Genomic DNA, 43,880 nt, shown 5'->3' on the forward strand with positions numbered 1-43,880 from the left:
GGTGTACTGCGTTCCCGGTCGCACATCGAGGTAGCCGAAGACCAGTACCACGACTCCGACGACGAGGACCGCGGCGAAGGTGATGATGTTGGCGATCAGTTCCCTTCTCATCGCACCGCCCCGAGCAGCCGCAGGGGACGCTCGAAGTCCAACGCCAACAACGAGTTCGCGTGTCCGATGAGGACGTGGTCGGTGGCGAGCGGCTCGTGCGGCAGCACGACGCCCAGGTGGCCGTGCTCGCGGTCACCCACGCGGATCGGCTGCGTCACGATCGTCGCGCGCGCCCCCGGCGCGGCGGCGGCCGACACCGTCACCGGCCCGACGGCGGAGGCCGCGCGGTGCGCGCGCGCCTGCTCCCCGACCTCCCGAGCGACGGCCGGCTCGACGTCGGCGGGGTGGGCCTGCACCACCCGGCCGCTCCGGTCCAGGAGCAGGGCCGTGCCGCCGCATCCCACCGCCAGCTCGCGCAGCGTGGCCGACGGTCCGCCGGCCACGGCCGCCCGGGTCATCCGCTGCTGGGCACGGCCGAGGGCCACTTGCGACCTGTTGGCCCGACGCGCGATCTCGTCGATGACGGTGCGCGCGACCGCCACGAAGGGGGTCGGCAGCGGCACGTCGACGAGGGCCAGGCCGTACTCGTCGGCCGCCGCGACCAGGGCCGACGGTGCGCTGGCCCGCGAGACGCCGACGCCGAACCCCAGGGCCGAGACACCGCGTCCGGTGAGCCGGTGCACGTACTCCCGACAGCCCTCGTCGCCGGGTGGGATGCCGATGCCGGTGGTCAGCACCATCTCTCCGCCGGTCAACCAGGGTGTGGGATCCGACAACTCGGTGGTGATGACGAAGGTGATGGGGACATCGGTCGCCTCGGCCCCCGCGCGCAGCCCGAGATCCAGGTCCCGTTGCGCGAGCAGCCAGCGCATCGTGACGGCCATGTCCGCTCCATTCCGTCTAAAGGATTCGGCCTGTTTCGCCATTCTGGCAGATGCGACGCGGAGTGACCCAGCGCACAGTGAGAGGACCTCACCGCCCTGTCTCCACCGACGCGAAAGAGCAGCGATGACCGACCGCCTCCAGAACTACATCGACGGAGCCTTCGTCGACTCGACCTCCAGCGCCTCGATCGACGTCATCGATCCCGCGACGGAGAAGGTCGTCGCCCGCTCCCCCGTGTCCACCGACGCCGAGGTGGCGGGCGCGATCGCCGCCGCCGAGCGGGCCTTCCTCACCTGGGGCCGCACCACGCCCAGCGCGCGACAGGCCGCGCTGCTCGCGCTGGCCGACGCCATCGAGGAGCACGCCGACGAGATCGTCGCGGCACAGGTCCGCAACACCGGCCAGATCGCCGCCCTGGTGAAGTCGGAGGAGGTGCTCGTCTGCGCCGACCAGGTGCGGTTCTTCGCGGGCGCCGCCCGGATGCTCGAGGGCCGGTCCGCGGGCGAGTACATGGACGGCTTCACCTCCTACGTGCGGCGCGAGCCGATCGGCGTCGTCGGGCAGGTGACGCCGTGGAACTACCCGTTCATGATGGCGATCTGGAAGATCGCCCCCGCTCTCGCCGCGGGCAACACCGTGGTGCTCAAGCCCTCGGACACGACGCCCGAGTCGACCCTGGTGCTGGCGCGGATCACCAAGGACATTCTCCCCGACGGCGTGTTCAACGTCGTCCTCGGCGACGGTGGCGTCGGCGCCCGGCTGGTGAGCGACCCCGCGCTCGGCCTGGTCGCGATCACCGGCTCGGTCCGCGCGGGCGTCGCCGTCGCGACCGCCGCGGCGACGGACGTCAAGCGCGCCCATCTGGAGCTGGGCGGCAAGGCACCCGCCGTCGTGTTCGGCGACGCGGACCTCGCCCGTGCCGCCGAGGGGATCGCACAGGCGGCCTTCTTCAACGCCGGCCAGGACTGCACCGCCGCGACGCGGGCGCTGGTCCACGAATCCGTGCACGACGAGTTCGTCGCGGCACTGGTCGCACAGGCGCAGTCCCTGCGGCCCGGCGCGCCGGACGATCCGGAGGCCTTCTTCGGTTCCCTCAACAACGTTCGCCATTTCGGCGCCGTACTCGCCAAACTCGCCGCCCTCCCCGCGCACGCCGTGGTCGCGACCGGCGGGAAGCGCGTGGGCGACACCGGCTTCTACCTCGAGCCGACGGTGATCACCGGTGTGCACCAGGACGATCCGATCGTCCAGGAGGAGACCTTCGGCCCGATCATCACGGTGCAGCCCTTCGCCACCGAGGACGAGGCCGTTGCCCTGGCCAACGGCGTCGACTACGGCCTGGCGTCCAGCGTCTGGACCACCGATCACGCCACCGCCAACCGGATGAGCATCCGGATCGACGCGGGCGCGGTGTGGATCAACTGCCACATCCCGCTCGTCGCCGAGATGCCGCACGGCGGATTCAAGCACTCGGGTTACGGCAAAGACCTCTCGGCGTACGGCCTGGAGGACTACACCCGTATCAAGCACGTCATGAGCAGCAACGACTAATCACCCGCCACCGTCGGAAAGGCACCCGCGCGATGACCGAACACTTCCACCCCCTCGACCCGCTCTCCGCCGACGAGATCCGCGCCGTCACCGCACTGCTCGCGCAGGAGCACGGCGTGGGCCCGACCTGGCGCTACGCCTCGATCGAGATGTTCGAGCCGAGCAAGGCCGAGATCAGCGCCTTCGACGCCGACGGGACGCCGTGCGAGCGCGTCGCCGTCGCCGTCCTGTTCGACCGCACCACCAACCGCACCTACAAGGCCCGGGTCTCGCTGAGCTCCGGGCAGGCGGGCACCGTCGCCTCCTTCGAGCACATCCCGGACGTGCAGGCGAACGTCACCGTCGACGAGTGGGACGAGGCCGACCAGGCCCTGCGCGCCCACCCCGACGTGATCGCCGCGCTCGCGGCGCGGGGCATCACCGACATGTCGCTGGTCTTCATGGACACTTGGACCTACGGCGCGGTGCTCATCCCCGAGGAGTTCGCGGGGCGCCGGATCGGCTGGTCCGACACCTGGGTCCGGGCGTCGAGCGGCGCCAACCCGTACGCCGGGCCGGTCAACGGCTTCCACTGCGTGATCGACCTCAACAGCATGGAGCTGCTGAAGATCGAGGACACCTTCCGCGTGGACCGCCCGGAGATCATGGGCGAGTACGTGCCGCGGATGCTGCCCAAGGAGATCCGCGAGGCGAGCTCGCGGCCGCCGCGCACGCCGCTCGAGATCACCCAGCCCGAGGGCCCGGGATTCACGCTCGAGGGCAACCGGCTGACCTGGCAGAACTGGTCGCTGCGAGTGGGCTTCAACTACCGCGAGGGCATGACCCTGCACGCGATCACCTACAACGACAACGGGAACGTGCGCAAGATCGCGCACCGCCTGTCCTTCGCCGAGATGATGGTGCCCTACCGCGATCACTGCGACGACCACTACCGGCGCACCGCCTTCGACATCGGCGAGTGGGGCCTGGGCTTCATGACCACCTCGCTCGCGCTGGGCTGCGACTGCCTCGGCGAGATCCGGTACCTGGACGCGACCCTGCACGACAGCAAGGGCGAGCCCTACGACATCGCCAACGCGATCTGCATCCACGAGGAGGACAACGCCGTCCTGTGGAAGCACGTCGATCACCACGACGGCGCCGAGGTCCGCCGCATGCGCCGCCTGACGGTGTCCTTCCACGTGACCGTCGCGAACTACGAGTACCTCACGTACTGGCGGTTCTACGAGGACGGCAACATCGAGTGCGAGGTGCGGGCCACCGGCATCATGGTGGTCAGCCACTTCCCCGAGGGCGGAACGCACCCGCACGGCACGCTCGTCGACAACCGCACCTACGCGCCCTTCCACCAGCACTTCATCGTCGCCCGGATGGACCTCGACGTGGATGGCGAGGACAACACCGTCTACCAGTCCGAGACGCGGATGGTGCCCACCGGGCCGGACAATCCCTACGGCCTCTCGCTGCAGCAGGTCAACACGCCGCTGCGCACCGAGTCCGAGGGCAAGCAGGATCCGCACTACCCCACGCAGCGATCGTGGAAGGTGGTCAACGACAACGTCAAGACCGGCCTGGGCGTCTCCCCGTCGTACAAGCTCGTCGCCTCGGCGAACGTGCCCGCGATGTTCGACCCGGCCTCGCCCATCCTCGATCGCTGCCGCGCCATCGAGCACACCCTGTGGGTCACGCCCAACGATCGCGAGGAGCGCTGGCCCGCCGGCGAATTCGTGAACCAGGGCGGCGGCGGCATGGGCCTGCCGGCGTGGACCGCGCAGAACCGCTCCATCGAGAACACCGACGTGGTGCTCTGGTACACCTTCGGCATCCACCACATCACCCGACCCGAGGACTGGCCGATCATGCCGGCCGACACGGTGAGCTTCTGGCTCAAGCCCTTCGGCTTCTTCGACCGGAACCCCTCGCTCGACGTCGCGCCCACGCCCGCGAAGACCGGGTCGTGCTGTTCCACCGGAACCGACGGTGCCGCATCATCCTGTTCGGAGGGGGAGAAGTGAAGATCTACGTCGCCTACCTGGCCACCGACGGCGGCCGCGATGCCGTCGCCCTCGGCGTGCAGCTGGCCCGCACCCTCGACGCCGAGCTGGCACTCGGCATGGTGGTGCCGCCCGATCAGACCGGGTCCTTCGTCTCCGGCGACCTGACCGCCCAGGTCCTCACCGAGCAGGCGGACGCCTGGCTGACGCAGGCCCTGACCTTCGTTCCCGACGACGTGAGCGCGAGCACCCATGTGGGCGTGCACGACTCGATCGCCGGCGGCATCATCGCCGAGGCGGAGCGGATCGGCGCCGCGATCGTCGTGACGGGCGCCACCGGTGGCGGGCTGCTCGGCCGGCACTCGCTGGGCCCCGTGGTCAACGACCTCATCCACTCCGCGCCCATGGCCGTGGCGTTGGCCCCGCGCGGGCAGCGCCACTCCAAGGCGGAGCGGGTGCGGTCGGTGACCTGCGCGGTCGGTGACCGGCCGGGCGCCGCCGAGCTGCTCGACGCGGCGATCGCCGGCGCCGAGCGCGCCGGGGTCCCCCTCCGGCTCGTCTCGCTCATCGCGGTCGACCTCATGCCCGGCCCGCAGCAGAGCGACGACGGCAAGCTCGACGAGGCCCGCCGCCACTCGCTCGCGGTCCTCGACGAGGCCCGCGCCAAGCTGTCCGGTTCGGTCGAGGTGACCTCGGCGGTCGTCCTCGGCGACACCGTCGAGGACGCCGTCAACAGCCTCGACTGGCATCCCGGCGATGTCATCGTCGTCGGCTCGAGCCGCCTCGCGGCGCCCCGCCGGCTGTTCCTCGGTTCGACCGCGGCGAAGATGCTCCGCGTCCTCGACGTTCCGATGGTCGTCGTGCCCCGGGCCGGGATCTCATGACCGCCGACGCGGGCCGCGGACCCGAGCTCCCGTCCACGGCCGGGAGCGGGGACGTCGACACCGTCGACAAGGGCCTGGCGAAGGGCCGGATCGGAACCTTCGCGGGCGCGATCCTCGGCATCTCGACGGTGGCCCCCGGCTACACGCTGACCGCGAGCATCGGCCTCATCGTCGCCTCGGTCGGGCTGAAGATGCCCGCGATCTTCATCGCCGGCTTCATCCCGATGTTCCTCACCGCCTACGCCTACCGCGAGCTCAACTCGCGGGTCCCCGACTGCGGCGCGTCGTTCACCTGGTCCACCAAGGCCTTCGGGCCGTACGTGGGCTGGATGTGCGGATGGGGCATGGTGCTGGCCACCATCATCGTGCTCTCCAACCTGGCGGCGATCGCCGTCGACTACTTCTACCTGTTCCTGGCGCAGGTGATGGGCAACGACTCGATCGCGGACCTGGCCTCCAACAAGCTCGTCAACATCGCGACCACGCTGGTGTTCATCGTGATCGCGACCTACATCTCCGGTCGCGGCGTCACCACCAGCGCCGTGGTGCAGTACGCGCTGGTCGGCTTCCAGATGGTCGTGCTGGTGGCCTTCGCGGTCACGGCGATCGTGCGCTCGGGCGGCGTGCCCACCGGCCTGTCCTTCTCGATCGACTGGTTCAATCCCTTCACGGGGCTGACGATCGCCGCGTTCGTCGTCGGCCTCACGGGCTCGATCTTCGCGTTCTGGGGCTGGGACACGTGCCTGACGCTCGGCGAGGAGTCCAAGGACCCCACGAAGGTCCCCGGCCGCGCGGGGCTGCTCGCGGTGGTGTCGATCCTCATCACCTACCTCCTGGTGGCGATCGCCGTCATGATGTACGCGGGCGTCGGCACCGAGGGCGTCGGCCTGGGCAACCCGGACAACTCCGAGAACGTCTTCCGGCCGCTCGCGAACCCGGTGCTGGGCAGCTTCGGCGGCCTGATGCTGTTCCTCGCGATCTTCGCCTCGTCGATCGCGAGCCTGCAGACCACCTTCCTCCCCGCCGCGCGGACGATGCTCGCGATGGGCAGCTACGGCGCCTTCCCGAAGAAGCTGGCCGCGGTGCACCCTCGCTACCTGGTCCCGACCTACGCGACGATCGTCTCCGGCATCGTCACCGCGGTCTTCTACGCCGTGGTCAAGATGCTCTCGGACCGCGCCCTGCTCGACACCATCGCCGCGCTGGGCATCATGATCTGCTGGTACTACGGCATCACGGCCTTCGCCTGCGTCTGGTTCTTCCGGCGCGAGCTGTTCTCCAGCGTGCACAACATCGTCTACAAGTTCCTGTTCCCGCTGCTCGGCGGCACGATCCTGGCGATCGTCTTCGTCATCTCGGTGCAGGAGAGCCTCAACCCCGAGAACGGCAGCGGCTCCTCGCTGTTCGGCATCGGGCTCGTGTTCTACATCGGCTTCGGCCTGCTCCTGCTGGGAGTCGTGCTGATGTTCGTCCGGCGGGCCACCCATCCCGCCTTCTTCCGCGGCGAGACCCTGCGCCGCACCATCGCCCCCGTCGACGTCGACAAGGAGACACTGACATGACCGCATCCACCACCTCCCTGGCGTACCGCCTGCCGCAGGTCCGCAACCTGCTCACGGCCCTCCCCGGCCCGGAGTCCGTCCGTCTGGCGGAGCGCCGACGGTCCGCCGTGGCCGGCGGGGTCGGCTCGTCGGTGCCCGTGTACGCCGCCGACGCCGACGGCGGCGTCATCGTGGACGTGGACGGCAACTCGCTGATCGACCTGGGCTCCGGCATCGCCGTGACCAGCGTCGGCGCCTCCGACCCGCGGGTCGCGCAGGCCGTTGCCGATCAGGCGGCGCACTTCACCCACACCTGCTTCATGGTGACCCCGTACGAGGGCTACGTCGCGGTGGCCGAGCGGCTCAACGCGCTCACCCCGGGCGATCACGACAAGCGCACCGTGCTGTTCAACTCCGGGGCCGAGGCCGTGGAGAACGCGATCAAGGTCGCGCGCCTGACCACCGGCCGCGACGCCGTGGTCGCCTTCGACCACGCCTACCACGGGCGCACCAACCTCACGATGGCGCTGACGGCGAAGACCATGCCGTACAAGAAGGACTTCGGGCCCTTCGCGCCCGAGGTCTATCGGATGCCGATGTCCTACCCCTACCGGGACGCGGCCGCCGGCCTCGACGCCGACGGTGCCGCCGCCGCGGCCCGCGCGATCTCGCAGATCGAGAAGCAGATCGGCGCCGATTCCGTGGCCGCCGTCATCATCGAGCCGATCCAGGGCGAGGGCGGCTTCATCGTGCCCGCGCCCGGTTTCCTGCCCGCCCTCTCCGCGTGGGCGAAGGACAACGGCGTCGTCTTCATCGCCGACGAGGTGCAGACCGGATTCGCCCGTACCGGAGCGTGGTTCGCCTGCGAGGACGAGGGCGTGGTGCCGGACATCATCACCATGGCCAAGGGCATCGCCGGCGGCATGCCGCTGTCGGCGATCACCGGCCGCGCCGACCTGCTCGACGCGGTGCACGCGGGCGGCCTCGGCGGCACCTACGGTGGCAACCCCGTCGCCTGTGCCGCCGCCCTCGCCGCGCTCGACACCATGGCGGACCTCGACCTGCCGGCCCGCGCCCGGGCCATCGGCGAGCGCGCCGTCCCGCGCCTGCGCGCCATGGCGGAGGAGGTCGGCGTGATCGGTGATGTCCGCGGCCGCGGCGCGATGATCGCGATCGAACTGGTCAAGGCCGGAACCTCGGAGCCGGACGCCGACCTGACGAAGTCCGTCGCGGCCAAGGCCCTCGCGGCCGGCGTCGTGATCCTGACCTGTGGCACCTACGGCAATGTCATCCGGCTGCTGCCGCCGCTGGTGATCGGCGACGACCTGCTCGACGATGCCCTCACCGTCCTCGAGACCGCCGTCCGCGAGGCCGCCGCGTGAACGTCACCGACCTGCTGAACTCCGTCCCCACCGGCCTGTGGCAGGGCGGCCGGTCCGTGCCGAGCGAGTCCGGCCGCACCTTCGACGTGGTCAACCCCGCGACCGGCGAGGTCCTCGCCTCCGTCGCGAACGCCACGCCCGCGGACGCCCGGGCCGCCCTGGACATGGCGGCCACCGTCGCCGACGACTGGGCCGCCACCCCGGCCCGGACCCGCGCGGAGATCCTGCGCGCGGCGTTCGAGGCCGTCACGGCGCGGGCCGACGACTTCGCCCTGTTGATGACCCTCGAGATGGGCAAGGTCCTGCCCGAGAGCCGCGGCGAGGTCACCTACGGCGCCGAGTTCCTGCGCTGGTTCTCCGAGGAGGCCGTGCGCATCGGCGGCCGCACCGCGACCGCTCCCGCCGGCACCGGCGAGATCGCCGTCGTCAAGGAGCCCGTCGGCCCGTGCCTGGCGATCACCCCGTGGAACTTCCCGCTGGCCATGGGAACCCGCAAGATCGGGCCCGCGCTCGCCGCCGGCTGCACCATGATCGTCAAGCCCGCCGAGGACACGCCGCTCACCATGCTGCTGCTCGCGCAGGTCTTCGCCGAGGTCGGCCTTCCCCCCGGGGTCCTCTCGGTGCTCCCGACCCTCGATGCGCCCACCGTGGTCGGGGAGCTCATGGCCGACGAGCGGCTCCGGAAGGTCTCCTTCACCGGCTCCACCGGCGTCGGCAAGATCCTCCTCGCGCAGGCCGCGAACAACGTCCTGCGCACCTCGATGGAGCTCGGCGGCAGCGCCCCGTTCGTCGTCTTCGACGATGCGGACCTCGACAAGGCCGTCGACGGCGCCATGCTCGCGAAGATGCGCAACGGCGGCGAGGCCTGCACCGCCGCGAACCGCATCCTCGTGCAGAACGGCATTCGCGAGGCCTTCACCGCGCGGCTCACCGAGCGCGTGGCGTCCATGCGGGTCGGCCCGGGCTGGGAGGAGACCTCGAGCATCGGACCGATCATCAACGCCAAGCAGCGCGGCTCCATCGCCGCGCTCGTCGACGAGGCCGTCGCCGCGGGCGCCACGGTCCGCACGGGCGGCAAGCAGGTCGACGGTGCCGGGTTCTTCTTCGAGCCCACCGTCCTGGACGGCATTCCCGACGATGCCCGCATCCGCCGCGACGAGATCTTCGGGCCCGTCGCCGCGATCGTCGGCTTCGACACCGAGGAGGAGGGCGTCGCCATGGCCAACGACACCGAGTACGGCCTCGCCGCCTACTTCTTCACGGAGAACGTCGGGCGGGCGCAGCGCGTCGCGCGGAAGCTGCAGGCCGGCATGGTGGGCGTGAACCGGGGTGTCATCTCCGACCCCGCGGCGCCGTTCGGCGGGATCAAGCAGTCCGGCCTCGGCTCCGAGGGCGGCAGCGAGGGCATCCAGGAGTACCTCAACACGAAGTACATCGCGCTGCCCGCGCTCTGATCATCCGATGCGCGGCAGCTTGAGGTAGGCCAGGCCGAGCAGGTCGAAGGAGAGGTAACCCAGGACCGCGGCCGCGGCGGCGCTCGCGACCACGACGAGGCCCCGCCACCACGTCGTGCGCGGCGCCGCCTGCAGCCACCAGAGGATGCCGGTGAAGGTCACGATCGGCCCGAACAGGGCGATCGGCAGCGCGGCGAGGCCCGTGTCGCCGACGACCCGGACCACCCGGGCGACCGCGCCCAGCAGGATCGACAGCGCGGCGGTGACCACCAGCAGCCTGGTCCACCCCGGACCGGCCGCGATCAGGCGGTACCCCGCGACGGACCCGGCGGCACCGGCGAGCGCCACGAGCAGGATCACCGGCGGATCCTCCGCACCGACCACGCCCCCGCCGCCGTCGCGAGCCCGGCGACCACCGGTGCCGCGAACAGGAATCGGACGCCGGCCGCCGGTGGCATCGCCAGCAGGCCGACCAGCGCGTAGACCCCGACCGACGAGAAGCTCGCGAGCACGCCGAACACGAGCAGACCGAACACGCGCGGGCCCAGGCGGTCCCGTACGCCGAACAGGGCGCCGGTCGCGAGCGAGAGTACCGCGAGGCCGAGCAGACGGACGTCGAACTCCGTGTCCCGCCACGCCGCCGCCGACGACAGCTCGCTCACGAGCACGGCGGCGACCGCTCCGCCCGCGGCGACCGCCAGGAGGGTTCGACGGTCGGTGGGCAACCGCGCACCGTCGAGCACGGTCGGTTCCGGGGATCGGTCCTGCACGAAGACGACGATACGGGTCGTCAGTAGGCGCCGTCGGAGGTGAGCACCGTCTTGACCGTGCGGGCGATGATGCTGATGTCCTGGCCGAGGGACCAGTTCTCGACATACCCCACGTCGAGCCGGATCGACTCGTCCCAGGTCAGATCGGAGCGCCCGCTGACCTGCCACGCACCCGTGACGCCGGGCTTGACCAGTAGACGGCGCCGCATCACGGGCGGATACTGCTCGACCTCGTGCGCCAGCGCGGGCCGCGGCCCGACGACGGCCATCTCGCCGCGCAGCACGTTGAAGAACTGGGGCAGCTCGTCGAGGCTGTAGCGCCGGATGATCCGCCCGACCCGGGTCACCCGCGGGTCGTCCTTCACCTTGAACAGTGGTCCGGCACCGACGTTCTCGCCGGACAGCACATCGCGGCGCGCATCGGCGTCGACGTACATGCTGCGGAACTTGATCATGTCGAAGCTCGTGCCGCCGGCCCCCACGCGGGTGGCGCGGTAGAACACCGGCCCGCGGCTGTCGATCTTGATCGCGATCGCGACCGCGACCATCACGGGCGCCGCCACCAGCAGGCCGATCGCGGCGACGGTGAGGTCGAGGAGCCGCTTCCCCAGGCCGAACGACCGGCTCGGCTTCGGGGCGGCGATGTACATCATCGGGGTCTGCCCGAGCGGCTGGCTGACGATCCGGCTCCCGGCCACGTCGGCGACGCCCGCCGTCACGACCAGTTCCACGCCGTCCTCGGCGAGTTGCCACATCAGATCGCGCACGTCGTCGGGCCCGAGCGAGTCGGTGGCGGTGAGCACGACGACGCCGGCACCGGTCTCGCGGACCGCGTCGAGGACCGTGCGGTCCGTCCCGACGACGGGGACCCGGGCACCGCGCACCTCGATCGCGTCGATGATCGTCGCGTCTCCCGGCGGCAGGCACACTCCGACGATCCGGGCGCCCGCGTACTCGGCGCGCAGCATGCTCCGCACGGAGGCGGTGGCCGATGCGTAGCCGCCGACGACGAGCGTGGGCGCGCCCACGGCGCCCGAGTCCGTACGGCCGAGACGGCGGCGGAACCAGATGCGGCTGAGCAGGATCCCGCCCAGAGCGACGGGACCGGAGACGACCACCAGCGAGTGCGGCAGGAAGGCCGGGAACAGCACCTCGATCACGACCAGCGGGCCGAACACCAACCGGACGGTGCCGAACACGCGCCGTAGTTCGGCCGACCCCAGACGGAGCAGCGGGATGTCCATCGGCCGCGTGCGCGTCAGCTGGTGGAACCAGAGCAGGTGCACGACGATGATCAGCACGACGAGCAGGGTCGGGTCGGCGCCCTGTCGCAGCCCGACGAGCAGGCCCGCGCAGGCCGCGATGAGGGCGACGGTGCCGTCCGCGGCGAGGATCCAGCGGGAGAGCCTGGCGCGGTACGCATCCGCCGCCGCGCGGGCCGACGACGTGCCGGCGGAGCCGGCCGGGTCCGCGTCGAGCGTCCCAGGGACATCGAGCGCCGCAACGGAGGGGTCGGGGGCGGACTGCGGTGCCGGGGCGGCGGGGCGGAGCTTCTCGGGGGCCTCCGGCACCGTCTCGGACGCGGGCACCGGGCCGGCGTCGGGCGCGGGGGTGGTGAGCACGGTGACTCGCGGCGCACGCTCGTCGGTCCAGGTGTCGATCGACATGTCCCGCCTCTCTCGAATCAGGTGCCGGGCACGCTGCTATGCGCATATGTCGTGGAATTCGAAATCCGCGATCAATACCATTGCAACTGTGAATTGTCGACGAGGATGCGCCGACACCCGGTTCTCACGCCGCACCGGGTCCGATGCGCCGCCACGCGGTGCGAGGCCCTCGGGGCACCGCACCAACCACCCACGGGACGAGTGCGCCCACGAGGCCGAGCCGCTGGTGCTCCGCTGTTCGCGGGGCGTGCGGCCGCTCGTCGACCTCGACCCTCCGGCATCCGGACCGCCGGTTCTCGACGGTGGGCGGAGACGGATCGGAGTGACTGTCGTTTGCCACCGTAGACGTTCAGGATTGCGATCGCAACATCAATGGCCATTTGCAACCAGAAAAGTCTGAGAGACTATGCTCGGATCTCGAAGCGCCCCGTCGACAGTTACGGATTCCATCATGCAGTGCCGTTTGTGCGGTTCGTCGCGACTGCGGAGTGTGGTCGATCTCGGAGCCACACCTCCCTGTGAGAAGTTCCTCACGGCGGACGAGCTCGATCTGCCGGAGCCGACCTATCCACTGCACCTGCGGATCTGCGAGGAGTGCCTCCTGCTGCAGATCCCCGCCCTGATCATCCCGGAGGAGACCTTCTCGGAGTACGCGTACTTCTCGTCGTTCTCCGCCAGCTGGGTCGACCACGCGCGCCGCTTCGTCGAGACCTCCATCGACCGGCTGGCACTCGGCTCCGACAGCCTCGTCGTCGAGGTCGCCAGCAATGACGGCTACCTGCTGCAGCACGCCGTCGCCGCCGGCGTCCCGTGCGTGGGGATCGAGCCCTCGGTCAACGTCGGCGAGGCCGCCCGCGAGCGCGGGGTCCCGACGGTGACCGCGTTCCTCGGCCCGGAGACCGCCGCGGCCGTCCGCGCCGAGCACGGTCCGGCCGACCTGGTGGTGGCCAACAACGTCTACGCCCATATCCCGGACCTACTGGGCTTCACCCAGGGGCTGCGCGGGCTGCTGGCCGACGACGGCTGGCTCAGCATCGAGGTGCACCACGCGCTTCCGCTGGTCGCCGAGGGACAGTTCGACACGATCTACCACGAGCACTTCCAGTACTACACGGTGCTGACCGCGCAGCGTGCGCTCGCGACCGCGGGGCTGACCGTCGTCGACGTCGAGACGATCCCCACGCACGGCGGCTCGATCCGCGTCTGGGCCCGGCCCGACGGGGTGGCGCAGGCACCGTCGGACCGCGTGCGCGAGGTGCTGCAGGCCGAGGCCGAGGCCGGCCTGCACGACCTCGCCGGGTACGCGGGCATGCAGGCGCTGGCCGAGCGCGCGCGGCAGGACCTGCTGCGCTTCCTGCTCGAGCGCCGCGCCGAGGGCAAGCGCATCGCCGGGTACGGCGCGCCCGGCAAGGGCAACACCCTGTTGAACTACTGCGGCATCCGCACCGACCTGCTCGAGTACACCGTGGACCGGAACCCGTACAAGCACGGTCGGTTCACGCCCGGCGCGCGGATCCCGATCCACGAGCCCGAGCGACTCGATACCGATCGCCCCGATGTCGTGGTGGTCCTGCCGTGGAACCTCGAGACCGAGATCACCGAGCAGCTGCGGCATCTCATCGATGCCGGCACCGAGCTGGTCTACCCCATGCCCCACCTGCACGCCGCGCAGCCGCACGCCGCCGCGGCCACGAAAATCTGACGAAGGGTCCGACATCATGAAGGTCGTCCTGTTCTGCGGAGGCTACGGCATGCGCATGCGCAACGCCGCCGACGACGCGGTGCCCAAGCCCATGCAGCTCGTGGGGCCGCGCCCCCTGATCTGGCACGTCATGCGCTACTACGCGCACTTCGGCCACAAGGACTTCATCCTGTGCCTGGGCTACGGCGCCCAGCACATCAAGGACTACTTCCTGAACTACCGCGAGACGGAGTCCAACGACTTCGTCATGCGCGGCGGCGAGGTGGAGCTGCTCTCCACCGACATGAGCGACTGGTCGATCACCTTCGTCGACACCGGGCTGGAATCGGCCGTCGGGGAACGGCTCCGGCGCGCCCGCCCGTACCTCGACGGTGACGAGTACTTCCTGGCGAACTACGCCGACGTGCTCAGCGACGCCCCGATGAACGACATCATCGACCAGGTCCGCGAGACCGGATCGGCCGCCTCGATGCTCCTGGTCCCGCCGCAGTCCTCGTTCCACTGCGTGGACGTCGACGGTGCCTCGAAGGTCACCGGGATCACGCCCGTCTCCGAGTTCCCGATCTGGGAGAACGGCGGGTACTTCGTGCTCACCCAGGAGGTCTTCGACCACCTGCCGCCCGGCGGCGACCTGGTCGCCGACTCCTGCACCGCGCTGGCCAAGGAGGGGAAGCTGCTGGGGTACCAGCACCGCGGCTTCTGGAAGCCCGCCGATACCTTCAAGGAGAGGGCCGACCTCGACGCCGGCTACGCGCGCGGCGACCGGCCGTGGATGGTGTGGAAGACGCCCGTCGCGCCATGATCGACCTGTTCACCGGCCGTCTCTCCGAGATCGCGGTGCTCGGCGCGCACTGCGACGACATCGCGATCGGCATGGGCGGCACGCTCCTGCAGCTGGCGGAGGCCAACCCGGGGCTGCGGGTGCGAGCGTTCATCGGCAGTGGCGCCGGCACGCCCCGCGAGGCGGAGGAGCGGGCCGCGCTGGCCGCGTTCACGCCCGAGGCGGAGCTGCACGTGACGGTCCTCGACCTCCCGGACGGCCGGGCGCCGGCCCACTGGGAGCGCGCGAAGTCGCTGCTGTCGGCCTTCCGACGGTCCGCCGAGCCCGAGGTCGTGTTCGCGCCGCACCGCGGCGACGCGCATCAGGACCACCGCCAGTTGGCCGAGCTGGTCCCCACCGAGTTCCGCGACCACCTGGTGCTGGGCTACGAGATCCTCAAGTGGGAGACCGACACCCCGCGGCCCACGCTGCTCAATCCGCTCTCGGAGTCCGCCGCGCGGGCGAAGGCACGGCTGCTCGCGGAGCACTACCCGTCGCAGACCTCGCACGACTGGTTCGACGACGACGCCTTCCTCGGCCTGGCCCGGCTGCGTGGCATCCAGTGCCGCGCGGCCTACGCCGAGGGATTCATGCTGGAGAAAGCACTAATCCGATTCGGAGGAGATCGATGAAGGTCCTGCTCACGGGCAGCCAGGGTTACCTGGGCACGGTGATGGCACCGGTCCTGCGCGCCGAGGGGCACGAGGTGACCGGCCTCGACTCGGGCCTGTTCGCCGACCGCGTGCTCGGTCCGGCGGTGGCGGATCCGCCCACCCTGAGCACCGACCTGCGCGACGTGACCGCCGCGCAGCTCGAGGGCTTCGACGCGGTGATCCATCTCGCCGCGCTCTCGAACGACCCGCTCGGCTCGCTGGCGCCGGAGATCACCTACGACATCAACCACGCCGCCTCGAGCCGTCTGGCGAGGCTGGCGAAGGAGGCCGGGGTCTCCCGGTTCCTGTACGCCTCCACGTGCTCCGTCTACGGCGCAGCGGGCGACGGCCTCGTCGACGAGGACGCGCCGCTCAACCCGATCACGCCCTACGCGATCAGCAAGGTCCGGGTCGAGGACGACGCGGCGGCCCTCGCCGACGCCGATTTCACGCCCGTCTTCCTGCGCAACGCCACGGCCTTCGGCTTCTCGCCCCGGCTGCGCGCCGATATCGTGTTGAACAACCTGATGGGCTACGCCGTGCTCACCGGTGAGGTACTCGTGCTCTCCGACGGCACCCCCTGGCGGCCGCTGGTGCACGCGCAGGACATCGCGCGGGCCTTCGCCGTCTGCCTCACCGCGCCGAAGGAGACGGTCTCGGCCCGCGCCTACAACGTGGGCACGGAGGCCAACAACGTGACGGTCGCGCAGATCGCGCAGTCCGTGGTCGACGTGGTCCCCGGCGCCGCCGTGCGGATCACCGGCGAGGCCGGCAACGACCCGCGCTCGTACCGCGTCGACTTCTCCCGCGCCCGGGACGAGCTCGGCTTCGAGGCACAGTGGACGGTGCCCGACGGCGCCGCGGAGCTGCACCGGGCGTACACCGAGTACGGGCTCACCGAGCACTCCTTCCACCAGGACTTCACGCGGCTGGCGGTGCTCAAGGGCCTGCAGGCCGACGGTGCGATCGACGGATCGATGCGCCGCCGATGACGGTGCGCTCAGCCCAACCGCGACCGGATCTCGGCCCACGAGCCGGCGGCCCGGTCGCGGGGCGAGACGATCGACGCCGCGAGCGGCCAGTCGAGCGCCAGGTCCGGGTCGGCGTGGTGCACCGCGAGGTCCTCGGCGGGATCGTGCGGCCGGTCGATCCGGTAGCACACGTCCGCCACGTCGGTCAGGGCCTGGAATCCGTGCAGGAATCCCGGCGGCACGTACAGCGTGTGGAACTCGATGTCGTCCAGGCGGAAGGCCTGCGATCGGCCGAAGGTGGGCGAGTGCGGCCGCGCGTCCACCAGCACGTCGTGCACCGCGCCGCGGGCGGCGCGCACCAGCTTCGCCTCGCCGCGGCCGGACCTGCCGTGCATCCCGCGCAGCACGCCGCGCACGGACCGCGACTGCGAGTCCTGCACGAATCGTGCTGCGGCACCGCTCTCCCCGAGGTGCTCGTCGAAGATCTCCGCGTCGAAGGTGCGGGTGAACAACCCCCGCTCGTCGACGTGCGGTGTCGGGACGAACAGGACGACGTCGGCGAGTTCGGTGTCGCGGATCTGCATGGGAGTACTGTGCCATGATCTCGTCCCGCACGTGTCGGGGCTGCGGCTCCAGCGAGCTGACCCGGGTGCTCGACCTGGGCCGGGTGCCGGCGGCGGACCTGTTCCCGCCCGCCGATTCCCCGGTCTCCCCGGACGAGTCCGCGCACCCGTCGGCCATGGACCTGTGCGGCGACTGCGGGCTGGCACAGCTCGCCGACGACGACACCGTCGCCGACGAGCCGCGGGGCGTCGAGCCGCGCGCCCTGCGCGAACAGGCCGCCGACGCCGTGGATCGGGTCGCGGCGGCCGGGCTGCTCGACGGTTCGACGGTGCGCGAGTTCGGCAGTCCGCACGGCGGGACCTGGCTCCCCTTGCTCGCCGACCGGGGATTCGCGGTCGTCGACGGCGAGGCGCCCGCGGATGTGGTCCTCGACTGCTTCGGCATCATGCACGAGCCCGACCAGCGCGCGGCGTTCGCGGCGCGGGCGGCGGCGGTCGCACCCGGCGGCGTTCTGCTCCTGCAGTACCAGCCACTGGGGTCGATCGTCGCGCAACGGCAGTGGACCGCGCTGCGGCACGGCCACTTCGGCTACTACACCCTCACCGCTCTCCTGCGCCTGCTCGCCGACGCCGGCATGGAGCCGGTGCGCGCCTTCGAGTTCGACCTCTACGGCGGCACCGTCCTGCTCGCCGTCCGGCACTCCGGGGCCGCGCCGGCGCATCGCCAGGCCGGCGCCGACGTCGACGCCGACGTCGAACGGATCCTGCGGGACGAGCGCGCCGCGCGCCTGACCGAGCCCGAGGGGCTCCGCCCGCTCGCCGACGCGCCGCGCGAACAGGCCCGCGCTCTGCGGGACTGGGCCGAGCGGACCGCGGCCGGCGGTGCGACCGTCGCGGCGTACGGCGCCGCCTCCCGCGCCGTCGCGCTGTTCGCCCTGGCCGGGCTGGACCGCACCACGATGTCCTGCATCGCCGACGCCTCGCCCACCAAGCAGGGCCGCCGCATGCCCGGCACCGACGTGCCGATCGTCGCGCCCGAGGCGCTCGAGGCCACCACCGGTCCCGTCTTCCTGACCCTGCCCGATCTCCACGACGAGATCACCGAGGCGTACCCCGCGCTGCGCGGACGCCTGGTGACGGAGGGACGATTGTCATGACCGAGCCCGTCTTCGACGAGTCCCGCCGCCTGCAGGACCGCCTGCACGCCCTCGTGCCGGGCGGCGCGCACACCTACGCCCGCGGCGCGGATCAGTACCCCGAGTTCATGCCTCCGGTGCTCACCCGCGGTAGCGGCGCGCGGGTGTGGGACGCCGACGGCAACGAGTACGTCGAGTACGGCATGGGCCTGCGCGCCGTGACCCTCGGCCACGGCTACGCCCCGGTCGTGGACGCCGTCCGCGCGGTCCTCGACGAGGGCCTCAACTTCAGCCGTCCGACGGTGACGGAACTCGCGGCCGCCGAGGACTTCCTGGACCTGGTGCCCACCGCGGACATGGTGAAGTTCGGCAAGAACGGCTCCGACGCCACCACGGCCGCGCTCCGCCTGGCCCGCGCGGCGACGGGGCGCGACCTGGTCGCCGTCTGCGAGCAGCCCTTCTTCTCGGTGGACGACTGGTTCATCGGCGCCACCGACATGGCCGCCGGGATCCCTGCGGCCACCAGGGATCTCACGGTGCGCTTCGGCTACAACGACGCGGCATCGCTGCGCGCCCGGTTCGCGGAGCATCCGGGGCGCATCGCCGCCGTCTTCCTGGAGGCGGCCACCGCACTCGCGGAGCCGGAACCCGGGTTCCTCGAGGAGGTCCGGGCGCTGTGCGACGAGCACGGCGCGCTGCTCGTCTTCGACGAGATGATCACCGGCTTCCGCTGGTCACCGCACGGGGCGCAGTCGGTCTACGGCGTCACTCCCGACCTGTCCTGCTGGGGCAAGGCGATGGGTAACGGCTTCCCCATCGCCGCGCTGGCCGGCAAGCGCGAGTACATGGAGCTCGGCGGACTGAACACGGACGCCGACCGGGTGTTCCTGCTGTCCACCACGCACGGACCGGAGTCCCTGTCGCTCACCGCCTTCCGTGCCGTGGCCCGTGCGTACCGGGAGACGGACCCGGTGGGTGCGATGGAACGCGCCGGCCGCCGCCTGGCGGACGGCGTGAACGCGGCGGCCGAGGCGGCCGGCGTGGGCGAGGCCGTGGCGGCGATCGGCCGGCCCTCGTGCCTGGTGTTCACCACGCGCGACGCCGAGGGCGCACCGTCGCAGGCCTACCGCACGCTGTTCCTGCAGGAACTGCTGCGACGGGGCGTGCTGGGGCAGTCCTTCGTCGTCTCCGCCGCGCACACCGACGCCGACATCGACCACACCATCAGCGCGGTCGCCGGGGCACTGACGACCTACCGGAAGGCGCTCGAGGCCGGCACCGTCGACGGACTACTGCAGGGTCGCCCCGTGGCGCCCGCGCTGCGCCGCACCGCCGCGCCGCGGCGCCTGCCCGGCGGATCCGCACGGTGACACCGCCCGTGCGGGTGCTCGTCGTGGGCCCCGCGCCGCCGGGCCCGGCGAGCCGGGGCGGCATGGCCACGGTGATCGGGCACATGGCCGCGATCACCGACCCGGGCATCGACGTGCGGCTGCTCACCACCTATGTCGACGCGCCCGCCGCGCAGCGGATCCGGGTGGGACTGGCGGGCATGGCGCGCGGCACCGTCGCCGTCGCGCGCGGCGACGCCGACGTACTGCACGTGCACCTCTCGCACGGGGGGAGCGTGCTGCGCAAGGCGCCGCTGCTGTGGGCGGCGCGCCTGCGCGGCGTACCGGCGGTGATCCACGGGCACAGCTTCGATTTCGGTGGCTGGATGGCCCGGCTGCCGCGCCCCGTGCGGACCCTCGTGCGGGCGGCCCTGCCCGCCGATCGTTGGCTGGTGCTGGGCGCGGGCCTCGCGGCCGAGTACACCGCGGCGCTGCGGCTCGATCCCGCCCGGGTACAGGTGCTCTACAACCCCGTGCCCCCGGCCGCGCCCGGAGCCCCCGCGCCCGGGCCCGACGGGGCCGCGCGGGTGGAAGCGCTCGCGCTGGGCAGGCTCGGCGTGCGCAAGGGCAGCTACGACCTGATCGCCGCGATCACGGAACTCGCACCGGCCGTGCGGGACCGGCTGCACGTCACGCTCGCCGGTGACGGCGAGGTCGCGCAGGTCCGGGCCGCCGCCCAGGCCCTCGGCCCGGCGGTGACGGTGCGGGGCTGGGCAGGCCCGGCCGAGCGCGACGCGCTGCTCGCCGCGGCCGAGGTCTTCACCCTGCCCAGCTACGACGAGGGCCTGCCGATGGCCCTGCTCGAGGCGATGGCCGCCGGGCTGGCGCCGCTGACCACACCCGTCGGCGGTATCCCGGAGGCCGTCACCGATGGCGTCGACGGGCTGCTCGTGCCGCCCGGCGACGTGCCGGCGCTCGCGGCCGCCCTCACGCGTCTGGTCGAGGATCCCGCACTGCGGCACCGTCTGTCCGACGGTGCCCGCGCTCGCGCCGCCGACTTCGGCATCGCCGAGTGGCACGGGCGGCTCAGCGGGCTGTGGACCTCGCTCGCGCGGCGATGATCGTCGGCCGGGCACCCCGTCACCGGTTGCGATGCCAACATGTCAGTCGGGCTGGGTATCGTCGACACGCACAACCCCGATAGGCCATCTACCTTGTGGTTGTCTGGTTTCGTGCAAGAATATGAGCCAGCATTCTCACGCGTAAGGACATGCCCATGTCGCAGCCGCTGCACGACTCCGCTCCGCGGACCTTGGTCGTTCATCCCGCCGATGCGGAGGAGTACCTCGGGCGTATCGGCATCCCCATCGGCAGCATTCGCATCGCCCTCGAGCGCGGCGAGACCCGTGCGATGGAGAACTCCGCGCCCGAGTACCCGCGTACCGGAGCGGGACTGTCCCGATGGATCGAGACAGTGGGGACGCTGCGGCGGGAACTGATGCGCGAGGACTGGAAGCCGCAGGATCAGCTGAATCGTCCGATCGTGGTGAATCCCCAGCGGACCGTCAGGGTGGCGGTGGTGGGTGGCACCGATGCCACCGGCGATCCGCTGTCCGAGGAGGGACCGAAGGCACAACGCCGCAGGGGACCGGCCACCGAGCAGGCGTTGGCCGGTCAGACTCAACTGTTTCTCATCGCGGAAATCGCCGGCACCGCGCACAGGTACACGCTGGGCGATCCCCCACCGAATGGAGACTGGTTCCTCGTGTATCACCGAGGGGAGCAAGGCGTACAGGTTGAGGTGTCGCTGCCCAGCGGGCTCAGCCAGGGCCAGTTCACCGGGTGGGTGGTGCGAGTCGTGCTTCCGCCACTGACGGAGGACTCTGTCGATGCGCGGCCGCAGGATATCGGTGGCGGAGACCTCGGGTTCGATGTCCAACCGATCAGCTGAGCCTTTCCTCGACCCGGACCGGATCATCTCAGCCCGGACTCGGCGCGGCATGACCAAGTCGGACCTCGCACGTGCTCTCGGGATCACACCCCGCAGCATCACCCGGTACGAGTCCGACGGCGCGCCGATATCGGCAGGGGCGGGGCTCTCGAGTGTGCTGGGGTTCCCCGAGGCCTACTTCACCACGGCGCCGCTGGATCGGATCGATCCGCGCACCGTGAACTTTCGTGCGGCACGCCGGGCGGGAGCGCGTCAGCGGGATGCCGCGGTGGCCGCAGGCGGAATCGGGTTCGAGGTGGATCGGTGGATCAGCGCGCGGTTCACGCTGCCCCCGGTATCGGTCCCTCGCCGTATGGGCACCGATCCTGCACTGGCGGCACGGGTCGTGAGGTCTGACTGGGCGCTCGGGGCGAAGCCCTTGCCGAACGCGGTGCACCTCGTGGAGTCACGGGGCGTACGTGTGTACACGCTTCCGTCGGTGGCGGAGGACGTCGATGCCTTTTCCTGCTGGTACCGGGACGTGCCGTACATCTTCCTGTCGAGACGGAAATCGCCGGAGCGGATGCGATTCGACGTGGCGCACGAGCTGGGTCATCTGGTGATGCACCCGGCTACTCCCGGGGATGAAGCCGAGCAGGAGCGGGAGGCGGATCAGTTCGCCAGTGAGTTCCTGATGCCTTACGACGCGCTCTCCACTCAGGTGCGGCGCAACCCCAGCGCCGGAGAGGTCCTGGAAGCACGATCCCGGCTCAAGGTCTCCGCGATGGCCCTGACCCGCGCGCTGCACACCACGGGCCGGATGAGCGACTGGCACTACCGCCAGATGTGTATCGACCTCGCCGGTCGCGGCTATCGCAGCGGAGAACCCGGAGGAATGCCCACTCACGAGATGTCACGGGTGTTCCCGCAAGTACTCGCCACGGTCAGGGCCAAGGACATCGCGGCGGACTTGAATGTGCCTGTCGAGGAGGTCAGGGTCATGACCTTCGGGGTCGAGCTTCACGCTGCGAGCGCTGGCAGCGACCAAGTCGTTGCACGGCCTGCCGCGGGCAGAGCAGGCCACCTGCGGGTGGTCTGAATCGGTGGGCCTCCTCCACCCGGGCACAACGGCAACAGACGGTTCTCCCGGAGTCAGACGGCGGCGATGACCCGCTCCAGTTCGGCCCCGAGCGCCGCGGCGGACACCGTCGAGGCGTAGCGCCGGCGGTAGTGCTCGCGGGCGGCACCACCGCGCCGCGCCGCGGCGACCGGGTCGGCGAGGGCGTCGAAGGCGCGGGCGAGGCCCGCCACGTCGTCCACCCCGATCGGCTCCTCGCCGGGCGGCTGGAACTCCGGCAGGGCACCGGCGTCCGAGACGATCGGCACGACCCCGAGCTGCATCGCCAGCACCTGCACCCCGCTCTGCGTGGCACGCCGGTAGTGCGCCACCGAGCCCTTGGCGGCAGCCAGATCACCGGTCACGTCGGCGTAGGAGTAGGGGCCGCGGCGCCACCGCACCGCCCTGCCGAGGTCCCGGTCCGGACCGTCGCCGATGAGGACCAGTTCGTCACCGCGCCACCCGGGCCCGTTCACGTGTCGCTCCCACGCCGCGAGCGTCACGTCGAGGTTCTTGTAGGCGGAGAGCCGGCCCACGGCCAGGAAGTCCCGACGGTCCGCCGCCGGCACGACGGGCGGCACCAGGGCGTCGTCGAGGTCGCTGGTGAGCGGCGCGACGGCCGACGCCCCCACCTCGCCGGCCACGAAGTCGCTGAACGCGACCGTCGACGCGGCCGCCGCGTTCCACCGCCCGAACAGCCGCCGCTCCCACCCGGGCAGTTCCTCCTCGGCACCGTGCGGGCGGTCGTCGTGCACCAGGTTCACCCGCGGCGCGGTGCCCGCGAGCGCGATCCATCGCGGGTCGCGCACGAGTTCGGTGACCACCACGTCCGGCCGGAATGCTCTGGCGCGCCGCAGCTCCCGCGCGAATTCCGGCCACGTGCGGGCCGTTCTGGGACGCGGGTCGAGGACCCGTTCGTAGGGCCGCGCACCGTCGGATTCGGGGTGCCGGTCGGAGGTGACCAGCACGACCTCCCAGCCCGCGTCGATCAGCCGCTCGCAGTACACGCGGGCCAGCGGCCGCATCCACGGCGAGAGCCACAGCAGCCTGCCGGTCACGCGCGCACCGTCGCCTCGGCGAACGCCGCCTCGTACGCGTCGGCCATCGCCTCGACCGTGTACTGCTCGCGCATCCGCGCGAAACCGCGGTCCCCGAGCGCCGCCCACTCGTCCGGGTGGGACAGCAGGGCGCGCAGCGCCTCCCGCCACCCGTCGACGGTGATGTCGTGCACGAGTGCGCCGGCGGCACCGTCGTCGAGCATGTCCGGGACGGCGCACACGGCGGACGCCACCACGGGAACGCGCCGCGCCATCGCCTCGAGGATCACCATCGGGAAGGCCTCGGACCCGCTCGGGACGCACACGAGGTCGGCATCGGCGAGGGCCTGCTCCGGGCCGGGCGACCAGCCGCGCCAGCGGACCCGGCCCGCGAGCTCGGGCGGGGTGAGCGCCTCCAGCCGCTCGCGGTCGGGTCCGTCGCCGAAGATGTCGAGCTCCCAAGCGAACTCGGTCAGTCCGGCCAGCGCCTCCACCAGCAGATGGGGGTTCTTGTGCTCGACGATCCGCGACAGCATCACCAGCCGCGGGACGGCGCCGACCGCACGGCGCGCGGGCACCCCGTCGAGCTCGGAGCGGACCGCGACCCCGTTGGGCGCCACGAAGAACCGCCGCGCCACGCCCTGGTGGGCGGAGACGAGGTCGCGGTGGGCGGGCGAGAGGGCGACGAATCCGTCGGCGCGGCGCATCGCGGCCGCGAGCGGCGCCGAATAGGTGGGCCCGTCCGTCTCGGGCGGGATGTGCGCCCCCACCAGCCACGTCCGGTCCCGACCCCCGGCCCGCCACAGCGTGGCGAAGCCGGTCTCGGTGTTGGTATCGCCGCTGATCAGCACCGTCGGGCCGAGCGGCAGGTCGAGCAGCGGCGCCCACCACGGCTGGCGCACCACCCGCACCCCCGCGGGCGCCTCCGCGATCAGCGGCCCGAACCGCTGCAGGCAGACCACCGTGACGGAGTAGCCGCGCCGCTGCAGCTCGCCCGCCAGGACGAGGTGGTGCCGCTCCGCGCCCCCGAACACCAACCGATTGACGGTGAACACCACGTTCGGCCGGCCGCCCCGTGGGACGGTGCGGCGGCTCGCCCGCTTGCTGCGCTGCACCCGATCCAGGAGCGAATCCCCCAGCAGGAACGCGCCGGCCGCGCGGGCCCCCGCCGCGTGTTCGATGTTCAGGGCCATGTTCGCGCGCAGCAGATCGGCCGACCGGCGCCAGGCGACGGCGTCGTCGCGCACGGTGCCGTGCCCCGAATGCTCCACGCCCGCATCACCCGTCAGCTCGAGTGTCCAGCCCGCGTCGAGCGCCCGCCGCTGCCAGTCCGTCTCCTCGCCGTAGAGGAAGAACTCCTCGTCGAACGGGCCGATCGCCTCCCAGGCATCGCGGCTGATCGCCAGGCACGCGCCCGTGAGGTAGCCGTCGACCCGCTCGGGCGGGGCCGGGTACAGGTCCGAGAACGGTGTCCGCCGCAACGCCTCCGCGTAGCCGGCCCGGGAGACCAGGCCGCGCACGAGGCCCCGTCGACGGTGCGCGACGTCCCAGGTGCGGCCCCGGCCGGACGCGTCGTGGCCGTCGTGGATGACGGGTGCCGCGGCGGCGACCCCGGGGCGGCGCAGCGCCGCGCGGGTCGCCTCCAGGCCGCCCCGCAGCAGCGCGTCGGGGTTGAGCAGCAGCAGGTCGTGCTCCTGGGCGAGCGCGGCCAGGCGGTTCACCCCCGCGGCGAAGCCGAGGTTGCGACCGTCGCCGTGCCAGGAGACCGCCGGGAACGCCGCCCGCACCTCGTCCATGCCCGGGTAGTCGGCGCCCGAGTTGTCCCAGACCAGGACCGGCGCGCCGGGCAGGTGCGTGGCGACCGCGCCGAGGCACGCGGCGACGTCCGCGGGGACGCGGTAGGCCACGATCAGGACGGCGAGCTCCCGGGCGGTCCCGTCCCGCGGCGGCGGGGCGAGCCGGAGCCCGCCCGCGAGCTGGGGGCGTTCGGCGGTCATTGCGAGCTTCCTTCCTCGGAGCTGAGCAGGCCGCGGGCATCGCGCAGCCGCACGGGCCCGAGCACCAGGTTCACGGCCAGGTACGCCAGCGCGGCGAGGGCGCCGGTCAGCAGGACCGGCAGGGCGTGCCCGACGACGCAGACCGCCGCGGCCGCGCCGACGGCGGGGATCAATTCCACCAGGAACCGCCACGGAGTGCGGTACGGGGTCCGGCCGGCCAGCCGGCGGGTCGCGACGGCCAGGCCGAACAATTCGCTCGCCACCAGGGATGCCGCGGCGCCCTTCGCGCCGAACTGCGGGATCAGCACGAGGTTCAGGCCGATGTTGAGCAGCAGGCTCACGATGTTGAGCCGCAGCAGGAAGACCTGGTCGTGCGCGGCGAACAGCCCCTGGCTCAGGGTGCCGGTGACCAGGCGGATCGCGACGGCCACGAACAGCAGGCCCAGCGTGCTCCCGCCCGCCGCGACGAAGTCCTCCGAGCCGAGCAGCCGGACCAGCTCGGGCGCGAGTAACGCGCCCGCCACCGCCAGCGGCACCGCGACGAACAGCATGAGCTGGATGCTGCGCACCGTGAACCGCGCGAACCGGTCCCGGTCGGTCGCGAACAGGTTCGTCATCGTCGAGAGCGTGGACGCCAGGAACACCGTGGAGATCACCGTCGCGTTGAAGGCCACCGTGTACGCGAGGTTGTAGGCGCCCGTCTCCTCACTGGAGCTCAGCACGGAGAGCAGGACGCCGTCCGAGCGCCAGTACAGCGCGGCGATCACCAGGACACCGGTCTGCGGCAGGCTCTCGCGCACCAGTTCCCAGCTCTCGCGGAGCGAGAAGATCGGTCGCAGGTCGATGATGCGGCGCGCGACGCCGCCCTGGATCAGCAGCACCACCAGCGGCGGGACCAACTGCACGAGCGCGTACCAGTACAGGTCGGCGCCGACGTGCACGAGCACGAAGGTCAGCCCGAACGACAGGAGGCGGCCCAGCAGATCCGACAGCGCGATCGCCCCGAAGCGCACGTCGGTGACGAACACCGGCTGCACGCAGCTGCTCAGCGTGGTGAGCACGAGGCTGCCGCTGATGATCGCGATCATCCCCACGACCAGCGGATCGTCGCGGTAGAGGAGCCAGCCGGACAGCGACGCCGCCGCCCCGAGCGGCACGCAGTAGGTCAGGGAGAAGCCCGCATTGACGCGCACCAGGCGCGACAGGTCGCCGGTGCCGCCCGTGACCCGGCGCACGATGACCGCGCCGATGCCGAGCTCGGTCAGGCTGCTCCACAGGCCGATGAACATGATCGCCGCGGAGAGCTGCCCGTAGGGCCCGGGCCCGAGCGAGCGGGTCGTCAGGGCGACGGTGCCGATCGACGCCACCAGCCCGACGATCCGCGCCACGAATTGCATGCTGAACGCGCGGGCGATCCGGCCGCCCGAGGCACGCCCACGCAATGTGGGTTCGGCCTCGGCGTTAATCTCATCGCCGTGAGGAGATTCGGATGCGAGTAGTGGTTCCGCTGGCGGGGGGGCTGTCGCCGGCTGATTGGGCCGGCCGGCACCGGGCTGGGGAGGTTCCGGATCGCTCACCGTACGGCCTCCATCGGCTGGCCGATCACGGCCTCGACGTGCGCTTCGCACCGTCGGAACTGGGCGAGCGGTCCCGACTGCTGCAGCGGGTGGCGCGGTCCGTGCGGCACCGCACCGACGGCTACGAGCTCATCGGCGCGCCCTCGCTCGCCGACGCCGATGCGGTCCTCGCCTACGACGAGCGCACCGGCGTCCCCGCGCTGCTGCGGGGCAGCGCGCCGGTGGCCGCGGGCATCGGCTGGCTGACCACCCGCACGGCCGCCGGACGCGCGCACGGCGCGCTCGCCGCCCGCGCCCTCCCGCGGGCGTCCGCGGTGTGGGCGCAGTGCTCCGCGGTCCTGCCCGTCATCGGGAGCGAGTGGAAGATCGCGCCGGAGCGCCTGCATTTCATCCCCCTGGGGATCGATACCGATTTCTACACCGAGCAGCCGGCCCCGGATACCGGGTTCACGGTGATGAGCGCGGGTGAGGATCGCTTCCGGGACCATCCGACGCTGGTCGCGGCGGTCGAGCAGGTCCGCCGGACGGTGCCGGACACCGCACTCGAGCTCGCGTCCAGCCTGCCCGTGAACGCGCCCGAGGGCCTGGTCACGGTACACACCGAGCGGCTCAACGGCCGCATCCGCGAGTTGTACCGTCGCGCCGCGGTCGTGGCGATCGCCCTGCATCCGACGGTGACCGGCTCGGGTCTGACGGTCGTGCTCGAGGCGATGGCGAGCGGGCGGCCGCTGGTGGTCACCGACAACCCCGGCGTCTCCGATTACGTTCAGCACGGCGTGACGGGCCTGCTCGTACCGCCCGGCGACGCCGACGCGATGGCGGGCGCGATCCGCACGCTGCTGCTCGACGAGGACATGCGCATCGAGATGGGCCGCCGCGCCGCCGCCACCGCGCGCGAGCGGTTCACGACGGAGGTCATGGCAACTCACCTGGCCGAGATGCTTCGGGCCATGTGACGCGGTCCAGGCGGACCCGGCGCAGACGAAGCGCGGCCCTCGGCCCCTGCAGCAGGTAGCGGCGCCCCAGCCGGCGCGGCTCCTGCAGGAGCCGGTACAGCCATTCGGCGCCCGCGCGCTGCCAGGCCGACGGTGCCCGCGACACGGTGCCCGCGAGGAAGTCCGCGGCCGCGCCGAAGGGCAGCAGCACCTGCGCTCCGGTCCCGGGCCCGGCCTCGTCGATCCACTGTTCCTGCCGGGGCTTACCCAGGCCCACGATGAGCACCGTCGGTGCGGCCGAACGGATCTCGTGCTCCAAGCGGGCGGCCGCCGCCGGGTCGTCGAGCTCGGCCCGCTCGGGCGCCCAGAGGCCGGCCACCGTCAGCGCCGGATACCGCTCGGCGAGCACCGGGGCGAGCCGCGCGTGCATGGCGGGGGTGCCGCCGACGAATCCGATCCGCCAGCCGTGCTCCGCCGCGAGCGCGAGCACCGCGGGCAGCAGGTCCGCACCGGTGACGCGGGGCCACGGATGCCCCGTGGCGAGCGCACCGCGACCGGCGACCGGGGCACCGTCGGCCACCGAGAGCCACTCGACCCGCCGTCCGAGGCGGCGCCGCCCGCGCCCGAAATGATGCAGGTGATCGACGTTGACCGAGCACACCGCCAGCGGCCGGGCACCGCCCTGCGCGATCCGTAGCCGGATCCGGTCGAGAACGTCCGCGCCGGTGACGCAGACGACCCGTTCGTCGTCGAGCAGCATCGCGCTGCGCGTGCTCACGCCGACGACCGTTCCATGATGCTCACCAAGTCATAGTAAGGTGAAGCGACGGATTGCTGGGAATGCAACCACACACATCATTCGGTTGGGCGTCGCCGCTCACCGGGAACGGAACGGGGTCGCACGGATGAATGTCGCAGCGTTCCTCCGCTGGGTGCTCACGAAGCCGCTCGTCATCGTCGTGGTGCTCGCCTGCGCCGTCGCCGGCGGCCTGGTCGGTTACCGCTCAGCGACGGTGCAGTACGAGACCGAGGCGGCCGTACTCGTGATCCCGCCGTCGATTCCCTCGGTGCCGGGCGCGTCGGACGCGATGCTCAACCCCTTCACCAACCTCTCCGGCAGCACCACCCAGCTGGCGTGGGTACTGGCCAGTTCCGCGCAGTCGGTGCAGGCCAAGGAGCTGGTGAAGCGAACGGGGGCGTCGCCGGACTACACGATCGCCTCGGTCGCGGGTGATTCCAGCTTCTCCCAGCTCTCCCCCCAGATCACGATCAAGATGCCCGCGACGGATCCGCAGGCGGCCAAAGCCGGCGCGGAGGCGCTGATCGCCTTCATGCGCGATCAACTGCGCAGCATCCAGAAGGATGCCGGCGTCGCGACCGGCGTCTACGCCGACCTCCGCACCACCACCGAGCCGCAGGCCGGTGCCCAGGTGAGCAGTACCGCCCTCAGCAATGCCGGCGGCCTGGCTCTCGGCGCCGCACTCGCGGGCCTGCTGGTCAGCCTGCTCGTCGCGGCCGTCCTCGACGCGCGGCGCAAGCGCGCCGCCGAGGCCGCGAGCAGCGCCGAGGGCGCGGATACGAGCCCGCTCAGCGGCGTCGTTCCCGCCGCCGGCGACGCCTCGGCTCCGGTCGAACCGGCTGCCGAGTCCGTGCCGGTCCCCGTGTCGCGGCTGGAGATCGCGCGCCCCCCGGCGGACGACGCCGACGCCGACGCCCCGTCCCGTCCCGCCCCGCCCCGTCCGGCTCGCCCCACCGGCCGCGCCGAGCAGCGCGCGATGACGCGCTGGCGGGACCGGGTCGAGGTCGTCTCCGAGGAGTCCGAGTTCCCCCTCCCCACGTTCGACGGCGACGACGGCGAGGCCGCACGCCGCCTCGGCACCTCGGGGTGAGCGCTGCGCGCTGCGGCGTCGTGCCGAAGCGCGTGCTCGCGCTCGTCCTCACGCTGGCGATCGTCGCCGGGTGCACCTCGCCCCCGCCCGAGCCTGGCACGGTCGACTTCGACGGACCGGACCTGGTCAACCCGATGCGCGGCCAGTACGAGAACATCCTGACGGACCTGTTCCCCCAGGCCAGCGAGCCGAATCGGGACCGTCCGGCGTGGCCGGGGACGCGGTTCGAGAGCGTCCGGATCCCGTGGCGGATCCTGCAGCCGAAGGACCCGCGCACCGTCGCCGCCGGGGCGCCCGACTCCGACCGCTACGACTTCACGCGGCTCGACCGGGCCATCGCGGACGCCGCGGCCCAGGGCCGCCAGTTCGGCTTCCGGGTCACCGCCTTCGACTCGTGCTGCGATGCGACGCAGAAGGGCCAGACGGTGTCGACGGCACCGGACTGGCTCGCCTCGACACCGGGCGCGAGCAGCACCCGCACCGCCGACGGCGTGCACTACGTGCTGCCGGAGTGGAACAGCCCCGCGTACCTCGACGCGTTCACCGGGCTGATCGCGGCATTGGGCCGCCGCTACGACCGCGACGAACGCGTGGCGATGTACGAGATGTCCGGCTACGGCGACTTCAGCGAGAACCACGTGGCGTTCGCGCGGGACAGCCTGAAGATCGCGGCACCGTCGCCCGAGAACAGCAGGGCGCAGCTCGGCTACTACAGCCAGTACCGCGACCAGTACCTCACTTACGCCTCCGCGCAGCGGCTGGTCGACACGACCCTGCGGGCCTTCCCCAACACGCAGATCGTCTCGACCATGGGCAACCCCGCGATCGCCGGCCTGCTGCTGCGCGACAGCCGCGAGCTGCACGGGCTGCGGCGCCCTGTCGGCATCCGGTCGGACTCGCTGGGCGCCCTGCCGATCCTCCCCACCTGGGCGGAGAACCGCTGGTCCGAGTACGTGCAGAAGCGCGACCCGCTGATCGGCGTACTCGCGGAACGGTTCCGCACCGCCCCGGTCATCACCGAGTGGCCGCCGCAGCTGCTGTCCGGCGGCACCGTGCTCGACTACTACCGGCGGGGCCTCCGGGACGTGGTGAACGGCCACGTCTCGCTGGTCTCCAGCACCGGCTTCCCGGCGCAGAGCCGCCCGGAGCGGATGACCGACGAGCAGTACGTGCTCTGGCGGCGGGCCACCACGTACGCCGGCTACCGCTACGCGGCGGACCGGGTGCAGGTCACCGCGACCGGGTCCGGACTGCGCGCGGCCGTGCACTGGGTCAACCGCGGCTCCGCGCCCACCTACGACCGGTGGAAGGTCGCCTACGAGGTGGTCACGGAGTCGGGCCGCCGGGTGGCGCGGGTCGACGGTGCGCCGCCGCTGCCCGCCATGGTCTCGACGCAGCCCTATCGGGACCTCGCCGCCGCCCCGCCGGCGGCGGAGGCGACCGACACCGTCGACCTGCCCGGACTGGGGACCGGGCGGTACATGCTGCGCGTGATCGTGACCTGGGACGAGCACAAGGTCGGGGGTACCCATCGCATGACGATGCCGCCGATGCAGCTCGCGATGACCGGGCGCGGCAAGGACGGCGGCTATTCGGCCGGTTGGTTCCAGGTCGGTTGAGCCCGGTACGACGGCCGGCCGATGCGGGTCAGTGCTCGGCGCCGCGCGCGGCGGGGGAGATCGCGAGGTAGGCGACGGCCTGCGCCGTGGAGCCGATGGACCCGGGGTCGAAGCTCGGCTTGAAGTAGAGCAGCGTGAACCAGATGACCTGCCGGATCTTCGGGAGCAGGTTCCGGTGCGAGGCCTTGAGGTACTCCCACCAGATCCGCGGGTAGGTGTAGCTGAAGTTCGGATCCTTGCGCAGCATGTACCCCGAGCAGCGATGGAGGGTGATTCCGAGGAAGAAGACGACGGTGAGCATCGCCCGCACGCGGTGCAGGTAGCTGGGGTCGAAGTAGTTCGCCACGTCGTGCGCGACGGACCGGTGCTCGACCTCCTCGGCCCCGTGCCAGCGACAGATGTCGGCCATCGTCGGGTCCACGTCGTAGTCGTCCCAGGCGTTGTTGAGCGCGAAGACGCCCAGGATGGCGGTGTAGTGCTCGATGCCCGCGATCAGCCACAGCCGCTGGACCATGTCGTTGTACTGCGCGCGGTCCGAACGGTAGCGGCGCGGCGCCAGGATGCGGCGGAAGATGAATTCGGCCTGGCGGGCGATCGGCGCGGTGTCGATGCCGGACCGCTGGAGGTACTCGGAGAGCGCGCGGTCGTGCGATTCGGCGTGCATCGCCTCCTGGCCGATGAAGCCGCGCATGGTGCGCGCCAACTCCTCGTCCTTCACGTACGGCAGCGCCTCGGCGTAGACCTCGCAGAACCAGCGCTCGCCCTCCGGGAGGACGGCGTGCAGCACGGAGCTGACGATGTCGCTCGCCACCGGCTCGCCGGGGATCCATTCGAGCGGCACGTTCTCCCAGTCGAACTCCACGTCACGGGCGTGGATCTCGACGCCCACCGGTTCGGTGGATGTGTTCGTCTTGCCGCCTGGGGACACCATCGTCGACTCCAACCGTCGCTATTCATACAATCGTGTAGGAACTTGCTCCGAAGTCTGTCGTGCCGCTAGTGATATGTCAAGGGCTGATTTCTATCATCGCGCGGCGCGGGTCGGTGCCGCCCCGCGAGGTCGACGAAGCGCCGCTCAGGCGGGGTCCGCCCCACCTGCGCTGAGGTCGTCGGTGTCGGCGAAGACGAGGTCTCCCGCGTCGCTGAGCACGGCCCACCGTCGGGCGGGCCCGGCGATCCGCTCGCCGTCGTACTCGGTGGCGACGGGCGTGAACTCGCCGAAGTCCTCGACGATCGTTCCCGCGGCCTCGCGGTGACTGCCCGCGAACACAGTCACGGACTCACCGACGGCGTATCCGGAAGGCGCAGGTGTCGAAGCGGTTTCGCCGTCCGCGACGGCGGAGTCGTCACTCGATGTGGGCTCCGTGCTCGAGGTTGCCATGGGTGCACCTTCCGTGAGGCGTGTTCGGTCCGGTGACGCACAACCGGATCCGACGGTCCGCGGTACTCCCCCGCCGGATACTCGACGGAATAGAGAACGAAAAGACCGCCGACGACATCGGCGATATTGTTCGTCATCTTCGCGGAACAATAAACGCACCCGAAGATCTCAGGGAAATGACCGCAGCACTATCACCCCTTTCCGCCCGCTTTCACACTATTTCAAGCGACCGTTTTCATACATCCATTGAGCGATGAATGCGATCACGTCTGCGCGGTGGCGGCACCGTCGGGCGCTCGACTCTCGAGGACACGTCCGCCTCGGAATCGGGCGCCTCAGGATTGGGAGCGGTACCTCGACGGGGTCGTGCCCACGTGCCGTTTGAAGGTCGTGGCGAAGTGGCTGCCGCTGGAGAACCCGGTGGCGGCTCCGATGTCCGCAATGGGCATCGTGGTGTTGGCGAGCAGTCGCCGGGCCTTTTCGAGGCGACGATTCATGACGTATTGGTGCGGAGTCGTATGGAAACTGCGCGCGAACGCCCGACCGAATTCATCGGGTGTCATTTCCGCGATATCTGCGAGAGAACTCAGCGTGATTCCCATGTCATCGGTGTGAAGCCGCTCCAGTACGCGGTCTTCAATTTCAGGCCGCAATGGAGAGCCGGGGGACCGCGCCTCGACTGGGCGTTCGCCGTAGAGATCGAGGATGTGCAGACGAGCCGATGAGACGAGCGACTCGTGCAGGAGTCTGCCCGTCAGATCCGTGCGGGCGGTCGTGCTCGCGATCCGTTCCACCAGGTGGTGGAGGAGGCGGTCGGGCTTCCCAGCAGAGGCCCGCAGTGAGGTATTGCGAAACACGTGTGCAGAGAGCGTGATCCGGGCGAAGTCGCACGCGACATCGCGTGCGACGGCAACCGAGGAGTCTCCGGCCGGAATCACCCAGACATTGGCGGCGTGGGAGGAGATCCTGCCCGATGCCCCGGATGCGAACTCGTACTCCTTGGCGGCCGCGGTGCCTCGGCGCCACACTCGGACCTCGTGGTCAGCAGAATCGACGCTCCACTCGACCGATGCCGCCAACTCCTGGCGTACGAATGTCACCTGCACTGCGCCCACCATCCCGTCAGCGTAGTCGCGGAGGATGCGGCACTCGCGGCTGGAACGGAATTCACGTTACTAGTTCGCGTAAGTATTACACATTTGCGAAATCAAGCCGGCGCTGTGGTCGACGGATTGTGCATCCGCCTCGATACGCTTCAACAAATAGTCGGATATATCCTCTCGCGAACAAATCGGAGTGCCCTTGCCCGGATTCAGCACACGTGTGCCGAGGCGCCGTGCTCTTGTAGCGGCAGCGCTCGTCGCGATGGTCTGCGTTGCGGCGGTGGTGGCGGTGGTCGGCCTCGGAAGGTCCGGCGGGGGCGAGGATCGCCCGGCGTTTGCGGTCACCAAGCACTCCTATCTCGACGTGTCCGGCGCGGGCGACAGTACCGCGGGCTGGTTGGTGCGGCCGGTGAGCGCCCAGGCCCACCGGGGAACGATCGTGATGATCCACGGCGGTGGCTGGCTCAAGGGCGCCACCGCCGAGTACACGCGACCGGCCGCGGAGCTCCTCGCGGCCCGAGGGTTCGTGGTGTGGAACATCAACTACCGGCGGGTCGAGGACGGGGGCGGCTGGCCGACGACGTTCACCGACGTGGCCGCCGCCGTCGACCACCTCGCGGTCCTCGGACGGACCTTCCCTGAGATCGATACCGCGCGCGTGACCGTGGTCGGGCACTCCGCCGGCGGACAGCTCGCGGCGTGGACGGCCGGGCGTGCGACCTTGCCCGACGGTGCGCCGGGCGCCCGGCCCGTCGTCGTGCCCCACGCCGTGGTCTCGCTCGCCGGCGTACTGGACATGCGACTGTCACTGACGAAGAACGACCACGTCCTGAAGGTGCTCGGCGGCACCCCCGAACAGGTGCCGGACCGGTATCGCCTCGTCGATCCCCTTGAGCGGATCAATCCGAAGGTGCCCGTGGTGGCCGTCACCGGCACGGACGACGCCGTAGTACCGCCGCGTGAGGCGGTCGAGTTCATCACCGCTCTGCGGGCTCGGGGCGGGGTCGGCGCGACGATCGAGATCCCCGCGACCGGCCACGGCGAGGTCATCGATGTGCGAAACGCGTGGTGGCCCACCGTCGAGTCCGCCATCGCGACGATCGCCGAGCACGGCCCCCGATCGGTCGTAGCCACCGCCCCGTAGCTCACCGACTTCCACAGCTCCAACTGTCTACCCGTAAGGAGAACCTCCATGCGCAACACCATCCTCTCGGCGGTGGCCGCGGTCGCCGCTCTGCTCACGCTCGCCGGTTGCGGCGACGACCCCACGCCTGCGGCGCCCAGTACGTCCTCGTCGACCCACGCGGCCAGCGCGTCCCCGGCCCACCCGGCCACGGGCGACCGGACACCGGGCAACCCCGGAAACCCCGCCGCTCGGCCGACGACCGTGCCGCACCAGACGACCACGCACGCCGTCCCCACCGGAAGCTGGGACCGCAACGGCAATCCCGTCAACGGCGGGCCCCGCGGCGCCGACGGATCTACCGGTAACGGCCTGACCAAGGGGTACTGCGCGAAGAACCAGGATCCCGCGTGCCCGTCGGGGAGCTACGTGGGGCCGAACGCGATTCTGAGCCCGGACGGGAGTGGGAACTACGTGCCGTGCGAGGGCACGGTGTGCACCAACCCGAACCACGGCGGCGGCGACACCCCGGCGCCCACGGCGACGCGGACGACCACGCAGCCCCCCGCCGCGACCGCACCGCGCGACGACGACCCGGGAAATCAGCCCTGCACCACTGGGATGGGCGAATCCGGCAAGTACATCTACTCCGAGGACACGCAGAGCTGGGTGTGCCAGATCGGCTGATCGCGGGCCCAGGAATCCCCAGCAATAGCAGCGTTCGATAGTCCGGCCGGCTGCCACGCGCGGCGGCCCGAGGCTCGACGCGGTGGTAACACGTATCGCCTGTTGCGCCGTCACAGGACCTCGGATACCAAAAACCCGAGGCCATGAACTCTTTCGAGTTCATGGCCTCGGGTTTGCTGCAGCTCATGGAACTGCATGTGGTGAGCGGTTCTCGAATGCACGTGAATCGCACATTCCGGGATGGATTTCCAACGATTAAGTGCCGAAATTCCAACGATTACTTCGCGGCCGGACTCCGACCTGGAGTACCTGTAGCGGGAGCTGTGGGGCATCTTGGGGGCCGCGAGTTCGACCCGCGGTCGCGGTGGTGCGGTTGGCCCTTCGCGCGGGAGCGGGCGAGCTGGCTCCTTGCCTTCTGGTGGGGGTCAGATTTCCCACGATTACTTTGTCTACGGTCATACGACGAGTGGCCGGCCCAACTTGGTTGGGCCGGCCACTCAGGTAACTATCTACGTGCGCGGTGGTGTTCTGGTCGGTGGGTATCCGAGGTCTGCCTGGAGTTGTCGCATCCGGCGGTTGATGGACTCGCCGCGCGGTCGTCTCTCAGCGTGGCTTCGCTGCGCCGAGAGGTTGGCCACTACGACTGCGAGTGCGAGTGTGATCGCGATCATCGGTTGTCGTCGCGGCCCCGACGTCAGGTCTGAGAGTCCGGTTACCGATCTCGACTTGAGGATGCTGAACCTTTGCTCGGTGAGCGCTCGAGCGGCTTCGAAGTAGACCATGTGCTCCCACGAACCTGGTGTTAGCCCGAACTGGGCCATCCTGAGCTGATCCGGAGACAGCCCGACGGTTATTGCTGGGCTGTCGCAGCACGAGTACTGGTCCGCTGTCCACGTTGGTTCGAGCGTGGGGACATCTCCGTGGATATCCATCGACTCCGGTCGGAGCGGACAACGAACGCGGCCGAACGCCGCCGGGCAAACGAGCTGCGTCTTGACGAGCTCGGGCGCTTTCGGGCGAATGTCGGACGGCTGGCCCCGCTGCATCACACCGTGAACTGGCCGCGAGTTCCTTCCCATGAGAAGCGGGAGAGTCCGTTGCAGGCGGCGGTCGTGGTCTGCGAATCCGGGCGGCTTCGACGCCAACATCTCTCGCCCTGGCGGCACCGTGACCTTCTCTGCAATGTCGGTTATCGCAGGGCAGTAAAAGTCCCCTGCGACCATGATTGGCCCGGGTTTCCGGCCGCCTTCAGTGGCGGGCAGGCTGTCATGAATCATGATCCAGTGCTTTGGGTACCGCCCCACGTATGCGTACTGTTCGCGCACCATCGAGTCGGCGAAGCCTCGCTTGGAGTTGTATCCCATGTCGACGGTGAGATAGGGCCAGCGCGTTCGGGTGCCGTCCTTGCGCGCAGTCAGTCCGTTCTCCTTCGCATGTGCCAGCGCCCGGAGGACCGCGCCAGCGTCCCCGGATGTCGGGGGGTGTACGTCGATGCCGATGATGACGGGAGCTACGCCGTGCATACGGTTGGGTTCACCGATCCGCGTGAGCGCTGTGAGGCCAATACCTACTCCGCTCTTCGTGAGAGCAGCCTTCTGACCGTCGGTGCGGACCTTGTTACTGCGGTCACGCCCATACGGCTTGGCGAAAGGAGTGGCACCACGCCGCTTATCGCTCGCGACGCCCAGGCCGGTCATGTTCGTGGCGAGGTCGAAGATCGACTCGTCCACGACGAGATCGCCTGCGCATCCCTCGGGTGCGCGGTCCAGGACTGAGCCAGCCACCAGGCTGTTGGCCACCTTCGAGAGCAGCTCGGCTGCGTGATGCGATGCCTGTTTCTGTTCGCGACTCCGCCTGCGGACGATCTGCTGATGCTCTTCGTTGGTGATGCGCCGTGCTGGCAAGTCCGGGTCGGGGTCGATCGGCGCCAGCCTCCTGGCGAGGAATGCATGGAGCCGGGCGTACTCGGTACGCGAACTGGTCCGAACAGGATCGAGATCCTGCCCGTCCATGCCGACTTCAGCCAGCTGCTTCGGGGTGAAGTCACTGATCAATTGGAGAATGCCAGCAACCGTGGGAGGACGTTTGAGCATCACGCATAGCAGTGCCGATACCAGCACTGCTCGAATCGTGTACCGGACTCCGGCAGCTCGTCGACCTCCGGGCCCAACCGACTGCTGATGGATCTCATCGATCAGACGGTCAGCGCCGGATCGATCGATCACTCCGACCGCCTCGGCGAACAGCGACTCCGACACCGTGAGCGTAGGACGGAAGGTGCTGATCACGCTGGCACCCCCCGTCCATCGAGAGCGACCAACGTGGCGCGGATACCGTAGATCGGAAACGACGGCCGGTGGTCCTTGATCGATGCGAACGTGCTCACGTCGGCGAGTTGGACCATGAGGCACGCTGGGACCGTCTTCGCGAGGTCGTGTATCCATCGCTCCCGTGCAGCGAGCAAGTCGATCGACGTGTGCCCGTGCCTGCGAAGGTACTCGTTGAGACGATTGCCGAAGTTGCGGTCCGTGGGACCGATGCCGGGAGTCATCATGCTCGCGTCACCCACCTCTTTGGCACGCTGCAAGATTCGTTCCGAACGCGCGACGTCAACCACAGGTACATGGCGCACTCCGCCCGCACGGTTGGGAAGGGTCACCACAGCATGCTCACGGCCGAAGTAGGTCGTCGACGAAATCGACGTGCCCCGAACTCGCGACAGCTCACCCTGACGAACCCCCGCACCAAGGGCCAGATCCAGGCTCACGTACGCGCGCCGCTGTTGTTCGCCCGACAGGGATGCGGCGGTGCGATACCAGTCCGCGATCAACGTGTCGCTCGCCGGTGCCGCAGTACGGCGTTTCGGCTTCTTGCTCGCCGCCCTTGACAACGGGTACTCACGGGGATGGACCAGCCGGCCGACTGCGTAGTAGAGATACTGGTTCTGCCGGGCGCCCCGCTCGCGTCCCGTTGCGATCAGGTGATTGATATATCCGTCCACCACTGACCGACGGAACACTGACTGGACGTCGATCGGCAGAGGCGGCTCGACATACCCAGCGATGAACCTGATGACGTGCTGGACATGCGACATATCGTTCGCCTCAGTACCCTCCTTGAGCCGACACACCAGGGCAGCGCCAATCCTCGCTGCCGACTCCCGGAGATCCGGGTTCCCCACCGTGCTCGTCGCCTTCGACAGCCGCTCGAACCTCTCCTCCTGTCCGGCGGGCACCCATCCCCGCGGGTCTCCGGTGAATCGACCGATGGTGCGCGGTCCGACTACCGAATCGGGCAGGTCGTCCGGCTCTGGTGCAATACCGGGCAGCGCCAGCTGCGCGCGGTGCGCCTTGTAGCGAACCATCAGGGCATCACCCACCCGACACACCGCGCGCAGCGCTTGACAGTCGTACCTGGGTACGTTGAAATAAACATGGTCCTCCTTATGAGGATCGAAAATGTGATCATCTGCGGATCCAGTCCGCTCCGGAGGCCCTGGGGTACCAGCCCGGGGCTTCCGGTATGTCAGCGCCTGTGGCGCATGTCGCTACCGCACTATCTCTTCCTGCTGATCACTCCTTCTCCCGCTCATCGGCATCGATGGCCGCCACTAGTAGCCGCTGCGCCACGACCGAGACATTCCGTTGCTCATCTGCAGCAATCGACCGAAGCCGCTCAGCGACATCGGGGTCCAGCTGCAGTTCCACCCGGACACGCTTGGCCTTCTCGCGCTGGATAGCCATACAAACCTTCTCCCGGGTGCTCCCGGATCTCCCCGGGCGCGCGGAACAAACAGTACTTCGAGCTCCGCGCCTAAACTGACCTGCCAATCACAGCACTTCTGACCGCGAAGATCGACTTTTCAGAAATCCTTGTCATGGGTGGTAACAACTGCAGTCACACAAGTTTCATGTCGGCAGGCCAGGCGGCATGAGTGCCGATGGGATGATTCGCAATTGGCCCCACAAAAGATCTTGTGACAGGCATCACATAAGTCCCGTGCGAGCCTAGGGCGTGTCGTCAAACTCGACGCAAACCATCGAGGCGACGACATCTGGGAGCAAGAAGCCCCGTAGCCCCACTTGACCTCCTCAAAGTTCGCCACGACTCGGTCGCGTCAACCTTAGAACCGCCCTCACGGTCCAGCGGACCGCCGCACGCAACGCAGTTCGTGACCTCTGACCTGCATTAATCCAGCTTCACTGTACTAACATTCGACACAGCTGGCCGTAGTCAACTTTGCCCAACTGAAGACACCACGGGAGGGGCTACCCATGTGGCCGGCGCACAGCTTCGAGGTTCGACCATGGGTCTCAGCGAACCGCGCAGGCAATCGTGAGGATCGCCTGTTCACGCAGGTCACCACCGCGATACCTCCGCTCATCGCCGCTGAGACTTTCGCGGCAGACTCCGCCGTACTGCTGGCCTGCGAAAACGCGACCATCGCGATTACGCGGCTCGATGTCGGCCGAGGAGAGGCGCTCGCTCCGCTCGGTGACTTCCTCCTGCGAAGCGAAGCGAATCCGTGGCCTCATCCAAGATCGAGCACGTCAACGCCGGCTGGCGACAGCTCGGGCTCGCCATCGCCGGCGTCAAAGCAGGTAGCGAGGCGAAGTCACAGCTCGCGGCCGTGCAGGCACTCGCGACGATGATCGCTGCAGCGGACACCGGAACGATCACCGCCGCCGACCTGCTCAGCGCTCACCGCCAGCTGATGGAAGGCAACGTCGCCGAGGCACGCACGGCCGGAACCTTCCGCACGGTCCAGAACTGGATCGGCGGGTCCGACTACACACCGCGCGGCGCACTGTTCGTGCCACCACCTCCGGAGCTGGTGCTCGGCCTCATCGATGACCTGATCGCCTTCGTCGCGCGAACCGACGTACCCGTCGTCGCGCAGGCGGCGATCGCTCACGCACAGTTCGAGAGCATCCACCCCCACACCGACGGCAACGGCCGCATCGGCCGCGCACTGATCAGCGCAATCCTCCGGCGGCGCGGCCTCACCCGGAAGATCACCGTCCCCCTCGCCTCCGTGATGCTCGCCGACACCGACACCTACTTCGCCACACTCGGCGCGTATCGCCGAGGCGATGCTGCAGCGTTCGTCACCTACGTAGCAGACGCTGCGATGCTGGCCTGCGCTACAGCCGACAAAGCCGCCGACCAACTCGAGCAGATGCCCGCATACTGGCGCACCCTCGCGAACCCGCGATCCGGCTCGTCGGAGGAGTCGCTCATCGACGCACTACTCGCACGCCCCGTACTCGCCGCCGACACGGCGCAAGAGATCACCGGCTCATCAGATACAGCCACCTACCGAGCCCTGAACAAGCTCACCAACGCCGGGATCCTCGAGGTCATCTCCGAATCCAAACGCGACCGCGTTTGGGCGGCAGTGGACGTGATGAACGAGCTCGAACTTCTCTCCGACGCAATAGGGCGCCGAACCGATCCGGACGCGTAGCCCGACTCGATCCCCGCAAGTCGACCAATCCCGCCCGGTCTGCCACGCTCAGGCGACCCCATGAGGATCCGAGGATTCTCGCCGATCGCACGTTTGTCTCCAACGAGAGGGGCTAAGCACATGAACGAACTCGTCCCTTCAGGCACAGGCCGCTGGAAGATCCACACCGAGGACGCAATCCACATCCTCGATCTGGACGCGGGAACACACGAACGGCGGCCACTACCGTGGCCGGACACTCAACGCGGTTTCGACGACCACCCGACCCACTATCTGATCAGCGAGGTTATTGAGTGGCCCCGCGTAGGTGATCAGTTCGTACTCCAGTGCTCTTTACGTTCAGACCCTTGGCAGCGCCGTCACGTGGTGCGGTCAGCACCCATCACGCAGATCTCAGCGGCTCAACCCGCCGCCGATGAACTCGCCGACACCCTCCCGGGGCGCCCGCGAGTTCGAATTCCCTCCGGTTGGTGCGCGCTCGTCATGCAACTCCACCAGGACCTTGTCGAACTCGAACCGCAGTACACAGTGACCGCGATCAAGGAGAAGCACCACGGGCTCCGCCTCTACATCAACCTGCCAGACCACACGCCCGACTCGGTCGCCGACGCGGCATACGCGCGTATCGACTGGGCGGAAGAGGAATCCGAGAACAGGTGCACGTTCTGCGGCGGCCCCACACCGACCCCCGGCGGCCGCTGCGGGCGACATCCAGCCGGGCCACTGTGACGCACCTGGTCCGGACCGCCCGCGTCCAGGGGCCGCCGATCACTGTGCGCACCAGGGCATGGGCCTCGCTCACTGGCCGCCGAATGGGTCTATCCCCCACGTCTGCCGGCCTCGCGCCCCAGTCCCGATCCGTCGAGCGTCGCACTGAGCTGCCCTGAGAGGGTCATTCGGGGGGAGGTTCGCGCTCGTCGGGAGATGCCGGGGATACCGGCACGACCGCAGGGATGCCTGCTCGGCGCTGTTGATTGGTCTCCGCTGCTTGGAGCGCCGAGCTGTATCCCTCGACCTCGTGCATGCGTGCGATGAATTCGTCGACCGCGAGGGTCACCGTGTCTTGTAGCGAGGTGGTCCCCGAGTACGCGCACCTCACGGAGGCCGACGTCGAAACGCTCGGCGCGGAGTTGGATGCGATCCGGCGCGACATCGAGGCCGTGCGCGGCGAGACCGACGTGCAGTACCTGCAGCGCACCATCGCCGCTCAGCGCGGGCTCGAGGTAGCGGGCCGGCTGATGCTGCTGGGGGCGCACAAGCGGGGCTTCTGGTGGGGTTCCGCGGCCACCCTCGGCGTTGCGAAGATCATCGAGAACATGGAGCTCGGGCACAACGTCATGCACGGGCAGTGGGATTGGATGAACGATCCCGAGGTGCATTCGACGACGTGGGAGTGGGACCACGCGGGCACGTCGCGCCTGTGGAAGCACACCCACAACTACGTGCACCACAAGTACACGAACGTCCTGGACATGGACGACGACGTGGGCTTCAAGACGATCCGGGTCACGCGGAATCAGTCGCCACCGGTTGATGATGCGGACCACCTGGACGACTCGCGCGGCGTGCGTCACCAGGTCGCGGGCTGTCTGACTATGTCCGCAATCCTGGTGACCGCTCACCGTTCCGATGTCATCACCACGAGTAGTCGCGGGCCGCGGGAGGTGTCCAGATTCCGGCGTCGCGGAGGCGGTCGACGACCGGGGCGAAGCCCTCGATCTCCTGCGCGCTCCACAGTGGGAAGTTGATCAGGATGTTCGACGCCGCTGTGTTCTTCTTGATGGAGACGAGTTTCTCGGCCACCTGATCGGGGGTGCCGATCAGCTTGAGCATGGAGCCAGCACCACCGAAGGCCATTGTGGCCTGCTCGTCGCCCATCTTCGCATACTGAGCGCGAGAGGACTCGATGGAACCGAGCACATCGGCGGCGATCTCCCTCGTGGCCTCCGGATTAATCGACGCACGCAGCCGTTCCCACTCTTCCTCTGCTCGCCCCTCCTCGTCGCGAACCAGTGCGATCGCGAACGGACAGGTGGCGACGGTCCGGCCCGTCGCGGCGGTCGCCTCCGAAAGCCGGGCGTCGACGGCGCGCAGCGCCTCCTCGTCGGACGCGAGCGTCACGAGCTGGTCACAGAACCTGGCGGCGAACGCCGTCCCAGCCGGAGACGCGCCCGCACTCACGAGGAGGGGCGTCGGCGCCTGCATTGTGCGCGGCTTCTTGATCCGGCCGCGCACCTGGTAGTAGTCCCCGTTGACGTCGATCGGCTCGATCTCGTTCCAGAGGCGGATCACGATGTCGGTGAACTCGCTGGCCATGTCGTAGCGTTTGTCGTGCTCGACGAATTCCTCGCCGAAGAGCGCTGCCTCGTCGGCGCTGAAACCGGTGACGACGTTCCAGCCCCAACGACCCTCGCTGAACGCGTCCAGTGTCGCCCCCATGCGGGCGACGTGGGCGGGCTTGTGGTGAGTCGTGTGGAACGTAGAGATCACGCCAATGTGCTCAGTAGCGGTGAGCAAGGCCATCGCGAGCAACGGTGCAGGGACTGCTGCACGATCGGGTGACAGTGTCGGTGTCATGCCGCTGAGGCGGCTGTGTTGATGATCGTCTCGTATTCGACGGGCGTCAACCGGCCGAGGCGGACCTGACGGCGTCGGCGGTGGTAGGT

General features: G+C 70.0%; 38 protein-coding genes and 1 pseudogene. 23 read left to right on the forward strand and 16 right to left on the reverse strand.

The window, feature by feature from the left end; translation table 11 throughout:
* Nucleotides 1-107 precede the first annotated feature (107 nt).
* The gene (locus HF999_RS18825; protein ID WP_168547364.1) at nt 108-935 is read right to left on the reverse strand and encodes a PucR family transcriptional regulator ligand-binding domain-containing protein; all 828 of its coding nucleotides are present in this window, start codon (nt 933-935) and stop codon (nt 108-110) included.
* A 124-nt stretch (nt 936-1,059) separates the two neighbouring features.
* Between HF999_RS18825 and HF999_RS18830 the strand changes: the two genes are divergently transcribed.
* Genes HF999_RS18830 through HF999_RS18855 form a run of 6 tightly spaced genes read left to right on the forward strand, consistent with a single transcriptional unit; the run spans nt 1,060 to nt 9,742 of the window.
* Entirely contained in the window at nt 1,060-2,487 is a 1,428-nt protein-coding gene (locus HF999_RS18830) for an aminobutyraldehyde dehydrogenase (RefSeq protein WP_168547365.1), read from the forward strand.
* A gap of 32 nt (nt 2,488-2,519) precedes the next feature.
* Complete coding sequence (locus HF999_RS18835; protein WP_168547366.1) at nt 2,520-4,502, forward strand: primary-amine oxidase; 1,983 nt, start codon at nt 2,520-2,522, stop codon at nt 4,500-4,502.
* Complete coding sequence (locus HF999_RS18840) at nt 4,499-5,365, forward strand: universal stress protein (protein WP_168547367.1); 867 nt, start codon at nt 4,499-4,501, stop codon at nt 5,363-5,365. Before HF999_RS18835 ends, HF999_RS18840 begins: the two co-directional genes overlap by 4 nt.
* Nucleotides 5,362-6,927: an APC family permease gene (locus HF999_RS18845; protein ID WP_168547368.1), complete on the forward strand. Its 1,566-nt coding sequence runs from the start codon at nt 5,362-5,364 to the stop codon at nt 6,925-6,927. Before HF999_RS18840 ends, HF999_RS18845 begins: the two co-directional genes overlap by 4 nt.
* Nucleotides 6,924-8,288, forward strand: a complete 1,365-nt coding sequence (gene gabT, locus HF999_RS18850) for a 4-aminobutyrate--2-oxoglutarate transaminase (RefSeq protein ID WP_168547369.1) — start codon at nt 6,924-6,926, stop codon at nt 8,286-8,288. The genes HF999_RS18845 and gabT overlap by 4 nt, the downstream gene beginning before the upstream one ends.
* Nucleotides 8,285-9,742, forward strand: coding sequence for an NAD-dependent succinate-semialdehyde dehydrogenase (locus HF999_RS18855; RefSeq protein WP_168547370.1), 1,458 nt, complete (start codon nt 8,285-8,287; stop codon nt 9,740-9,742). The genes gabT and HF999_RS18855 overlap by 4 nt, the downstream gene beginning before the upstream one ends.
* On the opposite strand, the gene HF999_RS18860 is transcribed toward HF999_RS18855, so the two are convergent.
* Genes HF999_RS18860 through HF999_RS18870 form a run of 3 tightly spaced genes read right to left on the reverse strand, consistent with a single transcriptional unit; the run spans nt 9,743 to nt 12,179 of the window.
* Entirely contained in the window at nt 9,743-10,102 is a 360-nt protein-coding gene (locus HF999_RS18860) for a hypothetical protein (protein WP_168547371.1), read from the reverse strand.
* Complete coding sequence (locus HF999_RS18865; protein ID WP_168547372.1) at nt 10,099-10,512, reverse strand: hypothetical protein; 414 nt, start codon at nt 10,510-10,512, stop codon at nt 10,099-10,101. Before HF999_RS18865 ends, HF999_RS18860 begins: the two co-directional genes overlap by 4 nt.
* 20 nt (nt 10,513-10,532) lie before the next feature.
* Nucleotides 10,533-12,179 (reverse strand): sugar transferase, encoded by a 1,647-nt coding sequence (locus HF999_RS18870; protein ID WP_168547373.1) that lies wholly within the window; start codon nt 12,177-12,179, stop codon nt 10,533-10,535.
* Between the two features lie 451 nt (nt 12,180-12,630).
* Here HF999_RS18870 and HF999_RS18875 point away from each other — a divergent pair, with 451 nt between their 5' ends.
* The 4 genes from HF999_RS18875 to HF999_RS18890 are packed head-to-tail and all read left to right on the forward strand — an operon-like array spanning nt 12,631 to nt 16,346.
* Nucleotides 12,631-13,881 carry a class I SAM-dependent methyltransferase gene (locus tag HF999_RS18875; protein ID WP_168547374.1) on the forward strand — a complete coding sequence of 417 codons (1,251 nt, stop codon included), beginning with the start codon at nt 12,631-12,633 and terminating at the stop codon, nt 13,879-13,881.
* A 16-nt stretch (nt 13,882-13,897) separates the two neighbouring features.
* Nucleotides 13,898-14,683, forward strand: coding sequence for a glycosyltransferase family protein (locus HF999_RS18880; protein ID WP_168547375.1), 786 nt, complete (start codon nt 13,898-13,900; stop codon nt 14,681-14,683).
* The gene (locus HF999_RS18885; RefSeq protein ID WP_168547393.1) at nt 14,680-15,333 is read left to right on the forward strand and encodes a PIG-L deacetylase family protein; all 654 of its coding nucleotides are present in this window, start codon (nt 14,680-14,682) and stop codon (nt 15,331-15,333) included. The genes HF999_RS18880 and HF999_RS18885 overlap by 4 nt, the downstream gene beginning before the upstream one ends.
* Nucleotides 15,330-16,346: an NAD-dependent epimerase/dehydratase family protein gene (locus HF999_RS18890; RefSeq protein WP_168547376.1), complete on the forward strand. Its 1,017-nt coding sequence runs from the start codon at nt 15,330-15,332 to the stop codon at nt 16,344-16,346. The genes HF999_RS18885 and HF999_RS18890 overlap by 4 nt, the downstream gene beginning before the upstream one ends.
* A gap of 8 nt (nt 16,347-16,354) precedes the next feature.
* On the opposite strand, the gene HF999_RS18895 is transcribed toward HF999_RS18890, so the two are convergent.
* Entirely contained in the window at nt 16,355-16,909 is a 555-nt protein-coding gene (locus tag HF999_RS18895; RefSeq protein ID WP_168547377.1) for a dTDP-4-dehydrorhamnose 3,5-epimerase family protein, read from the reverse strand.
* 14 nt (nt 16,910-16,923) lie between these two features.
* Between HF999_RS18895 and HF999_RS18900 the strand changes: the two genes are divergently transcribed.
* The 5 genes from HF999_RS18900 (at nt 16,924) to HF999_RS18920 (ending at nt 22,381) form a co-directional block, all read left to right on the forward strand.
* Nucleotides 16,924-18,045 (forward strand): class I SAM-dependent methyltransferase, encoded by a 1,122-nt coding sequence (locus HF999_RS18900; protein WP_168547378.1) that lies wholly within the window; start codon nt 16,924-16,926, stop codon nt 18,043-18,045.
* Nucleotides 18,042-19,394 carry a glutamate-1-semialdehyde 2,1-aminomutase gene (locus HF999_RS18905; protein WP_168547379.1) on the forward strand — a complete coding sequence of 451 codons (1,353 nt, stop codon included), beginning with the start codon at nt 18,042-18,044 and terminating at the stop codon, nt 19,392-19,394. The genes HF999_RS18900 and HF999_RS18905 overlap by 4 nt, the downstream gene beginning before the upstream one ends.
* Nucleotides 19,391-20,473 (forward strand): glycosyltransferase family 4 protein, encoded by a 1,083-nt coding sequence (locus HF999_RS18910; RefSeq protein WP_312854202.1) that lies wholly within the window; start codon nt 19,391-19,393, stop codon nt 20,471-20,473. Before HF999_RS18905 ends, HF999_RS18910 begins: the two co-directional genes overlap by 4 nt.
* Before the next feature lie 155 nt (nt 20,474-20,628).
* A complete protein-coding gene (locus HF999_RS18915; protein ID WP_168547380.1) occupies nt 20,629-21,303 on the forward strand; it encodes a hypothetical protein in 675 nt (224 codons plus the stop codon).
* Nucleotides 21,263-22,381 (forward strand): XRE family transcriptional regulator, encoded by a 1,119-nt coding sequence (locus HF999_RS18920; RefSeq protein WP_168547381.1) that lies wholly within the window; start codon nt 21,263-21,265, stop codon nt 22,379-22,381. Before HF999_RS18915 ends, HF999_RS18920 begins: the two co-directional genes overlap by 41 nt.
* A 53-nt stretch (nt 22,382-22,434) precedes the next feature.
* Here the strand turns inward: HF999_RS18920 and HF999_RS18925 are convergent, their stop codons facing one another.
* From HF999_RS18925 to HF999_RS18935, 3 genes are read right to left on the reverse strand one after another with little or no spacing between them, the layout of a single operon-like run.
* A complete protein-coding gene (locus HF999_RS18925; protein ID WP_168547395.1) occupies nt 22,435-23,445 on the reverse strand; it encodes a glycosyltransferase family 4 protein in 1,011 nt (336 codons plus the stop codon).
* Between the two features lie 8 nt (nt 23,446-23,453).
* The gene (locus HF999_RS18930) at nt 23,454-25,433 is read right to left on the reverse strand and encodes a glycosyltransferase (protein WP_168547382.1); all 1,980 of its coding nucleotides are present in this window, start codon (nt 25,431-25,433) and stop codon (nt 23,454-23,456) included.
* Nucleotides 25,430-26,830 (reverse strand): flippase, encoded by a 1,401-nt coding sequence (locus HF999_RS18935; RefSeq protein WP_168547383.1) that lies wholly within the window; start codon nt 26,828-26,830, stop codon nt 25,430-25,432. The genes HF999_RS18930 and HF999_RS18935 overlap by 4 nt, the downstream gene beginning before the upstream one ends.
* Nucleotides 26,831-26,922: 92 nt before the next feature.
* Between HF999_RS18935 and HF999_RS18940 the strand changes: the two genes are divergently transcribed.
* Complete coding sequence (locus HF999_RS18940) at nt 26,923-27,966, forward strand: glycosyltransferase family 4 protein (RefSeq protein ID WP_168547384.1); 1,044 nt, start codon at nt 26,923-26,925, stop codon at nt 27,964-27,966.
* Here the strand turns inward: HF999_RS18940 and HF999_RS18945 are convergent.
* The gene (locus HF999_RS18945) at nt 27,926-28,723 is read right to left on the reverse strand and encodes a WecB/TagA/CpsF family glycosyltransferase (protein ID WP_168547385.1); all 798 of its coding nucleotides are present in this window, start codon (nt 28,721-28,723) and stop codon (nt 27,926-27,928) included. The two genes, HF999_RS18940 and HF999_RS18945, sit on opposite strands and share 41 nt — an antisense overlap.
* Before the next feature lie 127 nt (nt 28,724-28,850).
* On the opposite strand from HF999_RS18945, the gene HF999_RS18950 reads away from it, so the two are divergent.
* Both HF999_RS18950 and HF999_RS18955 read left to right on the forward strand, forming a co-directional pair.
* Nucleotides 28,851-29,834, forward strand: coding sequence for a GumC domain-containing protein (locus HF999_RS18950; RefSeq protein WP_168547386.1), 984 nt, complete (start codon nt 28,851-28,853; stop codon nt 29,832-29,834).
* On the forward strand, nt 29,831-31,453 hold the full coding sequence (locus HF999_RS18955) for a hypothetical protein (protein WP_168547387.1): 1,623 nt from the start codon (nt 29,831-29,833) through the stop codon (nt 31,451-31,453). Before HF999_RS18950 ends, HF999_RS18955 begins: the two co-directional genes overlap by 4 nt.
* A 28-nt stretch (nt 31,454-31,481) precedes the next feature.
* Here HF999_RS18955 and HF999_RS18960 read toward each other — a convergent pair whose 3' ends face one another.
* The 3 genes from HF999_RS18960 to HF999_RS18970 form a co-directional block, all read right to left on the reverse strand.
* Complete coding sequence (locus HF999_RS18960) at nt 31,482-32,384, reverse strand: metal-dependent hydrolase (RefSeq protein ID WP_168547388.1); 903 nt, start codon at nt 32,382-32,384, stop codon at nt 31,482-31,484.
* A gap of 144 nt (nt 32,385-32,528) precedes the next feature.
* Entirely contained in the window at nt 32,529-32,729 is a 201-nt protein-coding gene (locus tag HF999_RS18965) for a hypothetical protein (protein WP_168547389.1), read from the reverse strand.
* Nucleotides 32,730-33,169: 440 nt separating this feature from the next.
* On the reverse strand, nt 33,170-33,952 hold the full coding sequence (locus HF999_RS18970; protein ID WP_168547390.1) for a helix-turn-helix transcriptional regulator: 783 nt from the start codon (nt 33,950-33,952) through the stop codon (nt 33,170-33,172).
* Between the two features lie 247 nt (nt 33,953-34,199).
* Here HF999_RS18970 and HF999_RS18975 point away from each other — a divergent pair, with 247 nt between their 5' ends.
* Both HF999_RS18975 and HF999_RS22675 read left to right on the forward strand, forming a co-directional pair.
* A complete protein-coding gene (locus HF999_RS18975) occupies nt 34,200-35,081 on the forward strand; it encodes an alpha/beta hydrolase family protein (RefSeq protein ID WP_168547391.1) in 882 nt (293 codons plus the stop codon).
* A gap of 48 nt (nt 35,082-35,129) precedes the next feature.
* On the forward strand, nt 35,130-35,747 hold the full coding sequence (locus HF999_RS22675; RefSeq protein WP_246208088.1) for a response regulator: 618 nt from the start codon (nt 35,130-35,132) through the stop codon (nt 35,745-35,747).
* Between the two features lie 509 nt (nt 35,748-36,256).
* Here HF999_RS22675 and HF999_RS18985 read toward each other — a convergent pair.
* The 3 genes from HF999_RS18985 to HF999_RS18995 form a co-directional block, all read right to left on the reverse strand.
* The gene (locus tag HF999_RS18985) at nt 36,257-38,035 is read right to left on the reverse strand and encodes a hypothetical protein (RefSeq protein ID WP_006368865.1); all 1,779 of its coding nucleotides are present in this window, start codon (nt 38,033-38,035) and stop codon (nt 36,257-36,259) included.
* Entirely contained in the window at nt 38,032-39,126 is a 1,095-nt protein-coding gene (locus tag HF999_RS18990; RefSeq protein ID WP_050955239.1) for a site-specific integrase, read from the reverse strand. The genes HF999_RS18985 and HF999_RS18990 overlap by 4 nt, the downstream gene beginning before the upstream one ends.
* A 193-nt stretch (nt 39,127-39,319) precedes the next feature.
* Nucleotides 39,320-39,490, reverse strand: a complete 171-nt coding sequence (locus tag HF999_RS18995; RefSeq protein ID WP_006368863.1) for a hypothetical protein — start codon at nt 39,488-39,490, stop codon at nt 39,320-39,322.
* A 782-nt stretch (nt 39,491-40,272) separates the two neighbouring features.
* Between HF999_RS18995 and HF999_RS22680 the strand changes: the two genes are divergently transcribed.
* The 3 genes and pseudogenes from HF999_RS22680 to HF999_RS19010 form a co-directional block, all read left to right on the forward strand.
* Nucleotides 40,273-41,214: a Fic family protein gene (locus HF999_RS22680; RefSeq protein WP_006368861.1), complete on the forward strand. Its 942-nt coding sequence runs from the start codon at nt 40,273-40,275 to the stop codon at nt 41,212-41,214.
* 120 nt (nt 41,215-41,334) lie between these two features.
* Nucleotides 41,335-41,943: a hypothetical protein gene (locus HF999_RS19005; protein ID WP_006368860.1), complete on the forward strand. Its 609-nt coding sequence runs from the start codon at nt 41,335-41,337 to the stop codon at nt 41,941-41,943.
* 302 nt (nt 41,944-42,245) lie between these two features.
* Nucleotides 42,246-42,734, forward strand: a pseudogene (locus tag HF999_RS19010) (fatty acid desaturase family protein); the annotation flags it as partial.
* A gap of 115 nt (nt 42,735-42,849) precedes the next feature.
* On the opposite strand, the gene HF999_RS19015 reads toward HF999_RS19010, so the two are convergent.
* Nucleotides 42,850-43,791 carry an LLM class flavin-dependent oxidoreductase gene (locus tag HF999_RS19015; protein ID WP_281347386.1) on the reverse strand — a complete coding sequence of 314 codons (942 nt, stop codon included), beginning with the start codon at nt 43,789-43,791 and terminating at the stop codon, nt 42,850-42,852.
* Nucleotides 43,792-43,880: the final 89 nt, after the last annotated feature.

This window comes from Tsukamurella spumae (genome assembly GCF_012396015.1).
In the GTDB taxonomy this organism is placed as follows: domain Bacteria; phylum Actinomycetota; class Actinomycetes; order Mycobacteriales; family Mycobacteriaceae; genus Tsukamurella; species Tsukamurella spumae.

Bases quoted from the DNA above. Each gene is read 5' to 3' on its own strand.
- HF999_RS18825 (WP_168547364.1), bottom strand. From the start codon at position 935: ATGGCCGTCACGATGCGCTGGCTGCTCGCGCAACGGGACCTGGATCTC.
- HF999_RS18830 (WP_168547365.1), top strand. From the start codon at position 1,060: ATGACCGACCGCCTCCAGAACTACATCGACGGAGCCTTCGTCGACTCG.
- HF999_RS18835 (WP_168547366.1), top strand. From the start codon at position 2,520: ATGACCGAACACTTCCACCCCCTCGACCCGCTCTCCGCCGACGAGATC.
- HF999_RS18845 (WP_168547368.1), top strand. From the start codon at position 5,362: ATGACCGCCGACGCGGGCCGCGGACCCGAGCTCCCGTCCACGGCCGGG.
- gabT (WP_168547369.1), top strand. From the start codon at position 6,924: ATGACCGCATCCACCACCTCCCTGGCGTACCGCCTGCCGCAGGTCCGC.
- HF999_RS18870 (WP_168547373.1), bottom strand. From the start codon at position 12,179: ATGTCGATCGACACCTGGACCGACGAGCGTGCGCCGCGAGTCACCGTG.
- HF999_RS18875 (WP_168547374.1), top strand. From the start codon at position 12,631: ATGCAGTGCCGTTTGTGCGGTTCGTCGCGACTGCGGAGTGTGGTCGAT.
- HF999_RS18880 (WP_168547375.1), top strand. From the start codon at position 13,898: ATGAAGGTCGTCCTGTTCTGCGGAGGCTACGGCATGCGCATGCGCAAC.
- HF999_RS18885 (WP_168547393.1), top strand. From the start codon at position 14,680: ATGATCGACCTGTTCACCGGCCGTCTCTCCGAGATCGCGGTGCTCGGC.
- HF999_RS18890 (WP_168547376.1), top strand. From the start codon at position 15,330: ATGAAGGTCCTGCTCACGGGCAGCCAGGGTTACCTGGGCACGGTGATG.
- HF999_RS18895 (WP_168547377.1), bottom strand. From the start codon at position 16,909: ATGCAGATCCGCGACACCGAACTCGCCGACGTCGTCCTGTTCGTCCCG.
- HF999_RS18900 (WP_168547378.1), top strand. From the start codon at position 16,924: ATGATCTCGTCCCGCACGTGTCGGGGCTGCGGCTCCAGCGAGCTGACC.
- HF999_RS18905 (WP_168547379.1), top strand. From the start codon at position 18,042: ATGACCGAGCCCGTCTTCGACGAGTCCCGCCGCCTGCAGGACCGCCTG.
- HF999_RS18915 (WP_168547380.1), top strand. From the start codon at position 20,629: ATGTCGCAGCCGCTGCACGACTCCGCTCCGCGGACCTTGGTCGTTCAT.
- HF999_RS18930 (WP_168547382.1), bottom strand. From the start codon at position 25,433: ATGACCGCCGAACGCCCCCAGCTCGCGGGCGGGCTCCGGCTCGCCCCG.
- HF999_RS18935 (WP_168547383.1), bottom strand. From the start codon at position 26,830: ATGCAATTCGTGGCGCGGATCGTCGGGCTGGTGGCGTCGATCGGCACC.
- HF999_RS18940 (WP_168547384.1), top strand. From the start codon at position 26,923: ATGCGAGTAGTGGTTCCGCTGGCGGGGGGGCTGTCGCCGGCTGATTGG.
- HF999_RS18950 (WP_168547386.1), top strand. From the start codon at position 28,851: ATGAATGTCGCAGCGTTCCTCCGCTGGGTGCTCACGAAGCCGCTCGTC.
- HF999_RS18960 (WP_168547388.1), bottom strand. From the start codon at position 32,384: ATGGTGTCCCCAGGCGGCAAGACGAACACATCCACCGAACCGGTGGGC.
- HF999_RS18970 (WP_168547390.1), bottom strand. From the start codon at position 33,952: ATGGTGGGCGCAGTGCAGGTGACATTCGTACGCCAGGAGTTGGCGGCA.
- HF999_RS18975 (WP_168547391.1), top strand. From the start codon at position 34,200: ATGGTCTGCGTTGCGGCGGTGGTGGCGGTGGTCGGCCTCGGAAGGTCC.
- HF999_RS22675 (WP_246208088.1), top strand. From the start codon at position 35,130: ATGCGCAACACCATCCTCTCGGCGGTGGCCGCGGTCGCCGCTCTGCTC.
- HF999_RS18995 (WP_006368863.1), bottom strand. From the start codon at position 39,490: ATGGCTATCCAGCGCGAGAAGGCCAAGCGTGTCCGGGTGGAACTGCAG.
- HF999_RS19005 (WP_006368860.1), top strand. From the start codon at position 41,335: ATGAACGAACTCGTCCCTTCAGGCACAGGCCGCTGGAAGATCCACACC.
- HF999_RS19015 (WP_281347386.1), bottom strand. From the start codon at position 43,791: ATGACACCGACACTGTCACCCGATCGTGCAGCAGTCCCTGCACCGTTG.